Origin of the sequence: Aquimarina latercula DSM 2041, from assembly GCF_000430645.1 — a bacterium.
In the GTDB taxonomy this organism is placed as follows: Bacteria; Bacteroidota; Bacteroidia; order Flavobacteriales; family Flavobacteriaceae; genus Aquimarina; species Aquimarina latercula.
Genome location: NZ_AUMK01000017.1, coordinates 57,672 through 101,604, shown reverse-complemented (window position 1 = coordinate 101,604; position 43,933 = coordinate 57,672). Strand labels below are relative to the sequence as shown.

Annotated in this window: 38 protein-coding genes (1 of these 38 running past the window's edge); 26 read left to right on the top strand and 12 right to left on the bottom strand. The window is 32.2% G+C overall.

Features of this window, described 5'->3' with window-relative positions:
* From H526_RS0116120 to H526_RS0116110, 3 genes are all read left to right on the top strand, one after another.
* The coding region (locus H526_RS0116120) for a RagB/SusD family nutrient uptake outer membrane protein (RefSeq protein ID WP_027393682.1) at nt 1–891 on the top strand (891 nt) is incomplete at its 5' end.
* 12 nt (nt 892–903) lie between these two features.
* A complete protein-coding gene (locus H526_RS0116115; RefSeq protein WP_027393965.1) occupies nt 904–2,106 on the top strand; it encodes a glycoside hydrolase family 88 protein in 1,203 nt (400 codons plus the stop codon).
* 14 nt (nt 2,107–2,120) lie between these two features.
* The gene (locus H526_RS0116110; RefSeq protein ID WP_027393964.1) at nt 2,121–4,535 is read left to right on the top strand and encodes a glycoside hydrolase family 2 protein; all 2,415 of its coding nucleotides are present in this window, start codon (nt 2,121–2,123) and stop codon (nt 4,533–4,535) included.
* Nucleotides 4,536–4,611: 76 nt separating this feature from the next.
* On the opposite strand, the gene uxaC is transcribed toward H526_RS0116110, so the two are convergent.
* Nucleotides 4,612–6,021: a glucuronate isomerase gene (gene uxaC / locus H526_RS0116105; RefSeq protein WP_027393963.1), complete on the bottom strand. Its 1,410-nt coding sequence runs from the start codon at nt 6,019–6,021 to the stop codon at nt 4,612–4,614.
* A 223-nt stretch (nt 6,022–6,244) separates the two neighbouring features.
* Nucleotides 6,245–7,060, bottom strand: coding sequence for a mechanosensitive ion channel family protein (locus H526_RS29340; RefSeq protein WP_035085794.1), 816 nt, complete (start codon nt 7,058–7,060; stop codon nt 6,245–6,247).
* A gap of 215 nt (nt 7,061–7,275) precedes the next feature.
* On the opposite strand from H526_RS29340, the gene H526_RS0116095 reads away from it, so the two are divergent.
* The 5 genes from H526_RS0116095 (at nt 7,276) to H526_RS0116075 (ending at nt 10,627) form a co-directional block, all read left to right on the top strand.
* Entirely contained in the window at nt 7,276–7,860 is a 585-nt protein-coding gene (locus tag H526_RS0116095; protein WP_027393962.1) for a HupE/UreJ family protein, read from the top strand.
* An 85-nt stretch (nt 7,861–7,945) separates the two neighbouring features.
* Complete coding sequence (locus tag H526_RS0116090) at nt 7,946–8,377, top strand: deoxycytidylate deaminase (RefSeq protein WP_027393961.1); 432 nt, start codon at nt 7,946–7,948, stop codon at nt 8,375–8,377.
* Nucleotides 8,377–9,954 (top strand): S41 family peptidase, encoded by a 1,578-nt coding sequence (locus H526_RS0116085; protein ID WP_027393960.1) that lies wholly within the window; start codon nt 8,377–8,379, stop codon nt 9,952–9,954. The genes H526_RS0116090 and H526_RS0116085 overlap by 1 nt, the downstream gene beginning before the upstream one ends.
* 21 nt (nt 9,955–9,975) lie before the next feature.
* Nucleotides 9,976–10,263 carry a hypothetical protein gene (locus H526_RS0116080; RefSeq protein WP_027393959.1) on the top strand — a complete coding sequence of 96 codons (288 nt, stop codon included), beginning with the start codon at nt 9,976–9,978 and terminating at the stop codon, nt 10,261–10,263.
* A gap of 49 nt (nt 10,264–10,312) precedes the next feature.
* Complete coding sequence (locus H526_RS0116075; protein WP_051336189.1) at nt 10,313–10,627, top strand: hypothetical protein; 315 nt, start codon at nt 10,313–10,315, stop codon at nt 10,625–10,627.
* Between the two features lie 3 nt (nt 10,628–10,630).
* On the opposite strand, the gene H526_RS31500 is transcribed toward H526_RS0116075, so the two are convergent.
* Together H526_RS31500 and H526_RS0116065 are read right to left on the bottom strand one after the other, a co-directional pair.
* Nucleotides 10,631–10,831: a hypothetical protein gene (locus H526_RS31500; protein WP_027393957.1), complete on the bottom strand. Its 201-nt coding sequence runs from the start codon at nt 10,829–10,831 to the stop codon at nt 10,631–10,633.
* On the bottom strand, nt 10,832–11,404 hold the full coding sequence (locus H526_RS0116065; protein ID WP_027393956.1) for a MarC family protein: 573 nt from the start codon (nt 11,402–11,404) through the stop codon (nt 10,832–10,834).
* Between the two features lie 114 nt (nt 11,405–11,518).
* Here H526_RS0116065 and H526_RS0116060 point away from each other — a divergent pair, with 114 nt between their 5' ends.
* The 3 genes from H526_RS0116060 (at nt 11,519) to H526_RS0116050 (ending at nt 15,710) form a co-directional block, all read left to right on the top strand.
* Nucleotides 11,519–12,088, top strand: coding sequence for a DUF3109 family protein (locus H526_RS0116060; RefSeq protein WP_027393955.1), 570 nt, complete (start codon nt 11,519–11,521; stop codon nt 12,086–12,088).
* Nucleotides 12,089–12,167: 79 nt separating this feature from the next.
* On the top strand, nt 12,168–12,821 hold the full coding sequence (locus tag H526_RS0116055; protein ID WP_035085791.1) for a hypothetical protein: 654 nt from the start codon (nt 12,168–12,170) through the stop codon (nt 12,819–12,821).
* Between the two features lie 54 nt (nt 12,822–12,875).
* Nucleotides 12,876–15,710 (top strand): CHAT domain-containing protein, encoded by a 2,835-nt coding sequence (locus tag H526_RS0116050; RefSeq protein ID WP_027393953.1) that lies wholly within the window; start codon nt 12,876–12,878, stop codon nt 15,708–15,710.
* Nucleotides 15,711–15,721: 11 nt separating this feature from the next.
* Here H526_RS0116050 and H526_RS0116045 read toward each other — a convergent pair whose 3' ends face one another.
* Both H526_RS0116045 and H526_RS0116040 read right to left on the bottom strand, forming a co-directional pair.
* Complete coding sequence (locus H526_RS0116045; protein ID WP_027393952.1) at nt 15,722–16,456, bottom strand: tetratricopeptide repeat protein; 735 nt, start codon at nt 16,454–16,456, stop codon at nt 15,722–15,724.
* Nucleotides 16,457–16,999 (bottom strand): RNA polymerase sigma factor, encoded by a 543-nt coding sequence (locus H526_RS0116040; RefSeq protein WP_035085789.1) that lies wholly within the window; start codon nt 16,997–16,999, stop codon nt 16,457–16,459.
* 107 nt (nt 17,000–17,106) lie between these two features.
* Here H526_RS0116040 and H526_RS29335 point away from each other — a divergent pair, with 107 nt between their 5' ends.
* The 7 genes from H526_RS29335 to dgt all read left to right on the top strand — a co-directional run bounded on the left by H526_RS29335 (nt 17,107) and on the right by dgt (nt 26,303).
* Complete coding sequence (locus H526_RS29335; RefSeq protein ID WP_051336188.1) at nt 17,107–18,465, top strand: OmpA family protein; 1,359 nt, start codon at nt 17,107–17,109, stop codon at nt 18,463–18,465.
* Nucleotides 18,466–18,554: 89 nt separating this feature from the next.
* Nucleotides 18,555–19,289, top strand: coding sequence for a hypothetical protein (locus tag H526_RS0116030; protein ID WP_027393950.1), 735 nt, complete (start codon nt 18,555–18,557; stop codon nt 19,287–19,289).
* A gap of 437 nt (nt 19,290–19,726) precedes the next feature.
* Entirely contained in the window at nt 19,727–20,704 is a 978-nt protein-coding gene (locus tag H526_RS0116025) for a ribonucleotide-diphosphate reductase subunit beta (protein ID WP_027393949.1), read from the top strand.
* 316 nt (nt 20,705–21,020) lie between these two features.
* Nucleotides 21,021–23,492 (top strand): ribonucleoside-diphosphate reductase subunit alpha, encoded by a 2,472-nt coding sequence (locus H526_RS0116020; RefSeq protein WP_027393948.1) that lies wholly within the window; start codon nt 21,021–21,023, stop codon nt 23,490–23,492.
* A 205-nt stretch (nt 23,493–23,697) separates the two neighbouring features.
* On the top strand, nt 23,698–24,195 hold the full coding sequence (locus tag H526_RS0116015; protein ID WP_027393947.1) for a zinc ribbon domain-containing protein: 498 nt from the start codon (nt 23,698–23,700) through the stop codon (nt 24,193–24,195).
* A gap of 10 nt (nt 24,196–24,205) precedes the next feature.
* The gene (locus tag H526_RS0116010) at nt 24,206–24,952 is read left to right on the top strand and encodes a CPBP family intramembrane glutamic endopeptidase (protein WP_081415640.1); all 747 of its coding nucleotides are present in this window, start codon (nt 24,206–24,208) and stop codon (nt 24,950–24,952) included.
* Between the two features lie 7 nt (nt 24,953–24,959).
* Nucleotides 24,960–26,303, top strand: a complete 1,344-nt coding sequence (gene dgt, locus H526_RS0116005; RefSeq protein WP_027393945.1) for a dGTP triphosphohydrolase — start codon at nt 24,960–24,962, stop codon at nt 26,301–26,303.
* A gap of 52 nt (nt 26,304–26,355) precedes the next feature.
* Here the strand turns inward: dgt and H526_RS0116000 are convergent, their stop codons facing one another.
* Nucleotides 26,356–26,808 carry a lipocalin-like domain-containing protein gene (locus H526_RS0116000; RefSeq protein WP_027393944.1) on the bottom strand — a complete coding sequence of 151 codons (453 nt, stop codon included), beginning with the start codon at nt 26,806–26,808 and terminating at the stop codon, nt 26,356–26,358.
* Between the two features lie 446 nt (nt 26,809–27,254).
* Between H526_RS0116000 and H526_RS0115995 the strand changes: the two genes are divergently transcribed.
* Complete coding sequence (locus tag H526_RS0115995) at nt 27,255–29,891, top strand: T9SS-dependent M36 family metallopeptidase (RefSeq protein WP_027393943.1); 2,637 nt, start codon at nt 27,255–27,257, stop codon at nt 29,889–29,891.
* A gap of 49 nt (nt 29,892–29,940) precedes the next feature.
* Here the strand turns inward: H526_RS0115995 and H526_RS0115990 are convergent, their stop codons facing one another.
* Nucleotides 29,941–31,719: a 1-deoxy-D-xylulose-5-phosphate synthase gene (locus H526_RS0115990; protein ID WP_027393942.1), complete on the bottom strand. Its 1,779-nt coding sequence runs from the start codon at nt 31,717–31,719 to the stop codon at nt 29,941–29,943.
* Nucleotides 31,720–31,878: 159 nt separating this feature from the next.
* Here H526_RS0115990 and H526_RS0115985 point away from each other — a divergent pair, with 159 nt between their 5' ends.
* The 5 genes from H526_RS0115985 (at nt 31,879) to H526_RS30965 (ending at nt 36,587) form a co-directional block, all read left to right on the top strand.
* A complete protein-coding gene (locus H526_RS0115985) occupies nt 31,879–32,328 on the top strand; it encodes a nucleoside deaminase (RefSeq protein WP_027393941.1) in 450 nt (149 codons plus the stop codon).
* Nucleotides 32,329–32,344: 16 nt separating this feature from the next.
* Nucleotides 32,345–34,264 carry a DUF294 nucleotidyltransferase-like domain-containing protein gene (locus H526_RS0115980; protein ID WP_027393940.1) on the top strand — a complete coding sequence of 640 codons (1,920 nt, stop codon included), beginning with the start codon at nt 32,345–32,347 and terminating at the stop codon, nt 34,262–34,264.
* 2 nt (nt 34,265–34,266) lie between these two features.
* Nucleotides 34,267–34,929 carry a 3'-5' exonuclease gene (locus H526_RS0115975; RefSeq protein WP_027393939.1) on the top strand — a complete coding sequence of 221 codons (663 nt, stop codon included), beginning with the start codon at nt 34,267–34,269 and terminating at the stop codon, nt 34,927–34,929.
* Between the two features lie 70 nt (nt 34,930–34,999).
* Nucleotides 35,000–35,779, top strand: a complete 780-nt coding sequence (locus H526_RS0115970; protein ID WP_027393938.1) for a peptidase associated/transthyretin-like domain-containing protein — start codon at nt 35,000–35,002, stop codon at nt 35,777–35,779.
* Nucleotides 35,780–35,807: 28 nt separating this feature from the next.
* Nucleotides 35,808–36,587, top strand: a complete 780-nt coding sequence (locus H526_RS30965; protein ID WP_027393937.1) for a carboxypeptidase-like regulatory domain-containing protein — start codon at nt 35,808–35,810, stop codon at nt 36,585–36,587.
* A gap of 46 nt (nt 36,588–36,633) precedes the next feature.
* On the opposite strand, the gene H526_RS0115960 is transcribed toward H526_RS30965, so the two are convergent.
* Nucleotides 36,634–36,831 carry a cold-shock protein gene (locus tag H526_RS0115960; protein WP_027393936.1) on the bottom strand — a complete coding sequence of 66 codons (198 nt, stop codon included), beginning with the start codon at nt 36,829–36,831 and terminating at the stop codon, nt 36,634–36,636.
* A gap of 83 nt (nt 36,832–36,914) precedes the next feature.
* Nucleotides 36,915–37,172, bottom strand: coding sequence for a hypothetical protein (locus tag H526_RS0115955; protein ID WP_027393935.1), 258 nt, complete (start codon nt 37,170–37,172; stop codon nt 36,915–36,917).
* Nucleotides 37,173–37,365: 193 nt separating this feature from the next.
* Between H526_RS0115955 and H526_RS29325 the strand changes: the two genes are divergently transcribed.
* Complete coding sequence (locus H526_RS29325; protein WP_081415639.1) at nt 37,366–39,315, top strand: alpha-amylase family glycosyl hydrolase; 1,950 nt, start codon at nt 37,366–37,368, stop codon at nt 39,313–39,315.
* Between the two features lie 85 nt (nt 39,316–39,400).
* Here H526_RS29325 and H526_RS0115945 read toward each other — a convergent pair whose 3' ends face one another.
* Both H526_RS0115945 and aspS read right to left on the bottom strand, forming a co-directional pair.
* On the bottom strand, nt 39,401–41,185 hold the full coding sequence (locus tag H526_RS0115945) for a chloride channel protein (RefSeq protein ID WP_027393934.1): 1,785 nt from the start codon (nt 41,183–41,185) through the stop codon (nt 39,401–39,403).
* A gap of 65 nt (nt 41,186–41,250) precedes the next feature.
* On the bottom strand, nt 41,251–42,999 hold the full coding sequence (aspS, locus tag H526_RS0115940) for an aspartate--tRNA ligase (protein ID WP_027393933.1): 1,749 nt from the start codon (nt 42,997–42,999) through the stop codon (nt 41,251–41,253).
* A 246-nt stretch (nt 43,000–43,245) separates the two neighbouring features.
* Here aspS and H526_RS0115935 point away from each other — a divergent pair, with 246 nt between their 5' ends.
* Nucleotides 43,246–43,933, top strand: partial view of a SusC/RagA family TonB-linked outer membrane protein gene (locus tag H526_RS0115935; RefSeq protein WP_027393932.1) — the beginning only. Its footprint extends 2,315 nt past the window's final position; 688 of the gene's 3,003 nt are visible here — the first part of the coding sequence; the start codon lies at nt 43,246–43,248; its stop codon lies beyond the right edge, outside the window.

The following is a 43,933-nucleotide window of genomic DNA, read 5'->3' as shown; positions in this document are numbered from 1 at the left end:
ATGGGTGAATACCAACAAGCCTATGACCAAGCAAAAGGAGTGATTGATAATGAAGGAACCTATAACCTAGGATTAGAACCAGATTTTCAGGATCTATTTGACTCTTCACTAATAGACACTTCCTTAGAACCAATTTTTACATTGGATTTTATTGGGGCAAGCAATGGAGATGATGGAAGAGATTATCAAGCAGCATTAACAGGACTTAGAGATGATCAACAATATGGTCTTGGAGGTGGTTGGTCTGTAGGAGTTCCTTCCTTAGAAGTATACAATACTTGGGATGGTAGAGATTACAGAAAACAAGTGAGTTTAGATACCATAGGAGTTTTTAATATCACAGATCCTGTTACAGGAGTTCAGTCGTTAGAAGAGCGACCATTTACTGTTTTTAAAGAAAGTGGTGCTGGTAGAGGTGTGAATCGTCCACATATTGCAAAGTATACTCGTTCTATCGGAACAACTGCTACCGGAAATGGTAGAGGATCAGAAGCAAATTATATGATGATACGCTATGCAGAGGTGCTATTAATTGCAGCCGAAGCATTAAATGAAGTAAATCCTGGATCAAGCGAAGCTCACGAGTATGTAAATAGAGTAAGAGCTAGAGCAAGAAGTGGAAATGGTGCTACTTTCCCTGAGGATGTTTCTGGATTATCACAAGATGATTTTAGAACCATCGTATTAGAAGAACGTAAATGGGAACTAGCATTTGAGTTTAAAAGATGGTATGATATCGCTAGAAGAAGAATTGGTAGTGAAGTGTTTAGTGCTTCAGGGTTAGAAGGAGAAAAAGCAAACTTTGACCCTAATCAAGATTACTTATTCCCATTACCAGCAGAAGAATTAGCTAGAAATCCAAACTTAGAACCGCAAAACCCAGGGTATTAATTGATGATATCTATGATAAAAGAAAAAAGAAAAATACTTTTCGGATTAATTATCACTTTACTAATATGTTTTACCGCGTGTAAGGATATTTCTTCGGATTATAAACAAGAAGATACAATAGCTGAAGAGGATAAGATTATTCAATATTCAGATAGGCTTTCATATTTATTAGAGTATCCAGTAGATTCTTTAGCTTTTCCAAGAAGTGCTGATGATAATGGGATTATTAAAAAAGTCCCTTCAAAGGATTGGACCAGTGGTTTTTTTCCAGGTACTCTTTGGAAAATTTATCAATTAACTGGTGATGCTAGATATAAAGCAAAGGCTAAAGAATGGACAACTTTTATTGAAAAAGAAAAGTATAATGATAGAACCCATGATATGGGATTTAAAGTGTTCTGTAGTTTTGGAAATGGATACAGAATGACGAATGATGAATCTTATAGAGTCATTATTTTAGAAAGCGCAGAAACTTTATCGACTAGATATAACAGTATTGTCGGATCGATTCGTTCTTGGGATTTTAATAAGGAAGAATGGCAGTTTCCTGTGATTATTGATAATATGATGAATTTAGAATTGCTTTTTGAAGCATCTAATTACTCAGAAGACCCTAAATATTATAATATAGCCCAACAACACGCTAACACGACTTTAAAAAACCATTTTAGGGAGAATAATAGTAGTTATCACGTAATAGATTATGATACCATAACCGGTAATATTAGAACAAAGGTAACTCATCAAGGTTTTAGAAATGAATCGTCTTGGGCAAGAGGCCAAGCTTGGGGACTTTATGGTTATACGATGGCATATAGATATACTGAAGATGTAGAGTTTTTAGAACAATCTAAAAAGATTGCTTCTTTTTTTATGGAACATAAAAACCTCCCAGAAGATGCTGTACCATATTGGGATTTTGATGCTCCTAATATTCCTAGTGAACCAAGAGATGCTTCGGCTGCGGCAGTTATTGCTTCAGGAATGATAGAATTATATGAATACACCAAAGACAAAAAATATCTGGAATTTGCAGATGAAATTATAACAAGTTTATCATCAAAAAAATATGTAATCCAAAAAGAAACTAATGTACCCTTTATTCTAAATCATAGCACGGGAAATTGGCCTAAAAATGATGAAATTAATGGGCCAATTAATTACGCCGATTACTATTTTTTAGAAGCAATTTTAAGGAGAAAGAATCTTAAGTAAAGCCTATAAGTCCTATGAATAATACTATTTTTTCTTTTTTAAAATTGACACAGTTTATAGTGTTACTTTTTTTATCCTCTTATTGCTTAGCGCAAATAAGTAGATTAAAAGAAAATATAAATGATAATTGGGAATATTTAGAGTTGAGTATCGAGAATATTGATCAAGTTTATAAACATACAAATTGGGTCTCTATTAACTTGCCGCACACTTGGAATAATTATGATACTATGGATCTTGATCCAGGTTATCGAAGAAGTGCAAGTTGGTACAGAAAAAAACTTAAGTTCGAAACAATAAATCAGGATGTTGCTTATGTCTTGTATTTTGAAGGTGCAAATATTACTACCCACGTATATGTAAATGGTAAACTAGTTGGAGACCATAAAGGAGGCTATATAGGGTTTTCTTTTGATATTTCTAAAGAGCTAAAAACAGGAAATAATGAGATACTTGTTAGGGTTGATAATAGTTATGATCCCGAAATAATACCTTCACAAAAAAGTGACTTTTTTATATATGGGGGAATAACCAGAGACGTATGGTTACTTCAAAAACATAAAACTAATATTTCGAATCTAAAAGTAAATACTCCATTCGTTTCTCCTGAGAAAGCTTCGCTAAAACTGGATGTAAACATTGCAGATCTTAAAGAAAATGAAAAATACGAAGTAGAGGCTAGGCTTTTTGATCCAAATGGAAATGAAATACAAGTGGTTAGGGAAAAGGTATCAACGAATCAATTGATACTAGATTTTAAGGATACTATTAAACCATTGCTTTGGGGTATCGACACTCCCTACTTATATAGCGTTGATATTGCATTATTAAAATCTGGGAAACACATCGATAAATTGTCAGAAAAAGTAGGCTTCCGCTGGTTCGAGTTTAAAAAAAATGGACCATTTTATCTTAATGGGAAAAGAGTATTGTTACGAGGAACACATCGTCACGAAGAACATGCAGGATATGGAGCAGCAATGCCTAATGAATTACATCGCAATGATATTAAAGCTATAAAAGAGATGGGTGCTAATTTTATTAGGTTAGCACATTATCCTCAGGACCCAGAAGTTTATAAAATGTGCGATGAGTTAGGAATTTTAGTTTGGGATGAATTACCTTGGTGTAGAGGAGGAATTGGAAATGAAAATTGGAAGACCAATACCAAAAACATGTTATCCGAAATTATCAATCAAAACTATAATCATCCAAGTGTTATCATATGGTCTTTAGGAAATGAAATTTATTGGTTGCCAGATTTTAAGGATGGGGATAATGAGAAGAAATTAAATGATTTTTTAGAAGAATTAAATACACTATCACATACATTAGATCCAACAAGAAAAACTGCTATCCGTAAATATTATTCAGGATCAGATATTGTAGATGTATTTTCACCATCTATCTGGTCTGGTTGGTATTCTGGTAGTTATACTACCTACGAAAAAGCTTTAAAAAAATATATAAAAGAATATGATCATTTTCTCCACGCTGAGTATGGAGGGTCTAGTCATTATGGGAGACATACAGAAAATCCAATAGACGGTAGTGGAGCTATGGATCCGGATGGATGGACAGAAGCTATTACACAAACTTCTGTTACTAATATTGCCAAAATAGGTGATTGGAGCGAGAATTATATTGTAGATCTTTTTGATTGGCATTTAAAGATAGCAGAAACTAATCCATCTTTTGTAGGGAATGTACAATGGGCGTTTAAAGATTTTGGAACACCGTTAAGACCAGAAAATGATATTCCATATGTTAATCAAAAAGGGATTATGGATCGAGAAGGGAACCCTAAAGATGCATACTACGTTTTTAAAAGTTATTGGGCAAAGGATCCATTTGTATATATAGAATCTCATACTTGGACAGAAAGACAAGGACCTAAAGATACCTCACGAACCATTAATGTATTTAGTAACTGTGATACAGTAGAACTATTTTTTGAAGGAAAATCTCTAGGGCGAAAGAAAAAAGATATTAATAAATTTCCAGCTTCTGGATTAACCTGGGACCTACTTTTTAAAGAAGGTACTAACCAGCTAAAAGCAATTGGATATAGAGATGGTGAAAAAGTCACAGATAGTCTTAAAGTAGACTACAGGTATAAGAAAAATGATGTGGCTAAGTCTTTATCACTTTCCTATAAAGAATTAAAAAATGGTAATTATTTAATTACTGCTGTTGCAAAAGATAAAGAAGGATTGATATGTTTAGACTATGAAGAGCGAGTTTATTTTCAATGCTTATCTGGAGGAGTTAATAAGAAATACCTAGGCACACCAATGGGCAGTGAATCCATTAAAATGTCTAATGGGAAGGCACAAATTGAAGTTGTGCCAAATAAAGAAAACTCTACTGTCGAAATGATGGTGTTAAATCAAAGTTTTAAAGGAACTTATTTAACCATATCAAAATAATAGTTAGAGTTTACATTTTGTTAGTTTTTGAATTGTTTTTAGGGGAGGTGTTTTGTGATGCCTCCTCTATTGTTTGTTAAAAAGGAAAAAAGGCTTTAGCATTATGGTAACAAATGTCAGAAACAATTTTACCTAACCATTTTTCATCCTTAGGTAATATTCCATTTTTTACATCACCTCCAATCAAATTACAGAGGATACGACGAAAATAATCGTGTCGCGGAAAAGATAAAAAACTTCTTGAATCAGTTAACATCCCAACAAAACAACTAAGCATACCTAGACTAGACAATGTATTTAAATGTTTTTCCATACCATCTTTTTGATCTAGGAACCACCATGCTGCACCATATTGAACTTTTCCTTTAACAGTTCCATCATTAAAATTACCAACCATAGAAGCAAAAACCTCATTGTTTGATGGATTCAAGTTATATAGAATAGTTTTTGCAAGTTGATCTGTTGTATCTAAAGAATTTAAAAATCCACTTAAATTTTTGGCTTGGGAATAATCACCAATAGAATCAAATCCCGTATCAGGACCAAGTTTTTTTAGAAGCCTCCTATTATTATTTCTAATTGCACCTAGATGATATTGTTGAACCCATCCTCGTTTATGATAACAGGTGCTTAAAAAATATAGAACTTCAAACTTAAAATAATTAATTTCCGAAGTGCTTATGGATTTTTGATTTTTAATTTTTTTGAAAATCTGTTCGATATTATAGGTTCCTTTTTTAAAGTGATATAGGTTCTCTAAACCATGATCTGATAATCTACAACCTGTTTTATGGAAGTAATCAATTCTATTTTCGAGTGCAGCTAAGAGATCTTCAAAGTTTTTAATTTGGATATTGGATTTGATCTCTAACTTATTTAGATACTTTAAATAACTTTCGATATTTTCTACCGCATAGGACTTATCCGGTCTAAAAGTTGGTAGTAACTTCATTATTTTTTCCTTACCTGCATACGTAGTATGATGTATTAACGTATCTATAGGGTCATCTGTGGTACAAACTACCTCCACATTATTCATCTTTAATAATCCTTGTACGGAGTGGCTGGAACGTTGTAATTGTTCATTGGCTGATGAGTAAATTTTCTCAGCTGTTTCTGGAGATAATAATTCAGAGATAGAAAAATGCTTCTTAAGCTCCATGTGTGTCCAGTGAAACAATGGGTTTCTAATGCTGTAAGGAACTGTCTCTGACCACTTCAGGAATTTATCTTTGCCACTAGCTTTACCTGTAATATACATTTCATCAATACCTAATGTCCGCATTGCACGCCATTTGTAATGATCACCTTCTAACCAAATCTCACTTATAGTCTTGAATTTTTTGTTTTCACAAATATCTTTTGGAGATAGATGATTATGATAGTCTATAATGGGTAGATCTTTGGCATAAGAATGATAGAGAATTCTTGAAAATTCATTTTGTAATAAAAAGTCATTATGGATAAAGGTAGAAGTTGCTTTCATGTTCCCTAGCTAGTTTGAATTAAAACATAGTTGCAATATAACTACCGTAAGGTATTCAAAGATTTTTTTTTGGGTAATGAATTGTTCAATTTCTATGATATTATTTTTTCGATAAAGAAGTAAAGTAAAGTTTATAAATGGTTAGATTGAATTCCTCTTTATTTTTTTGATAAAAAAAAGGCCTCAAATTATGAGACCTTGTTATACTTCATTTATGTAAATATTATTTTACATTATGAATATGTACATCTCTTTGAGGATAAGGAATTGATATCCCTGCAGCATCCAATGCATTTTTAGAATCCTCTAGCGCACTAAAGTAAACATCCCAATAATCTGCAACAGTCGATTGCGGTCTTACTACAAGGTTAATAGCATTATCTCCAAGTTCGCTAACTGCAACAGTAGGAGCTGGATTTTTTAAAACTTTTGGATTATCAGTAAGAACTTTCATAATAACATCTTTTGCTTTTTTGATATCATCTCCATATCCAATTCCAATGTTAAGATCTACTCTTAGTGTTCCTTGAGAGGTGTAATTGATAATATTTCCGTTCGACAAAGTTCCATTAGGAACGATCGCTTCTTTATTATCTGGAGTTGATAACTTTGTGGTAAAAATTTCAATCTCTTTTACGACTCCAAGAACACCTTGAGCTTCTATTAAATCACCAATTTTAAATGGTTTAAAGATCATAATAAGTACACCACCTGCAAAATTTGCTAAAGACCCTTGTAAAGCTAAGCCAACCGCTAAACCAGCTGCGGCGAGTATTGCTGCAAAAGAAGTAGTTTCTACCCCAACCGTACCAAGCACAGCAAGTATTAATATAATTTTTAGAATCCAACCTAAAAGATTAGTCAGGAATTTTTGAAGGCTTTCATCATATTGTCTAACCTCCATTACTTTAGAAATACCTTTCATTAGTTTTTTTATGACCCAGGAACCTATGATCCAGATCAGAATAGCACCTATTACCTTTGGTCCAAAATCAACGATAAATTCAATACCTTTATCTAACCATTTTTGAATATCCATATACAAGTTTTTTAAATTAGTGATTTGTAAATCTTAAAATTAATGATTTATGCTTTTGATAGCTTAATACAATATGTAAGAATGCTAAAAATTCGATAAAGGGTGATTCAATTCCTTTAAAAGGTTGATAATCCTAAATTTTTTATAAGAGTTCCTACAAAACTTCTACATTCTTCATTTTAATTGTACATTACGCAACCTCAAAAAACAAATTTATGTCAGAGTTTTTATACTTTTTTAAAGAAGGTTTCTTTCACGTTTTAGATTGGCAAGCATATGACCATGTTCTATTTTTTATAGTTCTGATTATCGCTTATACTTTTGATGATTGGAAAAGAATATTAACCTTAGTTACTTTATTTACTTTAGGTCATACCATTTCTTTATTTTTAGCCGTTTATGATATAGTTTCTGTAAATTCAAAATTGGTTGAATTTTTGATCCCGATTACCATATTAATAACCGCTTTGTTTAATGTGTTTACCGCAAAGAATACAACTAAACAAGATAAAATAGGTGTGTTATATGCAACCACCGCATTTTTTGGGCTTATTCATGGATTAGGTTTTTCAAGTTATTTTGATATGATTAGCAGTGCTAGTGATTATAAAGCTCTGTCAATTTTAGAATTTGCTCTTGGTATTGAAGTTTCTCAAATTATTGTAGTACTAATAGTTTTGATTATTAGTTTCCTTGTTCAAACAATTTTTAGATTTTCTAAACGCGATTGGATATTGGTAGTTTCTTCTATAGTAATTGGGATGGTAATCCCTATGATAATTTCAAGTAAAATATGGTAATTAATTATCAATTAGGGTTGTATTTGACACATAGTCATAATATATTCGTACTTTATTAATAATAAGTACTATCCAATTTATATATATGCCCCAAAATAAGCAATTAAAATATGATAAGGCCTATCTTAGAATAGCAAGAGAATGGGGGAAGTTATCTCATTGTGAGAGAAAAAAAGTTGGTGCGGTTATTGTAAAGGATAGAATGATTATTTCTGATGGATTTAATGGAACTCCAACTGGTTTCGAAAATCCTTGTGAGGATGAAGAGGGATATACGAAATGGTATGTGTTACATGCAGAAGCAAATGCAATTTTAAAAGTTGCTTCTTCAACACAATCTTGTAAAGGAGCTACGTTATATATTACACTTTCTCCTTGCAAAGAATGTAGTAAGTTAATTCATCAGGCGGGAATAAAAAGAATTGTTTATCAAAATGCCTATAAGGATAATTCTGGGCTTTTGTTTTTAGAAAAAGCTGGTGTAGAAATAGAAAAGATTACTGATTTAGACGATTAATGGGTTATTCAAAAAAATACTTGCCATTATTTATTGGTTTGGCGATGGGAGCGGGAGTTTTTTTAGGAAGTAAACTCAATTTTAGCAATCCATCTGCTAAGCTATTTTCCTATAATGCTAAAAAGGAAAAACTAAATAGGCTTATCGATTATATAGATTATGAATATGTTGATGAAATCAACACAGATAGTATTGTTGATGTGACAGTAAATAGAATTCTCGAAAACCTTGACCCTCATTCGGTTTATATTCCTCCAGAAGAGTTAGAAGGTATTACAGAAAGTATGCAGGGAGATTTCATTGGAATAGGTGTGAGTTATTACCCTTATAGAGATACTATTTCTGTTATTAATACAATTAAAGGCGGTCCTAGTGAGCGATCAGGAATTTTAGCTGGAGATAGAATCCTCATGGCGGATCAGGATACGTTGTATGGAGAGCGCTTAAGAAGAGATGGATTAGCAGATAAATTAAAAGGAGAGCTAAATAGTCAAGTACAGTTAAAAGTATATAGAAAAGGTACGGGGATATTTGATGTAGTGGTAAAACGTGGTCGAGTACCATTGAGAAGTGTGGATGCTAGTTATATGCTAAAAGATAAGTTAGGGTATATAAAGGTGAATCGTTTTGCAGAGACTACCTATAAAGAGTTTAAAAAAGCATTAGATTCTTTACAAGATCTTGGTGCAGAGAATTTAGTTGTGGACCTTAGAGACAATGGAGGAGGTTTTATTGCCCCTGCGTTAAAAATGGCTGATGAGTTTTTGAAAAATGATGAATTGATCATGTTTACTAAGAATAAAAAAGGAGCCATAGAAAATAATTATGCCACACGTAATGGAAGTTTTGAGAAAGGAAACGTCTATGTGTTGATTAATGAAAATTCTGCTTCTGCTAGTGAGATTTTTGCTGGTGCAATACAAGACAATGATAGAGGAACTATTGTCGGACGGCGTTCTTATGGAAAAGGTTTGGTGCAGAGAGAAATGGCGTTAGGAGACGGTAGCGCGATTCGATTGACAATTTCTAGATATTACACACCAACTGGGCGATCAATTCAGAAGCCTTATGAGAATGGTAATAAAGAGTATTTTAATGAATATTTAGAAAGATATAAAAACGGAGAATTACAGAATGCAGATAGTATACAGGTTGCAGATTCTTTGAAATTTAAAACTCCAGGTGGTAAAACGGTATATGGGGGTGGAGGAATTATACCTGATATTTTTGTTAGTAAGGATACGACAAGAGTAGGAGAAACCCTAGATTATATGCTTAGATCTGGAAGAATGGGAGGGTATATTTTCGAGGAATTGGATAAAAAGAGACCATTTTATAATGAATTGACAGAAGAGCAATTCAAAGAAGAAATAAGAATAGACGATGATTTTGCAGATGGATTTCTTGTGTATACAAGAAAAAATGGAATAGATATTAATTTAAAAAATTATCGAGAACAATTAAAGAAATATTTAAAAGCTATTATGGCCCAACAACTATTTGGGACTAGTGAATTTGAAAAAATTATTAATGAAGATGATAAAATGATTCAAAAAGTTTTATCTATTTCTGATTAAAAACTTAAATCTAATATAGAAATGGAATCATTACCTGGTTTTTTAGCGATTTCTTGTTTCTGTTTTTTCTTAGTAGCAGCTGTAATTACATTGATCAATAACAGTGCAGCTATTTTATTAAGTCATGGGATTTTTGTACAATCATCTTATCCAGCCACTTCATTGCTAAAAAGACATATAAAAAGTACATCAGATATTAGGTTTAAGAAATCACTGAAGAAAGCTTTAGTGTTAAGAAAATTACACCAACTATTTATAATGTTTTCATTAATATCTGGAGTTTTTCTGGTAATATTAACATTTAAATGATATTTTTAAAAACAGAAAAAGACCTAAGAATCTTATCTCGTCCCCAAATATGCCTGAATTAAAAGAATATTTATTAGCAATTGCGCTTTGCTCTCCACTTTTTTTCTTTATCGTGGCAGTAGGGTTTCGGTTGTTAGATAGTAGTGCATCATTATTTTTAGATAATGAGATTTTGGTAGATTCTTCTTACGTATCAGGTGATTTAATTAGAGAACATATCGAGAGTACAGAAGATATGAAATTAAAAAAATCACTAAAGAAAGCATTGATATTTAGAAAACTGCACAATCTTTTTATGATTCTGGCGGTAATTTCATTACCACCAGTAATCATTGCTTGTTTTCTTGTAACCTTTATAGCCTAAAATTTATCCGTTTTTGTGTTTTTGTTGTATAGCTCTGGAGACCAAAAGTATCGTAAGCAATACAACCACACATGCCGAACCAAGAATACTGATTAATGCTGTTTTGCTATCTCCTTGCAGAATATTGCTAAAGTCTAAAACTGTAGCATTATAAATAATCAAAGAAATGGCTATCACGATTAAGGCGTAAATAAAGTACTTCATTTAAAATAGTCCTTTTATATTAGTTGCAAATAACTTTACTGCAATTGCAAGCAAAATTACACCAAATATTTTTCTAATAACATTAATTCCTTGTTTACCTAGTACTTTTTCTATTCTTCCAGAAGCCTTTAATACAATATAAACAAAAATAATGTTGACAACAATAGCGATTACTATGTTTATAGGTTGATACTCTGCTCTAAGGGATAATATAGATGTCATCGTTCCAGCTCCAGCAATAAGTGGAAATGCTAAAGGAACTACTGCCGCAGTTTCAGGTTCATCATCTTTATATAACTGAATTCCTAAAATCATTTCTAATGCTAAAAAGAATATGATAAAAGCACCCGCCACAGCAAAAGAATTAACATCAATCCCAATAAGATTTAGAATCTCTTTACCAACAAATAAAAATAATATCATCAAAATTGCTGCTACTAGAGACGCTTTTTCACTTTGTATGTGACCTACTTTTTTACGAAGGTCAATAATAATAGGAATGCTACCTACGATATCGATTACCGCAAAAAGTATCATACTAGCAGTCAATATTTCCTTTAAGTCAAAGTTCATTTTAGCTGATTTTTTATGGTTAGTGCCAAAGTGCATGGACTTAGCAGTATAAAAGTAGCATAAAAAGATAAATAATCAGTAAAATTTATCTTTCATAAAAACTATCTTCGCAATATGTTTCAGTTAGGCAAAACCATCGTTTCAGAAGAAATCATCGAAAAAGATTTTGTGTGCAATCTTTCTGCTTGCAAAGGTGCTTGTTGTATTGATGGCGAAGCAGGCGCTCCATTAGAAGAATGGGAAACCCAAAAATTAGAAGAAATTTATCCTATTGTTAAGCCTTATTTAAGAAAAGAAGGTATTGAAGCAGTTGAAAACCAAGGAGCTTTTATAAAGACTGAACAAGGTGATTTAGAAACTCCGTTAATAGAGGGAGCAGATTGTGCGTATGTTATTTTTGATAAAAAAGGCACAGCTTTATGCGCAATAGAAGAAGCTTATAATCAAGGAGAAGTAGATTGGAAAAAACCAATATCATGTCATTTATATCCAGTGAGAGTGCAAGATTACACAGAGTTTTCTGCTGTTAATTATCACAAATGGGAAATATGTGATGATGCATGTACACTAGGAAAAGAACTTCAGGTACCTGTGTACAAATTTGTAAAACAAGCATTGATACGTAAGTTTGGAGAGGACTGGTATATGGAGCTAGAAAAAGTAGCAGAGGATCTTAGAAAATAAATTTTCTTATTTTTATTGTTATTAATGTTTACCTATTAGGGAAAAGGAATACTAACATTAAAACCAAAACAATAATTTTATGAAAACAATTCAAGTATGTATCGGACTATTTATGCTCGCTGTTGTTCCTTTTGGATGCAGTGATGATGATATAGTAGATGACATCGTTGTTCCGGATGCAGAAGAAACAGGAACATTCTTAGAGCAAGATCTTCATCTATTGCATTTAAGTAGGCAAGATGATTTGATTGCAGAAGAAATTGCATCAGTTGAAGAAGAGCTAGCTAACGATCCTAATAATTTGGATTTACAAGGGCAGTTAGAAGAATTAGAAGGAAGAAGAGAGGCTAATACAGAGCAGATCGATTTTCTGAATGAACAAATAGAAGAGGTTGTAGGTGATCTTGCGGTACGACCAAGAGTACCTAGACTTCCGCCAGTTCCGCCACCACCGCTTCCTTGTACGTGTTTTACGGATGTAGAATTTAGTAGGTTAGAACAAATTTTATTGGCAGGAAATGCAGAAGGGTTTGCAGTAACAGTTTTTACAGAAAATCAAGAAGTAATAGCAGAATTTGGTAATCTTACAGATTTTGAAGATACAGGATTGCAGGTAATTTCTTTGAATGAAGCCATAGATTTTCAAGGAAATGTGACAGTTCAAATTTCTAAGTTCTTTGAACCAATTGGTGATATAACTACCTATTCTATAGAAGGGAGTATTAACCTTTAGTTACCTTCATAAATAATAATTAAATTAGCTCTCAATCACTTGAGAGCTTTTTTTATGAAATATATTCTTGTTTTAGTAGCCATTTTTACTGGATTATCATGTTATTCTCAAACAGAAGAACAATTAGCAGATTATGAGTATTTCTTAAATAAAGGAGGTACTTTTTTGTACGCAAATAAAGATAGTGCTTATGTATATTTATCAGAAAGTTATAAAGTTGCTGATGAAAGTAATTATCTAGATGGTAAGTTAAATACGTTAACTTACTTAGTCCAAGCAAATGGATACCATTTTGATTTAAAAAAATTAAATCAGAATTTAAAAACTTTTGAAGAGGTGTTAAAAGATGAAGAGTCGGTTGATACCCTAGAGTATGGAGCAATTTATCAAAGAAGATTTTTATTAGAAAAGGGACAATACTTTTATAAAATTAATAATTACCAGACAGCTTTAAGATATTTTAATAAACTAGTTAATGATTTAACTGATTCAAAGTCTAACGGAGATGATTTAATGAATGAATTAAATGAACTCTATTCCGCATATTCTTTTATAGCAGCTGTGTATGAAAAAACCGGAAAATATAGTTTATCAAAGGAATATCATAATAAAACCTTATCCATTACCGAAGCATATCCTGAAATAAATTGGAGCAGACATATTCTTAATACTAGAATGAGATTGGCTAGAGTTTATGAAAATGAAAGTGATTATTTAAGTGCAAATGGGCTATTAAATGAAGTACTACCGGTTTACATTTCACAAAAGGAAAACCCAAGATTTAAGAATAACATTCTTTCTACGTATCAGCGCTTATCAAGGAATTATTTATTGCAGGATAGTATAACAAAAGCAATAGATGTGCTTAAAGAAAGCGAAGTGTACTATTCTGAAAATGATCCTTTTAAAAGATCTGCTGATATGCTGTATGGTGATGTTTATTTAGAAAATAAGCAATTTGATGAGGCCGAAGCTTTTTACCAATCATATCTAATAAAAACAAAATCTTATAGACAGAATGAAAAACATCAAGATATAGCAGAGGCTTTTTCTAAATTAGGGCAACTATATGTAGCTAAAGATAATCCGAATAGGGCATTAGCATTTTATCAAGAATCTTTGATGCAGATAGCACCAAACTTTAACGATAAGGATATCAAAAATAATCCTGATCCTAAAAAAGTACTGTCTAAACTAGAGCTGGTAAAAGTGTTGAAAGAAAAGTTAGAAGCACTACGATTATTGTATCAAAAAAGTAATAAAATTGAAGATCTTAAGATAGCCTTTTCCACTTCTCAGGAAATTATCAAAACACTAGATTTATTAAAACCTGAGTTTGAAAGTAAAGTGGATAAGCAGTTTCTGATATCGGAGATGTATCCAGCTTTTCATAGTATGGTGGCCGTTGCATATGATCTTTATCAGGCTACTAAAGAACCTATATATATTGATAATGCTTTTTATTTCTTTGAAAAAAGTAAAAGTGTATTGCTGTTAGAAGCAGCGAGAAGTACACAAGCTAGTTCTTATGGTGGAGTTCCAGAAGATATTGTGGATAAAGAGCAACAGTTCAGAGCAAATATTATTCATTTAGAGAAAAAATTCTTTAATCAAAAATCCAATATGGTAGTTTTTGATTCCCTATTCCAGCTTAAAAATAAGTATTATAATTTCATTTCTGATATAGAACAAAAATACCCTAAATATTATGATTTAAAGTATAATGCGGATGTAGTGAGTTTAGAAGAAACAGCCAACCAGTTAATAAAAAACAAAGCACTATTAAGTTATTTTTCTACAAACACAGATTTGTATTTGATTACAATAGAAAAGAATAAGAAAAACATCTATAAAATACCTTTAGGCTCTGAAGATCAAGATAGAATTACGCGTTTTTATTCTCTATTGTCAAAGGTTAATATTAAAGATGTATCCGAGATTTATAAAACAGGAAATTTAATTTATAATCAGATTTTAAGAAGGCCTTTAGAAGAGATAGAGGCTAAGGAGCTTGTAATTATTCCTGATGGAGTTCTGAATTATTTGCCGTTTGAAGCTTTATCCGCATCAAAGGATATAGCAAATTACTTAATCCAAGAGTACCAAATCTCTTATACTAATTCTTCAACATTACTTAGAGAGCAACAAAATAAATTAAAGAGTGATAAAAATAAGTTGTTAGCATATGCTCCAAGTTTTGAAATAGTGGATAAAAATATTTCACAAAACAGATCTGATTTTGGACCGTTGCTATATAATAAAGATGAAGTGGATCAAATAACAAAATTCTTTGAAGGAAAAGCTATTACGGGTGATGATGCATCGCTAGTATCATTTTCGGAAGATTCTAAGGCATATAATATGCTTCATTTTGCTACACACGCGGCCACCAATGATGAATATCCAGACTACTCTTATTTAGCGTTTGCTCCAGATGATAAAGGAGAGGCTAGTTTGTTGTTTGTTAAAGATTTATATGGTTATAGTATTAATGCTGATTTAGTGGCATTAAGCGCTTGTCAAACAGGTTTAGGAAAACTTCAAAAAGGAGAAGGTATGCTTAGTTTGGCGAGAGGTTTTAGTTATGCAGGTGCTAAATCTTTGGTTACTACATTATGGAAGATCAATGACCAAACCACATCAGAGTTGATGCAGGAGTTTTATAAAAACTTGAATAAATCGTTATCGAAGGATCAAGCACTAAGAGAAGCTAAGTTAACCTATCTTAATAATGCTGATGATGAATTATTAAAACATCCATATTATTGGTCTGGATTTATGATTTCTGGTGATACAACTCCGCTCCAAAAAAAGACCTCATACCTTTGGTGGCTGTTATTGCTTGGTATTCCAATTTTAATCGTAGTAGTAAGAAAAATAAAAAAATAGATCGTGTAGACTTATTTTAATTGACTTAAAAGTTTGTCGACATCACTTTTCTTAAAACTTCCAGTTTTAGACATTTCTTCTAATAAATTAATAGCTTCTTTTTTTCTATTCTCTTTTAGATAGGCTAGTGATAAATACCACTTTCCTCTTTCAGATAATTGATCTCCTAAAGAAATGTGTTGCTCTAATAATGGAATTGCCTCTTGGGTTTTATTAGACGCCAATAATGAATTTGCTTGGTATAATAAGAAGTAAGCACTTTTTGTTGTTTTAAATAGATTTCCAAATTGCTCCGCAGCTAATTCATAATTTTTACTTTCATATGAGGTAAATGCAATAGTCTCTTCATTGGTAGCTTCATCTCCACGAACAATAGGAGTAACTACATTTTTATAGGGTTCAAAATTTTCCGCATACAATTGATTGGTATCCACACCAAAAGGTTTTAGAAATGTAATGCCGCCAATAGCAACTACCAATAATATAGATGCAGCTACTAATAATTTTTTATAATTAAATAGCGGTATTACTTTGGTTTCCTTAGCTTCAATTTTAGCTTCAAAACCTGCTAGGCTATTTCTTAATCCATCTCTGTCTTCAACTCCAGCAACTAGATTAAGATCTTTAAGAAACTCAACATCTTTTCTAAAAGTAGTGTCGTTTTCTAAAAGATTGTCGAACTGATCTTTTTCCACAGGAGTCAGTTCTGATTGTAAATACTTGTCTATTAACTCTTCTCGTTCCATTTATGCGGGGGTTTTAATTGATTCTTTTAGGGATTTTAAACAACGGGATTTTTGGCTTTTTACTACGTTTTTGTTCTCATAGCCTAAGCTTTCAGTAATCTCGTCAATGGTTAGTCCCCGATAATAGAATAAGGTTAACATTTCTTGACAACGTTTTCCTAAATTTTTGAAATGTTGTCGTAATAATTCTTGTTGTGGAGTTAATTGAGGCTCCTCAAAAACCTCTTGAACATCAGATGTTTCTTTATAATCTACACTATTTTCATAAGAAACTGTTTTTTTCTGTTTTTTGAGTTGATCATAGATCATATATTTTCCAATGCTAAACAAATAGGTCTTAATAGAACTTTTGATAGTGTCTAGTTTACCATTAATAGCATGTTCGCGTAAGGCTATAAAAGCTTCTTGATATATATCTACAAGAGAATCATGATCTAGATCATATTTTTTTGCAAACTGCAAAAAAGCGTTGCGATACTCTGTGTATATTTTTTCTAAGGCTTGATTATGTCCTTTTTTTAACGTTAAGAGTTCTTCCTTCATACTTTGTGACCTGACAATAGGGTAATAGGTTCATCTTATTTTCCGAAGATAAAGTTAACCTTTTTTCTAAAACGTACACAAAGAGACAAAACCAAACAATTAGTATTATGAAAACTACAAAACAAATAATAGGAATAGCAGTGTTGTTTTTTATGATGTGTATACCTCAGAATATAGAAGCACAGTTTTGGAAAAAAGTAGCAAAAACTGCAGAAAGGGCGGCAGAAAAAACTGTTTTAAAGAAGACAGAAGAAAAAGTATCCAAAAAAACAAGTAAAACGATAGATGATACTGTTGATGGAAAACCTAAAAAGAAGAAAAAGAAGAACAAGAGCAAGAAAACTAAAAAGAAAAAGGGTGCTGTTATTTCTTCTGATAATGAAGTAGAACATGAAATAGGCGAAACAGATACCAAACCTTCTTTTGCAGCATATTCCAAGTTTGATTTTGTAGCTGGCGAAAATGTAATAGCATTCGAAGATTTTAGCCAAGACGAAATAGGAGATTTGCCTGCACGTTGGAATTCTTCGAACTCAGCAGAGGTTGTAACTTTAAATAATACAGAAGGACGTTTTATACAAATAGGTGCCGGAAAGGGGTCTTATGTTCCTGAATTTATAGAAGAGTTTCCTGAGAATTTTACTTTAGAATATGATGTAGTGTTTGATTATGATGTGTCTGAGTATGCGTATCAACGTGATTTAATGGTGGTGTTTTCTGATGTAGAAAATTCAGGGTATGAATTACAAGACCATACTCCAGGTAAAAATGGATTTGCTTTTGCTATTCGTGGAGGAAACAGCTATGGCGGAAAAGTAGATGTGCACAAATATTGTTCTGATGGTAAACTAAACTTAAGTTCAGATAAACAGATAGCTCAGTTGGATAAAAAGAATAATAGTAGAGGAGAAAAAATGCACATCTCTATTTGGAAACAAAAGCAACGAATGAGAATATATATTGATGAGAAAAAAGTATTTGATATTCCAAGAGCATTTGAGAAAACTACTGTGCTTAAAAATGTAAAATTCTTTTCTCAAACAAAACCAGAAAACACATTCTATTATGTTGGTAATATAAGATATGCAGTGGGAAAACCTGATATGCGTAATAAATTAATTACAGAAGGGAAATTAGTCACTTACGGAATTACATTCGATACAGGAAAAGCATCTGTGAAATCTGCATCATATGGTACAATTAAAAAAATTGCAAAGATTCTTTCAGATAATCCTACTATCAAAGTGTCAATAACTGGTCATACAGATAAAGATGGAGATGAAGTTTTTAATCAAAAACTATCTAAAAAAAGAGCTGTTTCTGTAAAAAATGTTCTTGTGGATGAATTTGGGATTGATAGATCTAGGTTAGAAACCAATGGTAAAGGAGAAAGTGATCCTATTTCTAAAGAAAATACACTCGAAGCTAAAGCTAAAAATAGAAGGGTGGAGTTTAAAAAACTTTAATTTTTTTGAAAAAAAGTATTCGAAATGTTTACCTAAGTGGTTCGATGAATACTAAGAAGTAAATTATCTAACAATTAAAAGAAAAAATAATGAAAACAAAATTTAAAAGTATAAGTGTAATAGTGATGATGGCAATTGCAATAATGTTTCAATCCTGTAGCAGTGAGGATGATGGGGTAATTATTGAAAATGAAGATCAATTAGAGAATATTCAAGGTCGTATAGAACAGTATCAAGAATCTATTGAGAATATTGAGGCACCTGATGATATGGAACAATATGCTCAACAGAATACGTATGCTTCCAGTGCAGTATTTACGTTGTCGACTTTACAAGTACAAGCATTGGCATATTCGTCGGTTTTTCTTTCAATTCCAGGTGATGCAGAACAACAAAGTATTATAGGAAAAAATGGAAGAAATACTCGTACTTGGGTTTGGAGTTATGGTGGGGTTACATTGTATTACACGGTAACATCAGATGCTACTTATGATTATTTTACATACGATATAGAGGAATCTGGTGTCCGTAGAACCTTCTATGAAGGTAAAATAAGTAAAGATGGTAATTTCTATGATGTAAGATTCAATGGAGAAGGAGGAGACTTCGTATTAATGACATTTAGTAAAACAGGAAGCATTATCAACTTTAGCATAAAAGATCAGAGTGATAATGGGATAGAGCTTGTGTACAATGAAGTAGATCAATCAGGATCTATAAAAGCATTTGAGTTAGGAGTATTGACTGAAAGTTTTGTTTGGTTATCTGATGGGACAGGTACATATACAAATCATGCTACTGGAGAAACTTTTTCTTGGCCATAGAAGAAATAAAATAATAAAATACTGTTTTGGAAAAATCATATGTGAATAACGCATATGATTTTTCTTTTTTTTATTGTTTTAAACAATAAAAATTGATTTTTATTTACAATTATTAAGATGTGGTTTTGCCGTAAAATTGCTTGTTTTTTGGTTTTGTTTTTTTAGTGTAAAAAAACCTCGGTAACAGGTGAAAAATAAGTGGTTTTTGAGGTTACTAACAACGATGTTTATATCTTTTTTTTAACGATTAAATAATTGATTGTCAATATTTTAAATAAAACATATGAATTGTTGATTTTTATAGGTTAATTCCCTTCGTGTTGAAAACTTTGTTGAAAACGTTTCCTAATTTTTTGTGAAACTTCTAGAGCATTTTTTGATCTTTGTTAGTCCGTAGCGGAAACAAAAAAACATAGAACTAGCTTAAAGAAAAAAAGATGAATGCAGTAGAGCCAATTTTACAAGAAAATAAAGACAGATTTGTTATTTTTCCTATCAAACATCATGATATTTGGGATTGGTATAAAAAATCAGAAGCTAGTTTCTGGACAGCTGAAGAAATTGACTTACATCAGGATATTACTGACTGGGCAACTAAGTTAACAAATGACGAAAGATATTTTATTAAACACATTTTAGCATTTTTTGCAGCTTCAGACGGAATTGTGAATGAAAATTTAGCAGAGAATTTCGTAAATGAAGTTCAGTATAGCGAAGCAAAATTCTTTTATGGTTTTCAGATCATGATGGAGAATATTCATTCAGAAACATATTCGTTACTAATCGATACGTATGTAAAGGATGAAAAGGAGAAAGATATTTTATTTAAAGCAATAGATAATTTTCCTGCAATTAAGAAAAAAGCGGATTGGGCATTAAAATGGATCGAGTCGGATTCTTTTGCTGAGCGATTAATAGCTTTTGCAGCGGTAGAAGGTATTTTCTTCTCTGGAGCATTTTGTTCTATTTTTTGGTTAAAGAAACGTGGTTTAATGCCAGGTCTTACTTTTTCTAATGAACTAATTTCTAGAGACGAAGGAGTACATTGTGATTTTGCAGTACACCTACACAATAAACATTTAGTTAATAAAGTACCAAAAGATAGAATTAGAGAAATTATTGTAGATGCTCTTAATATAGAAAGAGAGTTTGTTACAGAATCTCTTCCGGTAAGTTTGATTGGTATGAATGCAAACCTAATGACTCAATATTTAGAGTTTGTTACCGATAGATTGTTGTCCGAATTAGAATGTGAAAAAGAATATGGAACTGCAAATCCATTTGATTTTATGGATATGATTTCATTGCAAGGGAAAACAAATTTCTTTGAAAAACGAGTGTCAGAATATCAAAAGGCAGGAGTTCTTAATAAAGATACAGAAGAAAATAAAATAAGTTTTGATGCTGATTTTTAATCTTTAGAAATCATTTCAAATTAAGGATATATTCATTCTGAGCTAATTAAGAATAGTACTTCTATTTAAATAGCGATTAGCTCAGTTTGATAAAGCTTTCTAAAAGCTTACAAAGAAACAAAAGAAGGCGAAAGTCATATAGTTATATTTTAATTAATGAGAATAACTCTGATTATCATAATACAGAGGCTTCATTTTAGTATCTGATTTCGGGGGAGATCAATTATAATTATAGCTTTCAAGAAAATAGAGGAATATAAACACAAATTAACACCATAGTTCTTCAGAAGAAGAATTTTATAAAAACCAAAAACGTATGTATGTAGTAAAAAGAGACGGTCACAAGGAGCCAATTATGTTTGACAAAATTACCGCAAGGGTAAGGAAGTTGTGTTATGGGTTAAACGCTCTCGTTGATCCAGTAAAGGTAGCGATGCGGGTAATAGAAGGCTTGTATGATGGTGTAACTACTAGTGAACTGGATAATCTTGCTGCAGAGATTGCTGCGACTATGACAATAGCACATCCAGACTATGCTAAGTTGGCTGCACGTATATCAGTTTCTAATTTACATAAAAATACAAAGAAGACATTTTCTGAAGTTGTTACAGATTTATATGAATATGTGAATCCAAGAACTGAGAAAAAAGCACCACTGATCTCGGATGAAGTATATGATGTGATCATGGCAAATAAAGAAAAGTTAGACTCTACAATTATTTATAATAGAGATTTTGGTTACGATTATTTTGGTTTTAAAACATTAGAGCGTTCTTACTTATTAAAAATTAATGGTCAGATTGCAGAACGTCCACAACATATGTTAATGAGAGTTTCAATTGGAATTCATCTAAATGATTTAGATGCAGCAATTGAGACCTATGAATTAATGTCTAAAAAATACTTTACACACGCTACACCTACGTTATTTAATTCCGGAACTCCAAAACCACAAATGTCATCTTGTTTCTTATTGGCAACAAAAGATGATAGTATTGATGGAATCTATGACACGTTGAAACAAACAGCGAAGATTTCACAATCTGCTGGAGGAATTGGATTGTCTATACATAATGTTAGAGCTACAGGATCTTATATTGCAGGTACTAATGGGACATCGAATGGTATAGTTCCTATGTTACGTGTATTTAATGATACCGCGCGTTATGTAGATCAAGGTGGAGGAAAGCGTAAAGGTTCTTTTGCTATTTATGTAGAACCATGGCATGCAGATATATTTGATTTCTTAGATCTTAAGAAAAACCATGGTAAAGAAGAAATGCGTGCTCGTGATTTATTCTATGCAATGTGGATTCCGGATCTATTTATGAAACGTGTACAAGAAGATGCAGAATGGACATTAATGTGTCCTAATGAATGTCCAGGATTATTTGATATTCATAGTGATGAATTCGAAAAAGAATATTTACGTTTCGAAGCAGAAGGAAAAGGGCGTAGAACTATAAAAGCGCGTGAGCTTTGGGAGAAAATTCTAGAATCTCAGATTGAAACTGGAACTCCATACATGTTGTATAAAGATGCGGCAAATCGTAAATCTAATCAGCAGAATTTGGGAACTATTCGTTCTTCTAACTTGTGTACAGAAATTATGGAGTACACTAGTCCTGATGAGGTAGCAGTATGTAATTTGGCATCTATTGCGTTACCAATGTTTGTAAAAAATGGAGCATTTGATCACGAAGAGCTTTTTAGAATTACAAAACGAGTAACAAAAAACTTAAATAAAGTAATAGATCGTAATTATTATCCTGTAAAAGAAGCTGAGAATTCTAATATGCGTCATCGTCCTATTGGATTAGGAGTACAAGGACTTGCGGATACTTTTATTCAATTGCGTATGCCTTTTACTAGTGATGAGGCTAAGAAACTGAATCAAGAAATTTTTGAAACTTTATATTTTGCTGCAGTAACAGCGTCTATGGAAGAAGCTACTGCAGATGGTCCATATCAATCTTATGAAGGATCACCAATATCTAAAGGAGAATTCCAACATAATTTATGGGGAATTAAAGATGAAGAATTAAGTGGACGTTGGAATTGGGCCAGTCTTAGAAAAGAAGTGTTAGAGAATGGGGTTCGTAACTCATTATTAGTTGCTCCTATGCCAACAGCATCAACTTCTCAGATTTTAGGAAATAACGAAGCGTTTGAGCCTTACACAAGTAATATCTATACAAGACGTGTGTTATCTGGTGAATTTATTGTAGTAAATAAACATTTATTAGAAGATTTAGTAAAATTAAATTTATGGAGCGATGATCTTAAGGATGCTATTATGCGTGCCAATGGATCTATCCAGAATATAGATATCATTCCTCAAGACCTTAAAGAGTTGTATAAAACAGTTTGGGAATTGAGTATGAAGGATATTATAGATATGTCTCGTCATAGAGGATATTTTATAGATCAATCGCAGTCGCTAAACTTATTTATGGAAGGTGCTACGATGGCAAAACTTACTTCAATGCATTTCTATGCTTGGAAGAGTGGATTAAAAACAGGTATGTATTACCTGAGAACAAAATCTGCAGTAGATGCAATTAAGTTTACGCTTAAGACTGAAAAGAAAGAACAACCACAAGCGGAGCAAGTAGCAGTGGCAGCGGCTCAAGTAATGGAAGCGCAATCAGCTTCTAAAACAGAAGAGCAGCCAGAAGCTGTGCAGGTTTCTGCAGAAGGTACCTCCTTAACTCCAGAAGAATTGAAAGCGTTAATAGCGCAATCAAAAGAAGCTGAAGGGGATGATTGTTTAATGTGTGGGTCTTAATTAAGACCATTTAAATAGGGCAAAAGGGAAGTTTTCTGTATAGAAGCTTCCCTTTTTTGTTTAATTGTAATTTTTATTTCTAAAATAGCGCAGTAACAAATCCATTGATAATGACACTTACGTAAGAGAAGAGCTTCTTTAATTTATATATAAAATTAAAAAGTATCTTGTGATTAATACCCTTAGATTTATATAACTTACGATTATGGAAGAAATAACTATCCAACGACCATTATGTTCACAATGTAATACCGAAATCAATTTAGAATCTAAATTTTGTACAGAATGTGGTTTTCCAGAGAATGGTGATGAAAAAGAAAAAGCCGTTTATCATGCTCGAAAGGCGATGAAGAAAAATCAAATAATGGATGATCATAAAAGGATTAATTCTGCTAGAAAAACATTGTATTGGATGGCCGGAATTAGTTTTGTAGTTGGTTTAATTTATTTTTTTAGAACTCAAGATACTGGAGAGTTAATAGCACAAATGGTAATAGCTGCTATATATTTGGTGCTCGCATATTGGTCACAAAAAAAACCTTTTGCAGCAATTTTATCAGGATTGTTACTTTATCTTACCATTTTGGCAATCATAACTATTGCAGAACCTACGACAATTTTTAAAGGTATTATATTCAAAATTGTTATAATCGCTTTTTTAGCAAAGGGAGTATATTCTGCTTCTCAATACTCCAAGAAGTAAGTTAAATAATATGATTTGTAAAACGTGTAATACATCTTTGGATAATGTTAGGAATTTTTGTCCAAATTGTGGAGCTTCAATAAAAAAAATAGTACAAAAAGAAAAAAGTCAGCAGCTTAATTTAGTGATTGCTTTTTATATAGTGATGCTTCTTTTTCTTGTGATTAATTATTTTGTATATCAAGATGATACTTCTTTGATTCAAGAGATCGCAGTCGAAAGTGTTTTTGCACTATTGATGATTGGTTTTGCTTTTTTCGATTTTAAGAATATTATAAAATTATATAGGTTTCCCAAAATTCAACCCTTAGCTCTTTTAGGATATCTATTAGTACCTGTAGCCAGTGGTTTTGTGGTGTATTATGCTGTAGAGTTTATTAATGTCCAATTATCTGATGAATCATATAATTACTATTTAGGATATATTGATTATCCTAATCCTATGTTTTGGGCAATTCTTTTTGTTGCGATCTTTCCACCAGTTTTTGAGGAGTTAGGGTTTAGAGGTTTTTTATACAATCAATTAAATCAAATAACTAGTACCAGAGTTACCATAATTCTTACATCCTTTATTTTTGCATTGATTCATTTTTCTATAATATCATTATTATGGATTTTTCCATTTGGGCTTTTGTTAGGTTATTTAAGGCATAAATACAATACTTTATGGATAGGGATGATAATTCATTTCATACATAACTTCATAGTGTTATATTTGGACTATTATTATTACAATAGTACATTGTTAGAATTCTGATTGTATGATGAACTGGGAACAGCTCCTATCCTTAAAAAGACAGGGAGATACGAATAAAAGATTACGTAAAGAACAAGATGAAACTAGATTAGGTTTTGAGGTAGATTATGATAGAATTATATTTTCTTCGGCATTTAGGAGTTTACAGGATAAAACTCAGGTAATCCCTTTGTCTAAAACTAGTTTTGTTCATACTAGATTAACCCATAGTTTAGAGGTGTCCGTAGTAGGTCGTTCTCTAGGCAGAGTAGTAGGAAAAAAAATTTTAGAAAAACATCCGCATCTTTCTACCATTCACGGATATCAATTTAATGATTTTGGAGCTATTGTGGCGGCTGCTTCTTTATCTCATGATATCGGGAATCCTCCGTTTGGACATTCGGGAGAAAAAGCGATAGGAGAATATTTTGCTACCGGAAAAGGTAAAATGTATAAAGAATATTTGACTCCAAAACAATATCAAGATCTTATAGATTTTGAAGGAAATGCAAATGGTTTCAAGATTTTAACAGAATCTAGACAAGGTATAGAAGGAGGTTTACGACTATCATATGCTACGTTAGGAGCCTTTATGAAATATCCTAAAGAATCGTTGCCTAAAAAACCAACCTCACATATTGCACATAAGAAATTCGGCTATTTTCAAAACGAAACAAGCTTTTTTAAAGAAGTAGCAGAAGAAATGGGGTTACTTTCTCAAAAAATAGGAGATGAAATCACCTATAGCCGCCATCCATTAACTTTTTTGGTAGAAGCTGCTGATGATATTTGTTATACCATTATTGATTTTGAAGATGGTATTAATTTAGGATTGATACAAGAAGAGTATGCGCTAGAATATCTTATCAAGTTAGTAAAGGATACAATCAATACATCAAAATATAATAGTCTGATCACTACAGCTGATCGCCTAAGTTATTTAAGAGCATTAGCAATTAATACCTTGATACAAGAAGCTGCAAATATCTTTTTAGAACACGAAGAAGAGATACTAAAAGGAGATTTTGATGAGGCACTTATTGATAAGAGTAAGTATGAGGCACAAATCGATGATATTATTAAAATTAGCGTTGCTAAAATTTATCAAAGTTCAGAAGTAGTGGAAAAAGAAATTGCGGGATACGAGATTCTCGCTACTCTTTTAGATAGGTACTGTACCGCAACAAATCATTTTATTAATCAACAGGCTTCTAATTATGATAAATTAATTCTAAAAGCAGAAGGAAGTAATTTTGACTATAAAAGTGATGATCTATATACTAGACTAATTAGTATAAGTAATTATGTGGCAAGCCTAACAGATGGTAATGCATTGTTAAAATTTCAGAAGATTAAAGGGTTACAAGTTTAGAATAAACCTATCGGAATAGATGTCCAATAGGTTTATTTTTTTAGCAATGAAGTTATAGTTTGGTATATGTATCTACATATGTATACGTGATACCTTCTTCTTCTTCTTCTGTATATCGTAATCTTAATGTAGTAGAACTTAATTCTATTATTTCTTCGGATTCATCATACGTATCAATATCTTCTATACCTGTATTTAAATTATTTCCAGATAGAGCCCACCAGTAATCAACAGATGTAGATTCTTGGCAATTACCGTTTTCTGTGTACCCTTCAACAAATGTTGCAACATTTTCACCATTTGCATCTGTGGCCAATGTCATTCTATAAACGCAAGAAAAAGGCTCATAGCTTTCTCCATTTTCTGTTCCTGAAGTAAGGTCCCAAGTCCCAATTAGATTGGCTTCAGTAATTTCAATGTTTTCAAGTGTACCATCATCATCACTTCGGCATGAAAATAATGTAATAGTCAATAATAAGGTTAAGAATAGATTTAGTTTTTTCATTAGTAATACTTTTAGTTTAATTTTAAAAATTTTGACGAATTAACATTTTTTTAGGGTGTAAAACAATTAAGTGAATTTTTTATTTTAAAAAAAAGAAGGAATAAACTTACTTTTTGTTTAATTAATACATCATTTTATTAAGTAGTTCATAAAATTGTAAAAATGTTACCATTAAATTTTAAAAACACTTATTAACGAGTAATAATTTGTAAGGATTAGCTTGTAGATTTATTAATGTCATGAACTATCTCGCGAGGCTCCAAGATAGAAGTTACTTGTTGAAATTTTAAAAGATCGAAGGATTGATGATGTATTCTTTTTAGTTTGTTCTTGCGAGAGACAACTTATTAATTATTTTTGTGGAACAGCTTATTAGGGAAATATTTAGTTCTCGTATTTATAATATAATCCTTTTATCAATTTCACAAACTCAATTTAATTAAACAATGAAACAAATTTATTTTAAACTTTTAATACTTGTATTTGGGCTTAATCTTGGATTTTCTCAAACAGAGAAAATGGACATTATTAAAGATTATCTATTAGATTCAGGAATTAGTACAAAAGATATAAATAGTCTTAGTATTCAATCAGAATCTTTTTCTAAAAGTATGAATGTGAGTACAACTTACGTTATACAGCAATATAAGGGAATTCCTATAAAAAATGCAATTGGTAGTTTTGCAATTAAGAATGGAAAGGTAGTTTCTTTTCAGGGCAATTATGTAAAGGATATTTCGGACAAAATAAATACAGTAACACCTTTGTTATCTGCAGAGGATGCTGTTGTATATGCAGCAAGAATTTTAGGTTTAGAAGGTCTTAAAGATGTGAGAATACTTCAAAAAAAATCTTCTGAAGAAAATTCGTTTGTAGTCACTAGAAGTAATATTTCTATGGATGAAATACCCGTAAATTTGGTTTATGAATTGAAAGAAGAAAGACTTTTTCTTTGCTGGGATTTGAGTATTCATACTAAGGATGGAAAGAACTGGTATAGTATTAGATTAAATGCTGAGGACGGTAACTTATTAAGTCAAAATGATTGGATAGTTAAGTGTTCTTTTAATACTCATGTTCATAATGAAAATTTAATTACTGGAAGTAATTCTTTATTGGAATCTGAATTGCAAGTTCCTGTTGTGTTGCCTATGGATACCCCGGTATATAATGTATTTCCAATTCCTTCCGTTGAAAGTCCTAATCATGGTGATAGACAATTAATATCTGGTCAAGAGGATGATAATGCTTCGCCTTTTGGTTGGCATGATACCGATGGAGTAGAAGGTGCAGAGTTTAATACTACAAGGGGTAATAATGTAATTGCTTCTGAGGATTTTGATGGCAATGATGGAATTGGATACATGCCTGATGGAGGAGGAGGTCTAATTTTTGATTATCCCTATTTAGATGGTGCCTTAGTAGCGGATAATGAAGATGCATCTATCACTAATTTGTTTTATGCAAATAATGTAGTTCATGATGTATGGTATCAGTATGGTTTTGATGAAACCTCTGGAAATTTTCAATTTAATAATTATGGAAAAGGAGGTTTTGGTGGTGATGAAGTTTCTGCTGATGCTATTGATGGATCAGGGACTAATAATGCTACATTTGGGACACCACCAGACGGTGCTAACCCTAAAATGTCAATGTTTTTATGGAATCCCCAGGCTAGTTCTGATGTTCAGGTTTTTAATGTTAATAATACTTCTTTGTCAGGAGGATACCCTGTATCAGATAACAGTTTTGATCCTGGGCATGTAGATGCCCCAAGTGCTCCCGATGCAATAACAGCTGACTTAGCTTTAGCGGTAGATGACGATGCTACAATAGATGAAAATGATATTTGCTCTGAACTTATAAATAGTTCTGATTTAGATGGTAAAATTGCGGTTGTTAGAAGAGGTGAGTGTAATTTTACTGATAAAGTATTTCGATGTCAGCAAGCGGGTGCTCTTGCGGTATTAGTAGTTAATAATGTGGGAGGAGATCCTATCCCAATGGGAGGGGAAAATAATGCGATAACTATTCCTGCTGTAATGATTAATATGACAGATGGAGAAGATATTATTAATGCTATAAAAAGTAGTTTAATTCCCGTTAATGTTAGTCTTTCAGATGCTGGAAAAAATATAATTGCCGAAGATGGTTCTTTTGATAATGGTATCGTGATTCATGAATATGGTCATGGTATTTCAAATAGACTTGCTGGAGGTCCATCTGCTGCGGGTTGTTTAGGTAATGCAGAACAAATGGGGGAAGGATGGTCAGATTGGTTTGCATTGATGATGACTATCGAATCTGGTGATAATGGAACAGATAGCAGAGGTATAGGTACTTATGCTACGGGACAGCCTACTTCAGGTGCTGGGATTCGACCGTTTCCTTATAGTACAGATATGAATGTTAACCCTGTTACTTACGATAATGTTAAAGATGATCAAGATTTTTCGCAGCCTCATGGGATAGGTTCAATTTGGGCATCTATTTTATGGGATATGACTTGGGCTTTTATTGAAAGAGATGGTTTTGACCCTGATTTATATAATGGCACAGGAGGTAATAACTTAGCAATGCAATTAGTAATTGACGGATTAAAACTTCAAGCTTGTAACCCTGGATTTGTGAGTGGAAGAGATGGTATCCTTGCAGCAGCAGAATTGCTTCCTAATAACGAAGCAAATAAATGTGTTATTTGGGATGTCTTTGCAAGAAGAGGAGTTGGTTATGGAGCTTTGGAAGGTTCTACTGATGATCGTTTTGATCAGATTGCTGCATTCAATCTTCCTCCATCAAGTGAGTTAGATTGCTCTACATTGAGTGTTGATAGTTTTAATGAAAGCATTTTTAAGATAGAGCCTAATCCTTCGCGAGGAATATTTAATATTAGAGTTTCTGAAAGCTTAGGGGATAGTAATATTTATATTTTTGATATGAATGGTAGAATAGTATATAAAGAAAGGGTAAGTCTTACAAATCTTTATAGAGTAGAAACGGGTCTTAGATCAGGAATCTATCTGTTAAGAATTGAAGCTGAGAATGGAGAAGGAATTTCTACTTCTAAAATTATAATAGAATAGATTCTATAAATAAACATAAAAGAGGCTGTTTTATAAAAATAGCCTCTTTTTACTTGTCAGGCATATTTTTAAAAATAGTCTCTTTTATCTTTTCTACAGAAATACCACAAATTTCTTGTAATTCTTCTGTAGTTCCTTGATGTATAAAGTGATCCGGTACTCCAAGGGTGATTATCCTGTTTTGAAAATTATGATGATTCGCAAAATCTATAATAGTACTTCCAAAACCTCCTTTGATAACACCATCTTCTACCGTTATAACAGTAGTATGTTTTTGTAGTATTTCTTTTAATAATTCAGAATCTAAAGGTTTTATAAAGCAAAAATGGTAGTGACTTATTGTTTTGTCGATGTGTTTTAACGCATCTATAATGTTATTCGCTATTGTTCCTGTCGATAAGATAGCTATTTTCGAAATTTCATTTCTTAAACACTTTCCTTTTCCTATTGAAATTTCTGTCATAGGAACTTTCCAATCTATTATTTTTCCTCTACCTCTAGGATATCTAATTGCTATTGGATTTTTTAACCCTAATGTACTCGTATAAATAAGGTTTCTTAACTCAATTTCATTCGCCGGTGCTGCTATAATCATATTAGGAATACAGTTCAGATATGCAATATCAAAAACACCGTGGTGTGTTGCACCATCTGCTCCAACTAACCCAGCGCGATCAATACAGAAAATTACAGGTAGATTCTGTAATGCTACATCATGGATTAATTGATCATAAGCACGCTGTAAAAATGTAGAATAGATGGTACAGAAAGGTATTAATCCTTGCGTTGCCATTCCAGCAGCTAACGTGATTGCATGTTGTTCGGCAATACCAACATCAAATGCTCTATCTGGCATTTCTTGCATCATATATTTTAAAGAACTACCGGTTGGCATTGCGGGTGTTATCCCAATGATCTTTTCGTTTTTTCTAGCCAGTTCTAGAATAGTATACCCAAATACATCTTGAAATTTAGGAGGTTGTTGAATATTTTTTTTAGGAATTAATTCTCCCGTATGCGCATCAAACTTTCCGGGTGCGTGATAAGTAACCTGGTTTTCTTCTGCTTGTTTAAGCCCTTTTCCCTTAGTAGTTATAATGTGTAAGAGTTTTGGACCTTTTATAGTCTTTAATTTTTCGAGTGTTTTTAATAAAGTTGGTAAATCATGTCCATTTATTGGGCCAAAGTATTTAAAATTCAAGGCTTCAATAATATTATCGGTTTTAGGTTTGTAACCAACTTTGGCTTTGGTTAAGTATTCTTTTAAAGCTCCTACACTCGGGTCAATTCCAATTGAATTATCGTTTAAAATAATTAGCATATTGGCATCAGTGACTCCTGCGTGATTTAATCCTTCAAAAGCCATTCCACTGGCGATAGAAGCATCTCCAATCACCGCAATATGTTGTTTGGCACTATTGCCTTTCAGTTTTGAGGCAATAGCCATTCCCAAAGTGGCAGAAATAGAAGTAGAAGAATGTCCAACACCAAAAGTATCATATTCACTTTCACTTCGTTTAGGAAATCCACTAATACCGTTTAATTGTCGATTGGTATGAAATAAACTTTTCCTTCCTGTAAGTATCTTATGAGGATATGCTTGATGCCCAACATCCCAGACTAATAAATCATTTGGAGTATCAAAAATGTAATGTAAAGCAATGGTAAGCTCTATAACACCTAAACTAGCACCTAAATGTCCTTCTTTACTGGCTACTATATTAATCACAAAGTTTCGTAACTCTTTCGCTAAATCTGGTAATTGATTAACTGATAGTTTACGGAGATCTTCTGGATATTCAATATGCGAAAGTAGTGTGTCTTTCATTCAGTAAAAGTACTATTTTGAAATGAGCTGTAACAGTCTCTAATTGGTAATTCTAATGAGATCTCATAAAATTAATTGAGATAGTTTCTTATAAAGCTGAATACATTGAAAATAAGAAGGATTATATTTATTAGTTTTACTTTAAATTAAAATAAATTTATGTTTGATCCATACGACGACTCACATTTTATGAGAAAGGCACTTCAGGAAGCCGAATTGGCCTATGAGAAAGGAGAAATACCTATAGGAGCGGTGATAGTAGTTTCTGATAGAATTATTGCTAGAGCACATAACTTAACAGAGCTATTAAATGATGTAACGGCTCATGCCGAAATGCAAGCTATTACGGCAGCTGCAAATTTTTTAGGTGGGAAGTATTTAAAAGAATGTACGTTGTATGTGACAATAGAACCATGTCAAATGTGCGCCGGTGCCTTGTTTTGGAGTCAGATCGGTAAAATAGTATACGGAGCAAGGGATGAACAACGCGGGTGTATAAACATGGGGACAAAATTACATCCTAAAACCAAAATGACAGGGGGTGTATTAGAAGAAGAGTGTAGTGAAATACTTAAACGCTTTTTTATTGAAAAACGTAATTTAAATTGATACTAATGATATCTTCATGAAAAATACAATTGCAGAACGAATTCAGGATTTTTTGAAACAGTTTCCACCTTTCAATATGTTGAGAAAGGAAGAATTATTAATGATTTCTGGTCAGATTCGAGTATTGTATTTAGAGAAGGGAGAGTATGTGTTTAATCAAGGTGAAAAGTGCCACGATGAATTTTATATAGTAAGAGAGGGAGCAATTGGATTATACAGAAACATTGGAAACGAAAAGGATTTAGTAGATATATGTGATACCGGAGATCTTTTTGGGCTTCGTATCATGATTATTAAAAAGAATTATAGAATGGCCTCTTTAGCCAATGAAGAGTCTATAGTGTATGCAATTCCATCATCAGTTTTCAAACCCTTTATTGATCAGAATAAAGACGTAAATACGTTTCTGCTAGAAACATTTGCAACCCATGCGAGAAACTATTATACGGAGACAGAAAAGGGGAAAAGAATAGATAATACGATATCCATTGATACGGCAAATGATCTTTCTACTTTGAGGACAATTTCTTATCGCAAAAAACCACTAACATGTAATTCATCTACTATTGTAAAGGATATTGCTTTAGAAATGAACAAACGTAAAGTAGATGCAGTAGTCGTTGCGGATGAAAATAAATACCCAATAGGTATCGTAACTGATAGTGATCTTAGAGCAAAAGTAGCTACAGGTTTGTTTCCGGCTACCGCAATGGTTACAGATATTATGAATACTCCAGTTAAAACATATGCTAAAAAGTTGACCGTAGCAGAAGCACAAATTGCGTTAATCAAAAATAATATTAGTCATCTTTGTATAACTAAGGATGGAACTCGCAGTTCAAAGCTAGTTGGCGTTTTTTCTAATCATGATTTGTTAGTGTCTTTTGGAAATAATCCTTCCGTATTGATTAAGGAGATTAAGAGAGCTAAAAAAATACAACGACTTAGATATATTAGGAAGCAGTTAGAAAGATTGTTAAAAACATATTTAGAACAAGATATTCCAACATTACATATCTTAAATCTTATTTCAGAAGTTAATGATGCATTGGTAATTAGAGCAATCGAATTATCATTAAAAGAAATGCCAGAAAAACCACCAGTGAAGTTTAGTTTTTTAGTTTTAGGTAGTCAAGGAAGAAGAGAACAGTTGTTGTTAACTGATCAAGATAATGCCATTGTATTCGAAGATGTTAGCGAAGATATATATGAATCAACTCAACGCTACTTTTTAGAATTAGCGCGAATAATTACTAAAAACTTACACACAATTGGTTTTGAGTATTGTCCAGCAGAAATGATGGCAAGTAACCCAAGATGGTGTATGTCTGCTATGGAATGGGAAATGCAGTTTAGAAATTGGATGACAACCCCAACGGAAGAAAGTACCTTATTGTCATCAATATTCTTTGATTTTCAGTTAGTATATGGAGATCCATATATGGTAAATCAGCTATCTGATGTGGTTTTTGATGGAGTTAATAAAAGTAAAAGGTTTTTAGGATTGTTGGGAGTTAGTGCATTACAAAAACCATCGCCTTTAGGTTTTTTTAAGCAGTTTTTGGTTGAACAAAATGGAGAACATAAGGATACTTTTGATATCAAAACAAGAGCTATGATGGTATTGATCGATGGAGCAAGAATTTTATCACTATATCATAATTTAAAAGGAGTTAATAATACATTACTTCGGTATGAAAAACTTGCAATACTAGAACCAAATAACAAGGAGCTTTTTGAGAGTTGTGCAAAGGCCTTTAGAGTGCTACTTAAGTTTAGAACACGTCAGGGGTTAATTCATAAAGACTCTGGGAGATTTATTAAATTAAATACATTGAGTAAAAGTGATAAACTAAAGCTTAAAAGATGTTTTAAGCCCATACGGGATATTCAAGAGGTGTTAAGAGTACGTTTTCAGTTAAAAACATTAATGTAGTGATGAGTTTATGGTCTCTAAATAGAAATAAAGAGCTTCCAGATTTCTGGAATAATTACCTTTCACTTTTTGAAAATCGTTTTCAGAGAAAAACTATTGATGAGGTTAGGTTTGTTGCATTTGATACAGAAACTACTGGCTTTGATTATAAGGATGATAGGATTCTATCTATTGGATGTGTTGCAATTAATAATGTTGCAATTGACGTGGCAGATCAATTGGAATTATATCTAGAACAAGATGTTTTCAATTCTGATACAGTAGAGATTCATGGGATTCGAAAGAATAATAATTTTGATACGATATTAGAATACAGAGCAATTGAGTTATTCATAAAATATATAGGAAACGCTATATTAATTGCACATCATGCAGATTTTGATCGCAGAATGATAAATAGTGCCTTAAAGAGGCATGGGTTAGGGACATTAAAGAATAGGTTTTTGGATACTGGAGTACTTTTTCGGAAAACTAAACATATCGTATATCATACCCATAGAAAGCATCTTCATTATAGTTTAGATGAATTATGTGATGACTTAAAAATATCCAAAAGCGATCGACATACAGCCTCTGGAGATGCTTTTATTACTGCAATAGCTTTCCTTAAAACGATAGCAAGATTAAAAATTCTTAAAACGGATAAGGTGTCTAATCTGTTTTAAGATTAAGGTGTTTAAACAATACTTGCAACTGTTTTTATAGATCTCAGTCTTTTTTATAGAATCAATCAAAATGCGAAAAGAACTATATGTTATTATTTCTTTAGTGAGCTCTGTTGGCTTTTCTCAAGATAATGAGATTTTAAGAGGTAAAATACTCACAGATACGATTCATCAGAAGTCGGTAAATATTATAAATATTAGCCAAGGTATAGGAACAATAAATGATAAAGTTGGTTTTTTTGAAATAAAAGCCAATAAAGGGGATACGATCATTTTTTCATCAGTCCAACATTACCAAAAATCACATATAGTTACTAAACAAGATCTAAAAAAAGCGAATCTAACTATACAATTAGAGGTTAAAGTAAATGAATTAGACGAAGTCACTATTTCTCGGTATAATCTTTCAGGAGAGCCTAAGGAGGATATAAAGAAAATTGAAACAATTGAGGATAAATTACCAATGTTTAATGCAAAACTATTGGATACTACTCCTTTTGTACATGAAAAAGGTGCTGCAACTGTTAGAAATACAACTATTGATCATAGAAAAAATGCTACCGCTTTTAATTTTATAGCTACAGGTAGGATGATTGCTAGTCTTTTTAAGAAAAAGAGACCTAAAAAAGTAGTTCGTATTCCAAAAGTGTCAGATTTTTATAATGGTGATTTTTTAGTGAATGAATTAGAAATACCTGAAGTTGAAGTGTATAATTTTATAGATTATCTAAATCAAAAAGTAGAAACAAAAGAGGTGCTAAAAACAAGAGATGAGTTAAGGATATTAGAATACCTAATTAATCAAAGTAAAGATTTTAATACTAAAATTCTACGAAAAGAGAAAAACTGAAAATGTATTACACTATTTGAAGAAACAAATGCAAAAAAATATTTTCCACCTCTTTTTTTTGATCTCTTTATTAAGTTTTGGCCAGAATAACTCTTGGTTAGAAGGAAGAATTGTTGTAAAAACATTAGAATTAGAAGCAGTTAATATTGTCAATCTTACCAAAGAGATAGGTACTATTAGTAATGCATTAGGATATTTTAAAATAGAGGCAGAACCAGGAGATCAAGTTGTGTTTTCATCAATTCAATTCCAATTAGAAAAGCTTGTAATTACTAAAGAAGATTTACAATCGGATAATTTTACGGTTTTCTTAGAACCAGAGGTTAATGAATTAGATGAAGTAAGAATATCAGAGTATATTTTATCTGGAGATATACAAAAGGACATCCAAGAAATACCAACATACGAGGATAGATTACCATTGTGGAATGCAGCTCAGATCAAGAAAATGAGGATTGTTTGGCAAGATGATGCCCAATCACCAGTAAAAAATATCGCTTTAGGACAGGGAAGTAGCCAAGCTTCGGTATCGATTGATATAGGAATATTAATTAATCTAATATCCGGAGCTTTTAGAAATAAATCGAAACAGATTGAATCTAAAGCCCAAATAACAGATTTTTATAAAGAAGAGTTTTTTATAAAAGAATTGGAAATACCCGAAACAGAATTTTATAATTTTTTGGATTTTTTAAATGAAGAGAAAAGTTTAAAAACTGTTCTTAAAACAAATGATGATTTAAAAGTTTTAGAATTTTTAATAATGCAAGTAGAATTGTTTAAGAAAAAGTATAATGTAAAAGAATAAAAAAGGCGCTATGATTAGCGCCTATGAAACTTAGAAGTTTTTTATCTTAACCATGAATTACGCGAACCTGAGCTGCAATAATTCCTTTTCTTCCTTCTTCTTCTTCATACTCTACTTTGTCACCTTCATTAAGCGCTTCACCATTTAATCCTGAAGCGTGTACAAAGATGTCCTTTCCTGTTTCATCGTTGGTAATGAACCCGTAACCTTTAGATTCATTGAAAAATTTTACTGTTCCTTCCATTGTAATAAGATAATATTATGAAACATAAAGGTAACTTTTAATGCAAAAAGATTTGTTATTAAAATGTAAATATTTGCATAATTTTAGTTTTTGTCAGTTTTTTCCTCTTTACCGTGATCTCTCATTTTTTGAAGGTTTTCTTCAGTTAACATATAATCTTTAACCTTTTTATCTTTCCATCTGTGATATATGAATAAAGGCATTAATATAAAGGAAGCACCTAAGATTCCGAGACCAACCCATTTGTCTCCTGTAAGATGATCTCCAGAGTTTTTATGATAATAACCAATAGCGACTAGGGCGACTACTGCAATGAATAATATTCTAATAACATATTTCATCTAAGAGTTTTTTTTGGTGATTTAAGTACAATTTATTAACAATCAAAGGTTTTCGTAAAAAAATCATCTAATAGTTTTATAAAACATACGTTTTCTAAGATCTAAGGTTTAAATGCGCTCTAAAAGCTTTTAGACCTCAACAAATTAAACTTATACGTATATCAAACACAAACAAAACTTAAAAAATCACACAATGAAAAAGAGTTTACTAATTGCAGTAACTTTAATGCTGTATTTCTACAGCGCTAGTTATGCACAATCAGAAAGGGATTTGCCATTTGTATGGGAAAACGCAACAGTATATTTTGTTCTTACGGATCGTTTTGAAAATGGTGATCCTTCTAATGATATTTCTTATAGTCGACCACAAGATGGACCGCCACTAAGAAATTACGAAGGAGGAGACTTATTAGGCTTAATTAATAAAATAGAAGAAGGATATTTTGATGACCTTGGCGTAAATGCTCTATGGATTACACCGCCAATTGAAAATATTTATGGATCTGTTCCAGGAGCCGGATACGGTTTTCATGGATATTGGGCAAAAGACTGGACCAATATAGATGCAAACTTAGGAACCAATGCTCTTTTTGGAACTTTTGTAGATACTGCGCACGAGCATGGAATTAGAGTTTTGTTAGATGTTGTATTGAATCATGTTGGCCCTGACACAAGTACAGATCAAAATCAATCATGGCCGGATGAGTGGGTGCGAAGAGATCCTGATTGTAATTTTCAAGGTCCTAATGGTACAATACCTTGTGAGCTAGTAGATAACTTACCAGACATTAGAACTGATTCTAATGATAATGTAAGCTTGCCAAATTGGTTATTAGAGAAATGGAATCAAGAAGGGAGAAGAGAACGAGAAGAAAATGAACTGAATGATTTTTTTAATAGAACAGGTAAATCTAGATCTCCAAGAAGTTATATCATTAAATGGCTCACAGATTATGTTAGAAAATATGGAGTAGATGGTTTTAGAGTAGATACTGTAAAACACGTAGAAGAAGCTGTATGGAAAGAGTTGGAGGCAGAAGGTATCATTGCTTTAAGAGAATGGAAAACTAACAACCCTAGCAAAAAGTTAGACGATCTTGATTTTTGGATGACTGGAGAAGTCTTTAATTATAATGCTCCCACAATGGGAAGAAATTTTACAGGAGATGGTTTTAATGTAGATTATTATAACAATGGGTTTGCAAACTTAATCAATTTCGAGTTTAGGTTTAATGCGGATGAAGGTTTGGAAAGTATTTTTAGTAGATATGATAATCTATTACAAAATCAATTAGGAGAAGGAAAAAGTGCAATGAATTTTTTAACCAATCATGATACTGAAGAAGTGTTTGATAGGAATAGACAAAAGACTTTTGAAGCTGGTACCAAATTATTATTAACACCAGGGCCAGCACAGATATATTATGGAGATGAAACTGCTAGAACACTTACTCCAGGTGGTGGTGCTACAGGAGATGCTACATTACGCTCTAATATGAATTTTGATGAACTTACTAATCCGAATTCTGTTGCTTCGCTAACATTAACACATTATCAGAAAATTGGTAAGTTTAGAAGAGAACATATTTCTGTAGGAGCAGGAAAACATACAAAACTACAAGACACTCCTTATACTTTTAAGAGAGAATATGATAAAAATGGCTTTCAGGATAAAGCTCTTGTCTACACGGGTAATGATAATGACTTTACTGGAGTTTTGGATGTATTTGGGATGTGGGAAGACGGAACAGAATTACAAGATTACTTTTCTGGATCGTTAGGAACAGTTACCAATGGTACCGTTAGTTTTGGAACAAGTTTTGGATTGGTATTAATTAGCGAGCCTATTTCTCAAACTTTAGGAGTAGATACGATTGATTTACCAAATCTAGCTTTTGCAAAAGTTTGGCCAAATCCTTTTACAAACTCTGTAAAAATTTCTTTTCAAATGACTAATGTAAGATTAAAAGATGTGCAAGTAGAAATATATAATATTCTAGGAAAAAAGGTAATGAGTAATGATGGAGTAGAGGTTCAAGAGAATATTATTAGTATAGAAACACCTAATCTGGTTCAAGGAATGTATTTGATAAAAATAATTTTGGATGGACGGAATGAAATTGTCCAATTAATCAAAAAATAACATCTCTTTTTTTTGATGTTTAAATCCCACTAAGAATTTATCTTAGTGGGATTTATTTTATTATCTAAATTCTTTGAAAAGGTATTTATCTAGTGAAATTAATAAGTTTTCTTCGATAAGCGGTTAATAATTTTGATTTGGAAATAAAGCCATAATACCTTCCGTTTTTAACTACAGGAAGATTCCAAGCCCCAGTGTCTTGAAATTTCCGCATTGCAGTTTTTGCATCGTCCTCTTCATAAACAATCATAGTTTCTAGTTGGGTCATCAACATAGCAACGGTAGTTTTATGGTACAGAGAAATATCAAACATAATATCCCTGATATTATCTAATTTTACAATCCCTAATAAAGTATTAGATTCATCAACAACAGGAAATAAATTTCTATTGGATTTAGCAACAGCTTCACTGAGTAGATGTTTTAAAGTATGTTCAGGATTAACAGGAATGAAGTTAGTTTCGATACAATCATCTAATTTCATAAGCGTAAGAACGGTTTGATCTTTATCGTGTGTAAGTAATAACCCTTGTTCTGCAAGCTCTCTTGTATAAATATTATGCTCGATACTATTTTTTGAAATAATGAATGATATAGCTGTTGTAATCATCAATGGTACAAATAATTCATAACTAGAAGTAATTTCAGCTATAAGAAAAATAGAAGTAAGAGGAGCGTGTAATACACCGGCTATAAGGCCAGCCATTCCTAATAAAGTAAAATTGGCTTCGGATACTTGAATACCAATACCGAGATTATTGATTATTTTGGAGACTACATTGCCTAATGCGCTTCCCATTACCATAGTGGGGATTATAATCCCTCCAGAACCACCAGCACCAAATGTTGCCGTCATCGCAATTGCTTTAAAAATTGTTATACCTGTAAGCAAAGCAATGATCATCCAGATGTTGTCTGTCATGGTATCAAAAGGAGTATTTCCAATAGCTGCAAGGTGATTTCCATTTAAAAGATCATTAATAAAACTTAATCCTTCACCATAAAGTGGTGGAATAAAATATAGCATGATACCAATAGCAAAACCACCAATAAGTAAACGATGAATTTTTTTAGGAAAACGATCGAAAAAATGAAGAATTCCGAAGTACATTTTAGTAAAATAAATAGAAGCAACTGCTGTTCCAATTCCGAGAATAATGTAAAAAGGAGTATCGTAAATATCAAATTTTTCTAGAACATCAAAACTGAACAATACTTCATCTCCTAAAAAGAAATAAGAAGTGATAATCGATGAAACGGAAGCAAATAATAATGGTAATAATGAAGTTAAGGTAAGGTCAAGACTAAATACTTCTACGGCAAATACTAAACCGGCAAGAGGAGATTTAAAAACAGCGGAAATCGCTCCTGCAGCAGCACATCCAATTAATAAAAAACGCGTTTTGGTGTCTAACTTAAATAATGAGCTAAGATTTGAACTTAATGTAGAACCCGAGCCCACAGCTGGGCCAAGTAATCCTACAGAACCTCCAAAACCTACAGTAATAGGAGATAGAAGGAGTGGTAAGTAACCACTTAATGGTTTTATTTTTCCATCTTTTTTAGAAAGAGAATATAAAATCATTGGAATAGCAGATTTTACACTCTTTTTGACTATAAATTTTGTAATAATGTAAACGATCAGGAGCCCAATCATTGGAATAATAAAATAAAAAGATGTTTGCCATGAGATAATATCACTTTCCAAAACTACCTGTATTAGGTGTGTAATGTTCTTAAGTAAAAGAGAAATGAGACCAGCACAAAAACCAACAAAAACACTTAAAATAAGAACAAAGTTTTTATTGGAGATATGACGATATCGCCAAATCAAAAACCTATGTAGTAGCGTCTTTTTTTTAGCTGGCATCTATGGATATTCAAGGTTTAGATTAAAGGTAATAAAAAATCCCGCTTTCGGCGGGATGTTTTATTTTATAAATCTAGTTTTATGTTTAATTCCTTGAGTTGTTCTTGATCAATATTAGCAGGAGCGTCTATCATTACGTCTCGACCACTATTATTTTTAGGGAAAGCAATAAAATCTCTAATGGTTTCCTGACCTCCAAGTATCGCTACCAATCTATCAAATCCAAAAGCTATTCCTCCGTGTGGAGGAGCTCCATATTGAAAGGCATCCATTAAGAAACCAAATTGTTCTTTTGCTTCTTCGGGAGTAAAACCTAGATGGTCAAACATTAATGCTTGCGTTTCTTTATCATGAATACGGATAGATCCACCACCAATTTCGTTACCATTTAATACCAGATCATAAGCATTTGCTCTAACATCACCTGGTTTAGTATCTAAAAGAGGTATGTCTTCTGGTTTTGGAGATGTAAAGGGGTGATGCATTGCATGATATCGTTCTGTATCTTCATCCCATTCTAAAAGAGGGAAATCAACTACCCATAATGGAGCAAATTCCTCAGGATTTCTTAATCCTAATCTTTCTGCCAGTTCCATTCTTAATGCACTTAACTGTCCTCGTACTTTAGTTGCTTGCCCTGATAGTACACAAATAAGATCTCCAGGTTTTGCACCAGTAGTTTCTGCCCACTTGGATAAATCAGATTGGTCATAAAATTTATCCACGGATGATTTGTAACTTCCATTTTCATTACATTTTACATACACCATTCCTAGTGCTCCTACTTGTGGACGTTTTACCCAATCTATTAGTTTGTCAATTTCTTTTCTAGTATAAGAAGCTCCTCCGGGTACAGCAATTGCAACTACTAATTCGGCATCATTAAAAACTTTGAATTCTTTATGTTGAGCTACTTTATTTAGTTCTCCGAATTTCATTCCAAAACGGATATCTGGCTTATCATTACCATACGTTCTCATGGCTTCGTCATAAGTCATTCTTGGAAAATCAGTAATGTCCTGACCTTTAATGTCTTTAATTAAATGACGAGTAAGTCCTTCAAAAATAGTAAGAATATCCTCTTGTTCAACAAATGCCATTTCGCAGTCAATCTGAGTAAACTCTGGTTGTCTATCAGCTCTTAAATCTTCATCTCTAAAACATTTTACAATCTGAAAATATTTATCCATTCCCCCAACCATCAATAGTTGCTTAAAAGTCTGCGGAGATTGAGGTAAAGCATAAAATTGACCTTCATTCATACGAGATGGAACAACAAAATCTCTAGCTCCTTCTGGGGTTGATTTTATCAAATAAGGCGTTTCTACCTCTATAAAACCATCTTCTGATAAATAGTTACGAACTTTCATAGCAACTTGATGACGAAACATCAGGCTATTTTTTACAGGGTTTCTTCTTATATCAAGATATCTATACTTCATTCTGATATCTTCACCTCCATCAGTTTCATCTTCAATGGTAAAAGGTGGAACTAATGCTTCATTTAAAATTTGCAATTCTTGCACTAAAATCTCGATATCACCAGTAGGGATATTTGGATTTTTAGATTCTCGTTCTATTATAGTTCCTTTGACTTGTATTACAAATTCTCTCCCAAGAGTTTTTGCATGCTCCATAACATCCGAAGATGTGCGTTCTTCATCAAAGATTAGTTGCGTTATTCCATAACGATCTCTTAGGTCTACCCATATCATAAATCCTTTGTCTCTTACTTTTTGGACCCATCCAGATAAGGTTACTTCTTTATTGATATCGGAGGTGCGTAATTCACCACAAGAATGACTTCTATACATAGTTGTTTGTTAAGGCTGCAAAAATAAGAAGTTTAATATTAATTGTAATTGAGTTTCTCTGAAAATGAATAGTATAATTATTAATAGTTTATCTAAAAAAAGGACTACGTGTTTACTGTATAATATTTACGGTTTAAGCTTATAACTTATTGATAATCATTGTTTTCTGAACTAACATATGTTAGTTTTAACTTTTTTTTATAAGAATGTTTTAATAGATTTAACCAAACTTATAAACAAATCATTATGAAAAAACAAACACAAACTAGCAAGGGGCTTTTGCTATTCTTGTTTTTCTTTCCTGTCATGCTTTTTGCTCAGGAAACTATTACCGGAAAAGTAGTTATTGAAAGTACCGGTGAAGGAGCACCATTCGTAAATATCGTAGAGAATGGTACGAATAACGGTACTGCTAGTGATATTGATGGTAATTTTTCAATTACCGTAGGTTCATTACCGGCACGATTAAGAGTATTTGCTCTTGGTTTTTCGACTAAAATGGTAGATGTTTCTCAAGCTGGTAATATCACAATTCAAATTAGCGAATCTACTGAGTCGTTAGAAGAAGTTGTGGTTACTGGATTAGGTTCATCTATAAAAAGAGCTAATCTTGCTAATGCTGTTTCTACTGTATCTTCTGAAGAACTAGTTGGTAATACAGGACAAACAACTGTAGACGGTGCATTATATGGTAAAGTAACAGGTGTTAATATTACTGCCTCCTCTGGAGCACCAGGTGGTGGTACTGCATTAAGGTTAAGAGGTATATCATCGATTAACGGAAATAATCAACCTCTATTTATAGTAGATGGAGTATATATTAATAATGTAGAGATACCTTCAGGGCTTCGTTTTGCATCTGGAGCGAATCGAGGTAATGAGGAAAATGCTGGAAACCGACTGGCAGATATAGATCCTAATGATATAGAAAATA

Bases quoted from the DNA above. Each gene is read 5' to 3' on its own strand.
- H526_RS0115995 (WP_027393943.1), top strand. From the start codon at position 27,255: ATGAAACAAATTTATTTTAAACTTTTAATACTTGTATTTGGGCTTAAT.
- H526_RS0115970 (WP_027393938.1), top strand. From the start codon at position 35,000: ATGCGAAAAGAACTATATGTTATTATTTCTTTAGTGAGCTCTGTTGGC.
- H526_RS0116050 (WP_027393953.1), top strand. From the start codon at position 12,876: ATGAAATATATTCTTGTTTTAGTAGCCATTTTTACTGGATTATCATGT.
- dgt (WP_027393945.1), top strand. From the start codon at position 24,960: ATGAACTGGGAACAGCTCCTATCCTTAAAAAGACAGGGAGATACGAAT.
- H526_RS29340 (WP_035085794.1), bottom strand. From the start codon at position 7,060: ATGGATATTCAAAAATGGTTAGATAAAGGTATTGAATTTATCGTTGAT.
- H526_RS0115985 (WP_027393941.1), top strand. From the start codon at position 31,879: ATGTTTGATCCATACGACGACTCACATTTTATGAGAAAGGCACTTCAG.
- H526_RS29335 (WP_051336188.1), top strand. From the start codon at position 17,107: ATGAAAACTACAAAACAAATAATAGGAATAGCAGTGTTGTTTTTTATG.
- H526_RS0116040 (WP_035085789.1), bottom strand. From the start codon at position 16,999: ATGAAGGAAGAACTCTTAACGTTAAAAAAAGGACATAATCAAGCCTTA.
- H526_RS29325 (WP_081415639.1), top strand. From the start codon at position 37,366: ATGAAAAAGAGTTTACTAATTGCAGTAACTTTAATGCTGTATTTCTAC.
- H526_RS30965 (WP_027393937.1), top strand. From the start codon at position 35,808: ATGCAAAAAAATATTTTCCACCTCTTTTTTTTGATCTCTTTATTAAGT.
- H526_RS0116010 (WP_081415640.1), top strand. From the start codon at position 24,206: ATGATTTGTAAAACGTGTAATACATCTTTGGATAATGTTAGGAATTTT.
- H526_RS0116030 (WP_027393950.1), top strand. From the start codon at position 18,555: ATGAAAACAAAATTTAAAAGTATAAGTGTAATAGTGATGATGGCAATT.
- H526_RS0116095 (WP_027393962.1), top strand. From the start codon at position 7,276: ATGTCAGAGTTTTTATACTTTTTTAAAGAAGGTTTCTTTCACGTTTTA.
- H526_RS0116080 (WP_027393959.1), top strand. From the start codon at position 9,976: ATGGAATCATTACCTGGTTTTTTAGCGATTTCTTGTTTCTGTTTTTTC.
- H526_RS0115945 (WP_027393934.1), bottom strand. From the start codon at position 41,185: ATGCCAGCTAAAAAAAAGACGCTACTACATAGGTTTTTGATTTGGCGA.
- H526_RS0116065 (WP_027393956.1), bottom strand. From the start codon at position 11,404: ATGAACTTTGACTTAAAGGAAATATTGACTGCTAGTATGATACTTTTT.
- uxaC (WP_027393963.1), bottom strand. From the start codon at position 6,021: ATGAAAGCAACTTCTACCTTTATCCATAATGACTTTTTATTACAAAAT.
- H526_RS0115980 (WP_027393940.1), top strand. From the start codon at position 32,345: ATGAAAAATACAATTGCAGAACGAATTCAGGATTTTTTGAAACAGTTT.
- H526_RS0115975 (WP_027393939.1), top strand. From the start codon at position 34,267: ATGAGTTTATGGTCTCTAAATAGAAATAAAGAGCTTCCAGATTTCTGG.
- H526_RS0116015 (WP_027393947.1), top strand. From the start codon at position 23,698: ATGGAAGAAATAACTATCCAACGACCATTATGTTCACAATGTAATACC.
- H526_RS0116000 (WP_027393944.1), bottom strand. From the start codon at position 26,808: ATGAAAAAACTAAATCTATTCTTAACCTTATTATTGACTATTACATTA.
- H526_RS0115990 (WP_027393942.1), bottom strand. From the start codon at position 31,719: ATGAAAGACACACTACTTTCGCATATTGAATATCCAGAAGATCTCCGT.
- H526_RS0116020 (WP_027393948.1), top strand. From the start codon at position 21,021: ATGTATGTAGTAAAAAGAGACGGTCACAAGGAGCCAATTATGTTTGAC.
- H526_RS0116090 (WP_027393961.1), top strand. From the start codon at position 7,946: ATGCCCCAAAATAAGCAATTAAAATATGATAAGGCCTATCTTAGAATA.
- H526_RS0116085 (WP_027393960.1), top strand. From the start codon at position 8,377: ATGGGTTATTCAAAAAAATACTTGCCATTATTTATTGGTTTGGCGATG.
- H526_RS31500 (WP_027393957.1), bottom strand. From the start codon at position 10,831: ATGAAGTACTTTATTTACGCCTTAATCGTGATAGCCATTTCTTTGATT.
- H526_RS0116025 (WP_027393949.1), top strand. From the start codon at position 19,727: ATGAATGCAGTAGAGCCAATTTTACAAGAAAATAAAGACAGATTTGTT.
- H526_RS0116110 (WP_027393964.1), top strand. From the start codon at position 2,121: ATGAATAATACTATTTTTTCTTTTTTAAAATTGACACAGTTTATAGTG.
- aspS (WP_027393933.1), bottom strand. From the start codon at position 42,999: ATGTATAGAAGTCATTCTTGTGGTGAATTACGCACCTCCGATATCAAT.
- H526_RS0116075 (WP_051336189.1), top strand. From the start codon at position 10,313: ATGCCTGAATTAAAAGAATATTTATTAGCAATTGCGCTTTGCTCTCCA.
- H526_RS0116115 (WP_027393965.1), top strand. From the start codon at position 904: ATGATAAAAGAAAAAAGAAAAATACTTTTCGGATTAATTATCACTTTA.
- H526_RS0116055 (WP_035085791.1), top strand. From the start codon at position 12,168: ATGAAAACAATTCAAGTATGTATCGGACTATTTATGCTCGCTGTTGTT.
- H526_RS0115955 (WP_027393935.1), bottom strand. From the start codon at position 37,172: ATGAAATATGTTATTAGAATATTATTCATTGCAGTAGTCGCCCTAGTC.
- H526_RS0116045 (WP_027393952.1), bottom strand. From the start codon at position 16,456: ATGGAACGAGAAGAGTTAATAGACAAGTATTTACAATCAGAACTGACT.
- H526_RS0115960 (WP_027393936.1), bottom strand. From the start codon at position 36,831: ATGGAAGGAACAGTAAAATTTTTCAATGAATCTAAAGGTTACGGGTTC.
- H526_RS0116060 (WP_027393955.1), top strand. From the start codon at position 11,519: ATGTTTCAGTTAGGCAAAACCATCGTTTCAGAAGAAATCATCGAAAAA.